This is a genomic window from Streptomyces sp. NPDC012510 (assembly GCF_042955065.1).
Taxonomy (GTDB): domain Bacteria; phylum Actinomycetota; class Actinomycetes; order Streptomycetales; family Streptomycetaceae; genus Streptomyces.
This window is the reverse complement of record NZ_JBIBEN010000014.1, coordinates 1-54739: the sequence shown is the minus strand read 5'-3', so window position 1 is coordinate 54739 and position 54739 is coordinate 1. Positions and strand designations below refer to the sequence as shown.

Here is a 54739-nt window from a genome sequence, read left to right as displayed (position 1 = left end):
GAGATCCGCAAGACGCTCGGCTCGTTCCTGTTCTCCGGCGACGACGTCGACAAACCGGCCGGTGTCCTCTCCGGCGGCGAGAAGACCCGTCTCGCCCTCGCGACCCTCGTGGTGTCGTCCGCGAACGTCCTCCTGCTCGACGAGCCGACGAACAACCTCGACCCGGCCAGCCGTGAGGAGATCCTCGGCGCGCTGCGCACCTACAAGGGCGCGGTCGTCCTCGTCACCCACGACGAGGGCGCCGTCGAGGCGCTGCAGCCGGAGCGGATCATCCTGCTGCCGGACGGCGTGGAGGATCTGTGGGGCGCGGACTACGCGGACCTCGTCGCGCTCGCCTGACGGGCCGCTCCACGCTTGATCAACTGCCTATGGATCATTCGGCCCATCCGTGATCCATCATCTGTGTGAGATCTCCTCGTACCGAGGTGTGTCCTACACGGATTTCACGGCCGAGTCCTTCCACGCGAAGGGCTCGGCCGTCATGCGTCTCTGACCTGGTACTTCACGGGACAACCCGTTCGGCCCTACGGACGCCCCACGGCGGAATCACAGATTCCTCTTGTGGGGACGTGCTCCCGTCGTCACAACCTTGTCGCACGGACCTTGCCGAATGGGTGGCCATCACGCCCCGGAGGGGTGATCATGAGGAGACCAGAGCGCACTTCCCATGAGGAGGACCGGGTGGCCGAGACTCTGAAGAAGGGCAGCCGGGTTACCGGCGCCGCGCGCGACAAGCTCGCGGCAGACCTGAAGAAGAAGTACGACTCCGGTGCGAGCATTCGGGCGCTGGCCGAGGAAACCGGTCGCTCGTATGGCTTCGTACACCGGATGCTCAGCGAGTCGGGCGTCACGCTCCGAGGGCGTGGCGGAGCGACGCGGGGCAAGAAGGCCGCGTCGGCCTGACGCCGGGCGGCCCATCGGCTTCGATGGTGGCCACCCGGTCGATCGGCTGATCGACCGGGTGGTTACTGTGCAGTCACTTAGCATCGCTTCATCGCTCTGTGACCGCACCCATCGGAGGCACCCATGGCTTCGCTCGAACCGCTGCTCGACAAGGACGGCGTACGGCTCACCGTCGACGACGCGATCGCCACGGTGACGCTGGCCAACCCGGCCAAGCGCAACGCGCAGAGCCCCGCTCTGTGGCGGGCGCTCACCGAGGCCGGGCGGTCGGTGCCGGGCTCCGTCCGTGTGGTCGTGCTGCGTGCCGAGGGCAAGTCGTTCTCCGCCGGGCTCAACCGGCAGATGTTCACGCCCGAAGGCATCGAAGGGGAGCCGTCGTTCATCGATCTCGCGCGCCGTGACGACGCCGAGCTCGACTCGACCATCGCCGAGTACCAGGAGGCGTTCACCTGGTGGCGACGCAACGACATCGTGTCTGTCGCCGCCGTGCAGGGGCACGCCGTCGGGGCGGGCTTCCAGCTTGCCCTCGCCTGTGATCTGCGCGTCGTCGCCGACGACGTGCAGTTCGCCATGCTTGAAACCAGCCTCGGACTCGTGCCCGACCTCACGGGTACGCATCCGCTGATGAGCCTCGTCGGATACGGCCGCGCGCTGGAGATCTGCCTCACCGGCCGTTTCGTCCAAGCCGAGGAGGCCCAGCGGATCGGCCTCGCGAACCTCGCGGTGCCCGCCGGTCAACTCGACGACGCGGTGCGGGACCTGGCAGCCGCGTTGGTGTCCGCGCCGCGGGACGCGGTGATCGCGACCAAGGCCCTGCTGCGAGGTGCGCAGGACCACTCTTACGAGGAGCAGCGGGCAGCCGAGCGGGCGGCCCAGGCCCGACGCCTGCGGGACCTGGCGGGAATCGGGGACTAGCTACGTGCCCCCTGGAAAAGGATTTGGGCTGGTGACGGGGCCCGTGCTGCAGGACGGCGAAACGCCGTCGGCTGTCGGTGGTGGGCCCCTCACCGGCTGAGCCATTCTCGCCGCTCGATCGTACGCGTGCTCGAAGCGGGTTCGACCGGCCTCCCGGCAGGTCGTCACTGGCTGGGGTGGGGCACGGCCGCCGTCACCACCGTGATGAGCACCGCCACCGACAAGTGGTCCGGTAGGGACGCACGAGAGTCAGGGGCGCGGCCGCCCGGCGCACGGTCGCTTCCGCCGCGCTCCCGGCGATCCACGCACCGTCGTGCGGGCCACCCGGGGGCAGAAGGCGGCCGAGTCGGAGCTGCCGTCGTACCGCCTGCGCCCAACCGTCCGCCGACGTTCCTCCAGCCTGCCGCATCCCCGACGCGAGGTACCGCAAACCCGCTTACTGTGGGCAAAGGAGGACAACCGGAAGGGCGTACGGCATGACTGACATGACGGAGCGGAACCGGACGGAAGGCCCCGACACGACCAAGGAGTCGTCGCAGGTCGGGCGGAAGGCCACCCTGCGCGGAGGTGGTGATCCCGCCACCCGTGGGCGTACGGCCATCGCCGACGGAGTCGTGGAGAAGATCGCCGGGCTCGCCGCACGCGAAGTGGTGGGTGTGCATGCCATGGGCGGCGGCCTGTCACGGACCCTCGGGGCCGTGCGCGACCGGGTCCCCGGCGGGTCGCGAGCGGTGACCCGCGGCGTGAAGGTCGAGGTCGGCGAGGTGCAGACCGCGCTGGACCTGGAGATCGTCGTCGACTACGGCGTGTCCATCAGCGACGTGGCCGACGATGTGCGCGAGAACGTCATCGCGGCCGTCGAGCGGATGACCGGCCTGGAGGTCGTCGAGGTCAACATCGCCGTCAGCGATGTGAAACTGCCGGACGAGGAGGACGAGGAACCGGAGTCCCGGCTGCAGTGAGCGCAACTCCCGGCCCCGGGGAACATGACGGGAGTGTCCGAGCCCCTAGGAGCACAGCATGAGCTTGGCCGTGGTCGGCATGATCGCCGGAATGGCGCTGGGTTTCGCCGGGTACTTCGGCGGATTCGGAGCCTTTCTGCTGATCGCCGCGCTGGGCGCCGTCGGTTTCGTCGTCGGCCGGTTGCTGACGGGTGACCTGGAGCTGGGCGAGTTCTTCCGCCCGCGTGACGACCGGCGCCGATGAACCCGGTGGACAGCGGCCGTCCCGCGGAAGCGAGGGCCGTCGCGTCCGGTGAACGCGGCGCGATCCGCATCGCCGACCGAGTCGTCGCGAAGATCGCCTCGCAGGCGGCGCGCGAGGCGTTGGAAGCAGGTGTGCCGGATTCCACGCCCCCGCACGCCGGTGTCCTCGTTTCGCACGAGACGACGCGCGTCCGCGTCAGTCTCGAACTCCCTTACCCCTCGGACATCGGTGGCCAATGCGCTGCAGTGCGTCGCCATGTCACCGAGCGGGTAGGGAAGTTGGCGGGAATACGTGTGTCGGAGGTGGCCGTCCACGTGGAGCGGCTGCACCTGGCGCACGCACACGACGCGGCACAGGGCAGGACGCGATGAGCGAACCCCAGCGCGAAGGCGCCACGCAACGACTACCCGTCATCGAGAAGGCCCACGACAGAACCGATGAGCCGACGGACGGCCCGGCCGGCGGGAGGACCACCGACCGTGAACCGGACCAGTCGGCCTCGGCCGCCGCCTACGACCCGCCGCCCGCCCTCGACGGCGAGGACGGAGCGGAACGGCGCTTCTGGTCCGCGCGCAGAGTCCCGGCGGGCATCCTCGCGGTCCTGTTCCTCACGGGCGCGGGTCTCTTCCTCTACGACGTCGCCGCCGTGCGCGCCGACCGGCCCGTCATGGCGTGGCGCCGCTCGCTGGCCCGGCAGCTCGCCGAGCGTCCCCTCGACGACGTCTGGGTGCTCGTGGGCGCCGCGGTCGCCGTGCTCCTCGGGCTCTGGCTGCTCGTGCTCGCCGCCACCCCCGGACTGCGCGGCGTCCTGCCGATGCGGCGCGTCCACCCCCGGGTACGGGCCGGACTGCACCGGGACGCCGCCGCGCTGGCCCTGCGCGACCGGGCCATGGAGATCTCCGGCGTCCAGTCCGTACGGGTCCGGGCGGGACGCCGGAGGGTCGACGTGCGCGCGGTGTCCCACTTCCGGGAACTCGACGCCGTACGGGCGGATCTGGACGCCACGCTCGCCGACGGCATCCGGGGGCTGGGCCTGTCCCGGCCGCCCGCCCTGTCCGTGCAGGTACGCCGACCCGGCCGCAAGGGGTGAGACGCCATGCTGAGGATCGTCAACCGGGTGCTGATCGGCCTCGTGGGGCTCGTCCTGGTCGTGGCCGGCGGCTCCGTCCTCGCCGTCGGACTCGGTGTGGACCCGCCCTCGTGGTGGCCGCACGACGGCACGCACGACGTGCTGCTCAGCGACGCCGAGCGGACCCGCTGGCGCGATGCCGACTGGTGGTGGCCCACCGTCATCGCCGTGCTCGCCGTCCTCGTCCTGCTCGCCCTGTGGTGGCTGACCGCCGTCCTGCGCCGCCACCGGCTCGCCGAGGTGCTGGTCGACACCGGCGACGGCGAGGGTGCCCTGCTCCGGGGGAGTGCCCTGGAGGGCGTCCTGACCACCGAGGCGGCCCGGTCGAACGGCATCGAACGCGCCCACGCCCGGCTGACCGGCCGCCGCAGCGCCCCCGAGGCGCGGATCCGCCTCCTCCTCCAGCCCCATGTGAACCCGGGTGACGCCCTGAACACCCTGACGACGCAGGCACTGGCCCACGCCGAGGACTCGGCGGGGCTGGCCGCGCTTCCGGCGGAGGTCCGGCTGCGAGGGGCCGGACACCGTGCGGAACGGGTGCGTTGACGGTGCCACCCACTCGGGAACCGCGCGAGCGGCCCTCAGGCGCCCGCGCCCACGCAGCGACGTTCAGAACCCGTGCCGCATCCCGCCGTCGACCGGCAGCATGATCCCGGTCAGATAGGACGCGGCCGGAGACAGCAGGAACGCCCCCGTACGCCCGAACTCCTCCGGCCGCCCGTACCGCCGCAACGGAATCCGCGACTCGTGCGCGGCCCGGGTCGCCTCCGGATCCGCCGACATCCCGTCCAGCTCACGCACCCGGTCCGTGTCGATCCGGGCCGGGAGAAGACCGACCACGCGGATGCCCCTGGGCCCCAACTCGTCCGACAGCGACTTGGCGAAGCCGGCCAGCCCCGGCCGAAGCCCGTTCGAGATGGTCAGCCCAGGAATCGGCTCGTGCACGGACCCGGACAGCACGAACCCGATGACACCACCCTCACCCAGCTCTTCCGCCGAGGCCCGCGCCAGGCGGACCGCGCCCAGGAACACCGACTCGAACGCGGCGGTCCACTGCTCGTCCGTGTTGTCGGCGACAAAACCCGGCGCCGGCCCGCCCACACTGATCAGAACGCCGTCGAACCGCCCGAAGCGCTCACGGGCGGCGGCGATCAGCCGACCGGCCGTCCCGGGGTCGGCGTTGTCCGCGGCGACCCCGACCGCGTTCTCCCCGAGCGCGGTGGCCGCCGCGCCCACGCTCTCCTCCTCGCGTCCCGTGACGACCACCTTCGCGCCGTCGGCGACGAGTTCCCGCGCGACCGCGTGGCCCAGCCCACGGGTCGCCCCGGTGACGATGTAGACACGGTCCTTCAGCCCAAGATCCATGGCCCTATCCTGCCGCGTCCCCGTCGTGGAGGGCGAGGGCGGTACCGACCAGACCGACATGGCTGAACGCCTGCGGGAAGTTCCCGAGCTGCCGGCCCGCCACTGGGTCGTACTCCTCCGCGAGCAGTCCCACGTCGTTGACCAGCCCCAACAGCCGTTCGAACAGCTCGCGCGCCTCCGCCGTCCGGCCCGTCAGGTGCAGGGCGTCCGCCAGCCAGAACGAGCAGACGAGGAACGTGCCCTCGCCACCCGGCAGCCCGTCGACGGAGCCGGTGGCGGCCGTGAGGTGGTCGGCGCTGTAGCGGCGGACGAACCCCTTGTGACTCAGCTCCTTCTGGATCGCGTCGACGGTGCCGACGACCCGGGGGTCGTCCGGAGGCAGGAAGCCCATGCGGGGGATGAGCAGCAGCGCGGCGTCGAGTTCGCGGGAGCCGAAGGACTGGGTGAAGGTGTTGCGCTCGGCGTCGTAGCCACGGGCGCAGACCTCGCGATGGATCTCGTCCCGCAGGGCGCGCCAGCCGTCGAGGTCGCCGCCGGTCAGCGTCGGGTCGTCCTCCAGCGTGCGGACGGCCCGGTCGGCGGCCACCCAGGCCATCACCTTGGAGTGGGTGAAGTGCCGGCGCGGTCCGCGCACCTCCCACAGCCCCTCGTCAGGCTTCCGCCAGGCCGACCGCAGATACTCCATCAGCGCACACTGCATCCGCCACATGTCCGGTTTGCCGGGCAGGCCCGAGCGCCGGGCCACGAACACGGAGTCGATGACCTCGCCGTACACGTCGAGCTGCAACTGGTGTACGGCGTCGTTGCCGACCCTGACGGGACGCGAGCCCGCGTAGCCGGACAGCCAGGGCAGCTCGTACTCGGGGATGCGGCGTTCACCGGCCAGCCCGTACATGATCTGCAGGTCCGCCGGGTCGCCCGCCGCGGCGCGCAGCAGCCAGTCACGCCAGGCCTCGGCCTCCTCCTGGTAACCGCAGGACAGCAGCGCGCCGAGGGTGAGGGTGGAGTCGCGCAGCCAGCAGTGGCGGTAGTCCCAGTTGCGGACACCGCCGATCTCCTCGGGCAGGGAGGTGGTGGCGGCGGCGACGATGCCGCCGGTCGGCTCGTAGGTGAGGGCCTTCAGGGTGATCAGCGAGCGGACCACGGCGTCCCGGTAGGGGCCGTCGTACCGGCAGTGCCCGGCCCACGCCCGCCAGTCGTCGAGGCTCGACCGCAGCGCCTCGTGGGGGTCGATGAGGCGGGGCGGGGGTTCGTGCGAGGGATGCCAGGTCAGCACGAACGCGACCCGCTCGCCCGGCCCCACCGTGAACTCCGCGTACGTGGCCCGGTCCTCGCTCCACGACCGCACCGCGGGTTCGCTGCGCAGCCAGACCGCGTCCGGGCCCGCGACCGCCACCCGCTGACCGTCCGACCTGCGCATCCACGGCACGACCGAGCCGTAGTCGAAGCGGAGGCGGATCGTGCTGCGCAGGGTGACGCGACCGCTGAGGCCTTCGACGACGCGTACGACATCGGGAGCACGGTCGCGCTGCGGCATCAGGTCGGTCACCCGCACCGTGCCCTCGTCCGTCTCCCACTCGGTGTCCAGCACGAGCGAGTCCTGCCGGTAGGCCCGCCGCGTGCAGGCTCCCGCCCCTCTCGGCGCGATCCTCCAGTGCCCGTTCTCCTCGTCGCCGAGCAGCGCGGCGAAGCACGCGGCCGAGTCGAACCGGGGCAGGCAGAGCCAGTCGATGGAACCATGGCGGCTCACCAGCGCGGCTGTCTGGTGATCGCCTATCAGCGCGTAGTCCTCTATAGGGGGGTGCACGGAAGACGGGTTCCCGGAGCCCGGGGTGATAAGTCAGGGGATCACGGGCGTACTCAAGGCGGGGCAGGGCGGGGGCGCTGAAGGGGCGCAGCCCTTCACCCCCACTTCTCAGCCGGGTCCCGTCCCGGCCGTGGTCCCTCCCACCCCGGAGAAGATCACCCCGGATCCGGAGGGGGCCTGGTTGAGCACCCACAGACCCATCAGCGTGGCGAGGGCGAACACGAGGAGGACGAGGACGGCCAGCACCAACCGGCGCCGGCGCTCCCGGCGGAGCCAGTCACCCCGGGCCGTGCGGTAGGCGTCGGGCGCGGCGTGGACGCCGCCGGCCAGCGCGGCGAGCGCCTCGGCCAGCTCCCGCTCGGTGCGCTCCCGGCCGGTGTCGTTGCCGGTGGTGTCGTTGCCGGTGGTGTCGTTCATCGCCGGGCCTCCATCGCCTGGGTCAGGGCGGCGAGGCCGCGTGCGGTGTGGGTCTTGACCGAGCCGGGGGAGATGCCCATCGCGGCGGCGATCTCGCTCTCCTTCAGCCCGAGCCAGTGGCGCAGCACCAGCGCCTCCCGCTGCCGGGCGGGCAACTGCTGGAGTGCCCCGATCAGCACCCGCTGGTCGTCGTGGAGCAGGGCCGTGCTCTCGGCGGACGCGACCAGCTCCTCCGGTGGCGTCTCCACGTGCCTGCGGGCGACCTGGAGATGCCGTATCCGCATCCGGGTCAGATTGCAGACCGTCGAGCGCAGATACGCCTCCGCCGCCTCGGCGTCCCTCAGGCGCCGCCACTTGCGGTAGATCTGGTAGTACGCCTCGGCCACCACGTTCTCGGGGTCGTCGGCGCCCAGCAGCACCGCGAGCCGCAGCATCGAGGAGTAGTGCAGCTCGAACAGCCGGGCGACACCGGCCTCGCGCTCCAGGTCCGCCGGGTCGCTGAGCGCACCCGGCGGCAGCGCGGGGTTCGGCACCAGCGGCTCGGCGCCGACCGGGGCGGCCCGGTGATCCATGGGCTCGGCGGCGGCCGGTGCGGCCCGGTGGCCCAGGCTCTCGGCGGCGGCATGCCGGCCCGGTGCCTCGGCGGGGGCCGGAACCGCAGCCGTCTGCTGGACCGGTACGCGCATCGGGTGTCTGCGTCTCACGGGTTGCTCGCTCCCGTCTCGGGGCCCCGCCTGACGGTCAGGCGGGACGGTAGGTCGGTCGCGTCGGCGCCGCGCGGGACGCCGAGCCGTTCGAGGACCGTGGTGCCTAGTACGGCCACGGTCAGGTTCAGCAGGAGGGCGAGCAGACCGGCGTAGATCTCCAGCGAGCCGCCGCCCAGGAGCACGATGGACGAGAACCCCTCGCGCACCACCAGGAAGGTGCCGGTCACCATGCCGACGGCCCACCCGGCGAGCAGCGCCCGCGGATGCAGTCGCCCGGTGAACAGGCCGACCGCCACCGCCGGGAAGATCTGCAGGATCCACACCCCGCCGAGCAGTTGCAGGTTGATGGCGTCCTGGTCGCGCAGCCCGAACACGAACGCCACCGCCCCCACCTTCGCCGTCAGCGAGACCACCTTGGCGATCCGCACCTGACGCTTGGGCGTGGCCGTGGGCTGGAAGTACTCGACGTAGACGTTGCGGACGAAGCCGGTGGCGGCCGCGATCGACATCACCGCCGCCGGGACCAGCGCGCCGACGGTGATCGCGCCGAACACCAGTCCGGCCAGCGGCCCCGGCATCAGCCGGTCCACCAGCATCGGTACGGCCGCCTCCGCACCGCCCTCCGGCGCCCGTACCCCGGACGCGAGCGCGGCGATTCCGAGGAAGCCGAAGAGGGCGAGCAGGCCCGTCCATGCGGGCAGGGCCACCGCGACCTTGCGGACCGTGCGCGGCCCGTCGGCGGCGAACCCGGCGGTGAGCACATGCGGGTACATCAACAGGGCCAGCGCGGAGCCGAGCGCAAGGGTGGCGTAGGCGGGCTGCTGCTCGGGGGCCAGGAGGAGCGCGGATCCCTCGACGCCCGTTCCGCTCAGCCGGGCGGCGGCCCCCTCGAAGACCGCTCCCGGGCCGCCGAACCGCTTCAGGACCAGCCAGCACACGGCGGTCAGCGACACGAAGACGGCCACCGCCTTCAACGCCGAGATCACGGCGGGCGCCCGCAGCCCGTGCCGGTACGTCGCCACCGCGAGCCCCGCGAACAGCGCGACCATCACCAGATCACCGGCCGCGCCCTTCGGGTACACGCCCCCGGCCGTCAGCACCGCCCTTATGCCGAGCAGTTGCAGCGCCAGATACGGCATCGTCGCGAGGATCCCGGTCAGCGCGACCACCAGCGCCAGCGGCGCCGAACCGTACCGTCCGCGCACGAAGTCCCCGGCCGTCACATAGCCGTGCCGCCGGGCCACCTCCCACAGCCGGGTCAGCAGCACGAAGGCCAGCGGGCAGACGATCACCGTGTACGGCACCGCGAAGAAGGCGGGCGCCCCGTTGCCGTACGCCAGACCGGGAACGGCGGTGAAGGTGTACGCGGTGAAGATCGTGCCGCCGAGCAGCAGCCAGGTCCACACCGGGCCAAGGCTCCGGTCGGCCAGCGCCCAGCCCTCCAGGGAGGGCAGCCGGTCGGCGGGGCGCAGCCGGCGCGCGGTGACGGCGAGCAGCGACGCTCCGCCGATCACGGCGAGGAACGTCGCGGTCATGGCAGCGTTTGCCATGGGTCACCGTCCTTGGTGTGCCTGGGCCTCGCCTGTCGACGTCTCGGTGTGCCCGGGCCCTTGCCTGTTGGTTGCGTGGAGGGCCGGACCGGAGGACAGGGAACCGGCGGAAAATCTTCTGGGAATCCGCTGTCAACCGATCCCGGCGAGTGGGCAACTCTTGCACAGACCCACAGGAAGCGGGAGAGGAGCGCAGGTCATGCCACGGACCGGTCGGCGCCGGCTACGGCGCGTCGCGATCGCCGTACTGCTCCTCGCCCCCGCAGCGGGCCTGCTGTGGGTCCCCTGGTACGTCGGTGCCGAGCCACGGCTCGCGGGCACGCCGTTCTTCTACTGGTACCAGCTCGCCTGGGTGCCGGGATGCGGCCTCTGCCTGCTCGCCGCGTACGCGCTGACCGACCGACATCGAAACCGCTGAGCCGCTCGTTCCTTCTGCCTGCCTTTTGTCCCACACCCGTTGAGGTCTGGAGCCGCCATGCCTACATCAGCCATGCCCGAATCCGGTCGCGAGGCGCCGGAGAAGTCCCGTACGTCCAGAAACATGTCGCCGAAATCGATCGCGCTCTGGATCGCGGTCGCCCTCGTGGGCGCCATCGGCTGGGCCGTGCTGGCCCTCTCCCGGGGCGAGGAGATCTCCGCCGTCTGGCTGCTCATGGCGGCCCTCGGCTCGTACGCGATCGGCTACCGCTTCTACTCGCGGTTCATCGCCCGCCGGGTCCTCCAGGTCGACGACAGCCGGGCCACCCCGGCCGAACGGCTGGAGGACGGCGTCGACTACCACCCCACCGACAAGCGGGTGCTGTTCGGCCACCACTTCGCGGCCATCGCCGGCGCCGGCCCGCTGGTCGGCCCCGTTCTCGCCGCCCAGATGGGCTACCTCCCCGGCACGATCTGGATCATCGCGGGCGTGATCTTCGCCGGTGCCGTCCAGGACATGATCGTGCTCTTCCTCTCCATGCGCCGGGACGGCAAGAGCCTCGGCCAGATGGCCCGCGACGAGATCGGCAAGGTGGGCGGTGCCGCCGCCCTGATAGGCGTCTTCGCCATCATGATCATCCTGCTGGCGGTCCTCGCGATGGTCGTCGTCAACGCGCTGGCGGAGTCGGCGTGGGGCACCTTCTCGGTCAGCATGACCATCCCCATCGCCCTCTTCATGGGCTTCTACCTGCGCTACCTGCGCCCCGGCCGGGTCGTGGAGACCAGCTTCATCGGGGTGGCCCTGCTGCTGCTCGCCATCCTCGGCGGCGGCTGGATCCAGGACTCCTCGCTCGCCGAGTACTTCGTCTGGAGCCCCGAGACCCTGGTCTTCTGCCTGGTCGGCTACGGCTTCGTCGCCTCCGTGCTCCCCGTGTGGATGCTGCTGGCCCCCCGCGACTACCTCTCCACCTTCATGAAGGTCGGCACCATCGCCCTGATGGCCGTCGGTGTCGTGGTCGCCGCCCCGAACCTCCGCGCCGAGTCCGTCACCGAGTTCGCGCACACCGGTGCCGGGCCGGTCTTCGCCGGCTCCCTCTTCCCCTTCCTCTTCATCACCATCGCCTGCGGCGCCCTCTCCGGCTTCCACGCCCTGGTCTCGTCCGGTACGACCCCGAAGCTGATCCAGAAGGAGTCCCAGGTCCGGCTGATCGGCTACGGCTCCATGCTCACGGAGTCCTTCGTCGCCGTCATGGCCCTGATCGCCGCCTGCGTCCTCGAACCGGGTCTCTTCTACGCCATGAACTCCCCGGCCGCGCTGCTCGGCCCGACCGTCGACACCGCCGCCGAGGCGGTCAGGAACCTCGGCTTCACCATCACGCCCGAGCAGTTGACCGCGGCGGCCAAGGCCGTCGAGGAGGAGACCCTGGTCGGCCGCTCCGGTGGCGCGCCCACCCTGGCCGTGGGCATGTCGGAGATCTTCGCCGGAGTGTTCGGCGGCGCCGGGATGAAGGCCTTCTGGTACCACTTCGCGATCATGTTCGAGGCGCTGTTCATCCTCACCACGGTCGACGCCGGCACCCGCGTGGGCCGCTTCATGCTCCAGGACATGCTGGGCAACGTCTGGAAGCCGATCGGCCGCGTCACCTGGAAGCCCGGCATCTGGATCACCAGCGCCCTCGTCGTCGGCGCCTGGGGGTACTTCCTCTACGCCGGTGTCACCGACCCCCTCGGCGGAATCAAGCAGCTCTTCCCCCTCTTCGGCATCGCCAACCAACTCCTCGCCGCGGTCGCGCTGGCTGTGACCACGACCGTCCTGATCAAGTCGGGCAAGCTGCGCTGGGCCTGGGTCACCGGCATCCCGCTGGCCTGGGACGTGGCCGTCACCTTCACCGCCGGCTGGCAGAAGATCTTCTCCGACAACCCGGCCATCGGCTTCTTCGCCCTCCGCGACAAGTACGCGGCCGCCATCGACAAGGGTGAACTCCTGCCGGGCGCCACGAACATGGACGACATGCACACGATCGTCACCAACAACACGGTCGACGGCGTGATCATGGCGATCTTCCTCCTCCTGGTCCTCACCGTCCTGGTCAACTGCGCCGTGGTCTGTGTCCGCGCCGTACGGTCCCCGGTTCCCCTGCCGTCGACCGAGGCCCCGTACGTCGAGTCCCGTATCGACGCGGACGAGTCGGAGAAGCAACTGGCGGGGGCTCGCCGGTGACCGCCCGGCACTGGGTGCGGGGGATCCGCTGGTACCTCCGGGAACTCACCGGCGAGGCCGAGTACGACCGCTACTGCGACCGCCACCGCCGACACCACCCGAAGGCCCCGCTCCCGACCCGCAGGGAGTACGACGCCCTGCGGACCCGGCAGAGAGAGGAACACCCGGCAGGCCGCTGCTGCTGAGAGCCGCGGCCACCCTCCGAGCCGGCCCCGGCCACGGCCACCCCCTGAGCCGTACCCGGCCACGGCCACCCCCTGAGCCGTACCCGGCCGCGGGCAGCCCCGCGGCCGGGTACGGCCTCCTCCCCCTGCCCCCGGCTTCGGCTGCGGGTAGTCGTTCCAGCCCGGGGCTCGTTGTCGGGTGCGGGTGTGTGGGGGCTGGTCGCGCAGTTCCCCGCGCCCCTGAAGCCCGGGCCCGCGGGGAACTGCGCGAGAAGCGCCACCGGGCCCGCACCCGAACCACCCCGTCTCCGACCCCGGATCCAGAGATGCTGAGACGCCGACCCTCCCTGCTGATCCGTCCCGAACTCGACGACGACCTCCTGCACAGGACCCTGACCGAACTCCGCCCCACCCCCCAGCTCCACGGGCTCGGCGCCGGCCGCACCCGCCCTCCATGGGAACCCGTGGCCGACCTCATCCGAGCCACCGGCCGCGACTGGGACCGCCGAGCCCACCGCCTCGCCGTACTGGCCCAGCGCCTCCCCGCCGCCGTCCCCCAACGCTGGACGGCCGACCGCCCGCAGGACGGCGACGCCCTCACCCTGCGCGCCTTCGTCGAGTCGCACCGCACTCCCGCCAACGACCAGGCCGCCGTCCGCCGCGCCGAACACTCCTGCCTCCGCGCCGCCGAGGCCTGCCCCGAGGACCCCACCCCCTGGCTGGCGCTGCTGTCCCTGATGGACACCTGCGCCGTACCGGTCAAGGACGCCGTGCCCGTATGGACGGAAGCCGTCAACCGGGCCCCCTGGCTCCGGACGTCCTACCACCGGCTGCTGCGCTATCTGTCCCCGCGCGGACACGGCACGGTCCCCGACATGATGGACTTCGCCTGGCAGGCCGCCGCCCGCGCACCCCACGGCTCACCGCTGGCCCTGCTCCCGGTGGCGGCCCGCGTCGAACTCATGGCCCACCGCCAGGGATCGACACCCGTCGACGCCCTCGGTTCGGGCGGCGGCAACTGGAACGAGCCCCGGTCCGTCCACGAGATCGACCTGGCCCTCACCGGCTGGTTCGACGTCGGCGCCGCACCCCACGCCGAAGCCGTCACCGACCTCAACACCCTCGCCTTCGCCCTGACCCGCGCCCACCGCCCGGCCGAGGCGGCCCCCGTCTTCCAGCGCCTCGGCCGCCACATGACCCGCCACCCGTGGGACCTGCTCCCCGAGCCGAAACGGACGTTCGTGTACTGGCGAGAGAGGTCGACGGACCGATAACCGGACACCACGGCCAGGCGCCGCCATGCCGGGCGCGCCCCCGAGGGGCAAGGCGCCCCACGGAGGAGGCGCCCCACGGGAAGGCGTCGCGCCGGAGGGTGTTATGCCGGAGAGGGTGCCGTTTCCTTCTCCGCCGCCGCGGCCGCCGCGGCCGCCGCGGCCTCCTCGCGGTCGCGGCGCTCGCGGCGGACGAGGGTGACGTAACCGATGGGGACGCCCGCGGCGAAGAGCCACCACTGCAGGGCGTACGCGTAGTTCAGCGCCGCGTTCTCGTCGCCGGGGTTGCCGAGCGGTTCCGGCGAGTCGCCCTTCGGCTCGGGCGCCGTCAGCGCGAGATAACCGCCGAGCACCTGCGCATCGAGGCGCTCGGCCTCCCGCACACTGTTGATCAGCATGATCTGCCGGTCCGGCAGGCCCTTGAGGTCCTTGATCCCGCTCGCCTCGGTCGTCTCGTCCGGCATCAACCGCCCGGTGACGGTGACCTCGCCGCCGGGCGGCGCGGGGATCTCAGGGAACGCGGTCTGGCTCGGCCCGTCCGCGGGGATCCAGCCCCGATTGACGAGCAGCACCTTGCCGTCGTCGAGCACGAACGGCGTGAGCACATGGAAGCCGACCTCGTCGTCGGCGTTGGTACGGCGGCGGACGACGACCTCGTCATCGGTGTCGAAGCGCCCCTTCGCGGTCACCGAGTGGTAGCGCTCCGCGCTGGTGACGGTGTGACCGGGGGAGGTCAGCCGCTCCACGGGCACCGGCTTCGCGGCCAGCGCCTCGGCGACGAGCTGGTTGCGCGCGCTGCGCTCCTCGTAGCGATGCATCTGCCAGAAGCCCAGCCTGACCATCGTCGGGATCAGGACGAGCGCGAGCAGAGTGAGGATCACCCACTGCCGGGACAACAGGAAGCGGTACACCCCACGACCGTACAACTCGGCCGTGGGGTGTGTGCGGGCGGGTGTGCGCTCCGACCTGCTGGGGGCCGTCACGGGGAGGACGTCTCGCGGGAGACAGATCAGACCTTGTCGACGATCCCCGCCTTCCCCTCGGCCCGCGCGCAGTGGGCGCCGCAGTACCAGTGGCCCTCGACCTCGACGCCCTGGCCGATGATCTGCACCCGGCAGTGCTCGCAGATCGGGGCCATGCGGTGGATCGCGCAGGAGAAGCAGTCGAAGACGTGCACCGCGCCCTGGGCGTGGATCTCGAAGGTCATTCCATAGTCATTGCCGCAAACTTCGCATCTCGCCATGCGCCACAGGGTGAGCCGTGACCGTCGCGCGGGCGAGCGGGCGCCGGGCGAGTCGCCCGGCAATCACCCGTCCGCACGGGTCACTCGCCCACCGGTCCGTACGGGGCGTGAGAGGGTCACTCGTCCGCGGGCTCGACATCGCGGAGCAGTTGCCCGAACGCCGCCTCGTCCACGACCGGCGTTCCGTACTGCCGGGCCTTGACGACCTTCGACGTGCCGGAGTCCGGGTCGTTGGTCACGAGCAGGCTGGTCACCCGGGACAGGCTCGTCGCGACATGCAGCCCGGCCTCGATCGCGCGGTCCTCCAGCAGGTCGCGCTCGATCGACGTGTCCCCGGAGAAGGCGACGCGCATGCCCTGCTTGAGCGGTTTGCCGTCCTCGTACCGCCCGGGGTTGGGATAGGGACACGCGGGCCGCTTCCGCGACGGCCGCCAACTGGTCTGCCGATAACCGCCGTAGCCACCGCCGTGCCCCGCTTGCTGCCCGATCCGGGGCGTGGCGCGGTCCGTCCACTCCGTCAACGGAAGGCACTCGTGCAGCGGCAGCCGTACACCGCTCGCCGCCGCCGCCCGCAGACTCGGCCGGAACGCCTCCGCCAACACCCGCGCGTCGTCCAGCGCGTGGTGCGCCCGCTGCTGGACGACCCCGAAGTGCGCCGCCAGCGACTCCAGCTTGTGGTTCGGCAGCGGCAGCCCCAGCTCCTTCGACAGCGCGATGGTGCACAGCCGCTGCCGCACCGGCGCCTCGGTCTCCGCGCGCGCGTACTCCCGGGCGATCATCGACCAGTCGAACACCGCGTTGTGCGCGACGAGTACGCGGTCCGCCAGGCGGGACGAGAACTCCTCGGCGATCTCCCGGAAGAGCGGGGCCCCTTCGAGCACGTCACTCGTCAGCCCGTGGATCCACACCGGCCCCGGATCCCGCTCCGGGTTCACCAGCGTGTACCAGTGGTCCTCGACCTCGCCCCGCGCGTCCAGTCTGTACACGGCCGCCGAGATGATCCGGTCGTCCCGGGCCAGCCCGGTCGTCTCCACGTCGACGACCGCGTACCCCTGGGGGTACGCGGTCGGCCAAGGCGCTTGCGACGCTGCGGTCGTGTGGTCTTCGAGCATGGTCCCTGAGGATACGGGCCGGGACTGACAGCCTGTTACCCGGCGGTGCACCCCCGTGTCAGGGCTTCCAACTCGGCGGCGGATTGGTGAAGAACGCCAAGCGCGAGCGGGCGGGACGGGTCCTCCGCGGGCCGGGATGGCAGCCGGCACGGCCCGCCGCCGTGGAGGAACAGCCGCCCACGGTGGCGGAGCCCGCCGCGTGAGACGGGACGACGGATCCCGCCCTGTGGGACGGGACAGCGGTTCCCTCGCCCTCGTCGCCCTCGTCGCCCTCGTCGCCCTCGTCGCCTTCGGGGCCGCCGTCGCCCTGGATCTCGGGTCCCTGGCCGTCGGCTTCAACCCCGGGCACGTCGTCGCCAAGCCCCTGCTCATGCCCTTGCTGGCCGCGCACGCGTACCTGAGCGGCGGCCCCCGCCTCCTGGTCGCGGCGCTGCTGTGCGGCGGAGGCGGCGACGTGCTGCTCCTCTTCGACGCCGAGCCGGCCTTCCTCGCCGGTATGGGCACGGCGCATTACCTGCTCGTCCGGGGGGCGCTCCAAGCGGTCCGTACACGACGACCCGAACCCGCCCCGGCGTCCGCAGAGGTGCCCACGAACTCCCCGCTCACCAAGGGACAGCCACCGACAGCGCCGTCAGCAGCGACGGAGCCGTAGCCACGCCCGAATGCCCAGCGTCCGCAAGAGGGTCAGTCCCACACCGCACCGCGGGCACCTCGCGGAGCCCGGCCCGTCGCGCGCCGCGCCGGCCGCGGCCGACACGGGCACGCGCCGACACGGGCACGCGCCGACACGGGCACACGCCGACACGGGCACACGCCGACACGGGCACGCGCCGACACGGGCACGCGCCGACCGGACGCCGGGTTCGTCACGGATCTCCGTGGCGAACCCGGCGTCGAGGAGGACGACGATGAAGCGCGTGGGACTACTTCTTGACGGCCTTCAGGGCGTTGACGATGCCGAACCCGTAGAAACCGTTCACGTGCGGGCCGCCCTCGCACACCGCGTCCTGGGTGCCGTCGCCGTTCTGGTCGTACGACGTCGGGCAGGCCTGCTTGTCCGCCTCGGCCTTCAGCAGCCACTGCAGCTGCTTCGGGGACGCCCACGGGTGCGTGGACTTCAGGAGCGCGGCGACGGCGGAGGCGTGCGGCGCGGCCATCGACGTGCCCTGCAGGAAGCCGTACTCGCCGTTCGGCATGGTGGACAGGATCCGGCCGTTCTTCGACGGTGTGTCCGGGATCTGGTAGCGGCCGTCGCCACCCGGGGCCGCGATGTCGACGACACCGTTGCCGTACGTGGAGTAGTACGACTTCTCGTTCTTCACGCCCGTCGCGCTCACCGTGACGATGCCCGGCAGCTGGGTCGGCACGTCGAAGCACTCGCTCGGGTCGATGGTGCGCTCGACCGGAGTGGTGTCGTTGGGGCTGGAGGCGTCCAGGATCGCGTCCGAGGCGAGGTCGTGGTTGGAGTTGCCCGCCGAGGCCAGGTGCAGGGTGCCCTTCTTGGTGGCGTACTTCTGGGCGCGGTTGACGGAGTCGACGATGGCCTTCTGGTCCGGGTCGTCCACGCAGTTGTACAGCCACGGGTCCACGTAGTAGCTGTTGTTCGTGATCTCCACGCCCTTGTCGGCGGCGAACACGAACGCGCAGACGACGCTCTCGGCGTAGAACAGGCCGCTCGTCCGGTCGGTCACGTTGATGCTGGAGACCTTCACCCCGGGCGCGACACCGGCGACGCCGACGCCGTTGCGGGCCGCGGCTATCTCACCGGCGACATGCGTGCCGTGGTAGTCCTGTGGGGTGTACGGCCGCCAGGCGCCCTCGCTGGTGTCCGCGACACCGCCGTTGCAGTTGGCCGACTGCGCCTTGGAGAAGTTCGGCGCGAGGTCCGGGTGGGTGTCGTCGACGCCGGTGTCGATCACGGCGACGGTGACCTTCTTGCTGCCCGGGTTGATCTTCGCGGCCTTGTCGGCGCCGATCGACCGCAGGTCCCACTGGTCGGCCTCGAGGGGCTCGGCGTCGGGGAGGTCGGCCGACGCGGCCTTCACCTTCGCGGCCTCCGCGTCCGTCAGGTAGTCGACGGCACCCAGGTCCGTCGTACCGGCGGGCGTCAGCGGCGAGGTCCGGGTGGCACCGGCGGACTGCACCCCGCGCACGGCGCGGATCGTCGCACCGAACTCCGGGTTGGTCGAGTGCACCACGATCACGCCGATCTTGGCGTACGTGACGACGACCTTGCCGCCGGCCTTGGCTATCGCCTTCCGCACGGAGGCGAGCGTGCGCTTGTCGGTCTTGGTGTTCACGACGTACGAGAGGTTCGGGCCCTCCGCGGTCGCGGCGGTGGACTCCGCGAGCGGGGCCGCCGTGGCGACACCCGGCAGGAAACCGAGCGAGGCGGTCAGCGACAGAACGACCGGCACCGCGAGTGCGAGCCGTCGCCTGGAGCGCAGATGAGCCATGGGATCTCCACATCATTTTCAAAGAAACCGGCCCGAGGCACACGGGTGCCTGGGCAGGTACATGACGTTGGTGGTGCAGCTCGAAGCTATCCCTCGTCCTCGCTGGCCAGCAATGACTTCACGGGCGCGAGGCCGAAGTAGAGGGGTAACCCTCGAAGTCGAGGCTGTTCCGGACCGCTTCCGAATCGGTTTTCGAAAGAAACACACACGGTTGAACCGGTCCCCATGCGCCGCCGTGACGTTGAGCAGGGAGCCCGAGCACGATCGTGCGCCCGCTCACCGAAAGAACAGAGCCGACCCCATGTCCGTACGCAACCCGTCCCCCGATCCGACGGCGAAAAAGACACCGTCCACCGTCGTGACCGCGGCCGAGACGCCAGGAGACTCCGTGGCAACCGACGCACCGCCCCCCTCGAAGGCAGAACATCGTCTCCCCTCCACCGAGGAGTTCGCCGCGGTCCAGGAGAGTGCTGAGTTCGGTGAACTGCGCCGCTCCTACCGCTCGTTCGCCTTTCCGCTGACCGTGGGCTTCATCGCCTGGTACCTGCTGTACGTCCTGCTCTCCAACTACGCGGGCGACTTCATGGGCACCAAGCTCTTCGGCAACATCAACGTCGCCTTCGTCCTGGGCGTCGCACAGTTCGTCACCACGTTCCTCATCGCCTGGTGGTACTCGAAGCACGCCGCCGTGAAGCTCGACCCCAAGGCCGAGGCGATCAAGTCCCGGATGGAGGGCGGCGCATGAGCCCCGTACAGCAGACATTCATCGCGGCGAACGAGGCCAGCCAGCACCGGCCGCTGATCATCACCCTGTTCGCGCTGTTCGTCCTGGCGACCCTCGCCATCACCGTCTGGGCAGGCCGCCAGACCAAGGACGCCGCCGACTTCTACGCGGGCGGACGCCAGTTCAGCGCCTTCCAGAACGGCCTCGCGGTCTCCGGCGACTACATGTCCGCCGCCTCGTTCCTCGGCATCGCCGGCGCGATCGCCCTCTTCGGCTACGACGGCTTCCTCTACTCCATCGGCTTCCTGGTCGCCTGGCTGGTCGCCCTGCTCCTGGTCGCCGAGCCGCTGCGGAACTCCGGCCGCTACACCATGGGTGACGTTCTCGCGTACCGCATGCGCCAGCGCCCGGTCCGCACGGCCGCCGGTACGTCCACGATCGTCGTCTCGATCTTCTACCTGCTGGCCCAGATGGCGGGCGCGGGTGTCCTGGTCTCCCTGCTCCTCGGCATCACCTCCGACGCCGGCAAGATCCTCATCGTCGCCCTCGTCGGTCTCCTGATGATCGTCTACGTCTCCATCGGCGGAATGAAGGGCACCACCTGGGTCCAGATGGTGAAGGCCGTGCTGCTGATCGGCGGCACGATCCTCATTACGTTCCTGGTGCTGCTGAAGTTCAACTTCAACATCTCCGATCTGCTCGGCACCGCCGCCGAGAACAGCGGCAAGGGCGCCGCCTTCCTGGAGCCCGGCCTGCAGTACGGCGCCACCGGCACCTCCAAGCTGGACTTCATCTCCCTCGGCATCGCCCTGGTGCTCGGCACCGCCGGTCTGCCGCACATCCTGATCCGCTTCTACACGGTGCCCAACGCCAAGGCCGCCCGTAAGTCCGTGAACTGGGCCATCGGCATCATCGGCGGCTTCTACCTGATGACCATCGCCCTCGGCTTCGGCGCCGCCGCGCTGATCTCCCAGGACGAGATCATCGCCTCCAACCCGTCCGGCAACACCGCGGCCCCGCTGCTCGCCCTGCACCTGGGCGGCGTCGACTCGGCCTGGGGCGCGATCCTGCTGGCCACGATCTCGGCGGTGGCCTTCGCGACCATCCTCGCCGTGGTCGCCGGCCTCACCCTCGCCTCGTCGTCCTCCTTCGCGCACGACATCTACGCCAACGTCATCCGCAAGGGACAGGCCTCCGGCGCCGAGGAGGTCCGCGCGGCCCGCTGGGCGACCGTCTTCATCGGCATCGTCTCCATCGGCCTCGGCGCCCTCGCCCGCGACCTGAACGTGGCCGGCCTGGTCGCCCTCGCCTTCGCGGTCGCGGCCTCCGCCAACCTGCCGACGATCCTCTACAGCCTCTTCTGGAAGAAGTTCACCACCCAGGGCGCGCTGTGGTCGATCTACGGCGGACTGATCGTCGCCGTCGGCCTGGTGCTGTTCTCGCCCGTCGTCTCCGGCGACCCGAAGGCGATGTTCCCGGACGTCGACTTCGCCTGGTTCCCGCTGAAGAACCCGGGCATCATCTCCATCCCGTTCGGCTTCCTCATGGGCTTCCTCGGCACGGTCCTGTCCAAGGAGAAGGCCGACGAGGGCAAGTACGCCGAACTGGAGGTCCGCTCCCTCACGGGCACCGGCGCGCACTAGCCCCGCCGGGAGACGCCGTCACGAGGCTGCGGGCCGTCGTGGCCGGCCGCGCGGTTCCCCGCGCCCTGCAGGGCTCGTCCCGCGCCCGCGTCGCCGGGGGCCGTCGTAGATCTCTACGGCGGCCCCCGGCGCGTCTCGTGCGTTCGGGCCGGTGATGTTGTCGGCGCGGTCACGTAGGCTCGCAGATGTCGAACGATTGTGATCCGCCGCGAGGGAGGGGGCCCACGTGCTCATCGACACCTACGGCCGAGTGGCCACCGACCTGAGAGTCTCGCTGACCGACCGGTGCAATCTGCGCTGCACCTACTGCATGCCCGAGGAAGGCCTGCAGTGGCTCGCCAAGCCCGACCTGCTCACGGACGACGAGATCGTCCGCCTCATCGACATAGCCGTCCGCACCCTCGGCATCACCGAGGTCCGCTTCACCGGCGGCGAGCCCCTGCTCCGCCCCGGCCTGGTCGGCATAGTGGAGCGTGTGGCGGCTCTCGCCCCCCGCCCCCAGATGTCCCTCACCACCAACGGCATCGGCCTCAAGCGCACGGCGACGGCCCTGAAGGCGGCCGGTCTGGACCGGGTGAACGTCTCCCTGGACACCCTCCGCCCGGACGTCTTCAAGACCCTGACCCGCCGCGACCGCCACAAGGACGTCCTCGAAGGCCTGACGGCCGCCCGCGACGCGGGACTGACCCCCGTCAAGGTCAACTCCGTCCTGATGCCGGGCCTGAACGACAACGAGGCCCCGGAGCTCCTCGCCTGGGCCGTGGAGCACGACTACGAGCTGCGCTTCATCGAGCAGATGCCCCTCGACGCCCAGCACGGCTGGAAGCGCGACGGCATGGTGACGGCGGGCGACATCCTGACCTCGCTCCGCACCCGTTTCGACCTGACCCCCGAGGGCCAGGACGAACGAGGCTCGGCTCCGGCGGAGCGCTGGCTGGTCGACGGCGGCCCGCACCGCGTCGGTGTCATCGCCTCGGTCACCCGCCCCTTCTGCTCCGCCTGCGACCGCACCCGCCTCACCGCGGACGGCCAGGTCCGCACCTGCCTCTTCGCCCGCGAGGAGACGGACCTCCGCGCCGCGCTCCGCTCGGGCGCCCCCGACGAGGAGATCGCCCGCATCTGGCGCCTGGCGATGTGGGGCAAGAAGGCGGGAGCGGGCCTGGACGACCCGTCGTTCGTCCAGCCGGACCGCCCGATGTCCGCGATCGGGGGCTGAGCGGTCCGCGATCGCGAGGGCTGAGCGCTCTACGGAGCGCGTCTACGGAGCGCGCTCCTCCCACTCGTCCAGCTTCACGACGTCCTTCAGGAACCCCCGCACGCCGAGGAACCGCGACAGATGCTCCCGGTGCTCCTCGCAGGCGAGCCACGTCTTCCGCCGCTCCGGCGTGTGCAGCTTCGGGTTGTTCCAGGCGAGCACCCAGACCGCGTCCACGGAGCAGCCCTTGGCCGAGCAGACGGGGGAGGAGGGATCGGAGCCGGGGACGTTGAGGATGTTCACACGTCGACCCTAGCCGGAGAAAAGGCGACGCCGAGCAGCCACGGGGGGAGCTGCCCGGCGTCGGTCTGTCGCTCCGACGGGGGATGCGGAGCGCGTACGAAGTATGTCACGGGTGACCCTCTGCCCGGCACAGGAACTACATGATTGATCTGAGCTTTTCTTGAGCTTGATGGGTGCCGGGATTCCGCTTCGTCCGCATTCCCGACTCTCAGGCCCGCTCGCGGGGCTCACTGCGCCGGTCGTCCGCCGGATCGGGCGCGGCGTCTTCCGCCACGGATTCCGCGGGCGGAGTGATCATGGGGCGCATGGGGGCGCTGACGAACGTGGACGGCAGCGAGGGCGCGTTCTCCCGGCCCGCGTTGGCGATCACCACGGCGATGTACGGCAGGACCACTCCGAGTACCAGTGCGACGACCGCGACGTGCCGCTCGACGTTCCAGAGAACCGCGGCGGCGATCACGGAGAGGGTGCGGACGGACATCGAGATGACATAGCGCCGCTGCCGGCCCCGGACGTCGTCGGCGAGACCTTGCCGGGCGCCGGTGATCCGGAAGACCTCGACGTTGTGCTGCTTCCGCATCACGTTCCACCACCCGCCTGTATCGGACGCTCCCCGGCCCGTCCCCCGCCCGTACCCGCTCGGGGAACGAGGTCGGAACACGCTCCACGTTACGCCGCGTCTGCGTCGCCTACGAGACCGGGTCGTCTTCCACCCGCAGTGGGGGAAATGCGCCGTGGGGCGTACGGCCGTGCCCGACATGCGGCGTACCGCGGGCGGGCGGACACTGGCGCTAATGCTCACGTCGAGCCGTACGAGGAGGCAGCCATGGGCTGGTTGTGGGCGATCATTGTGGGATTCGTGCTGGGCCTGCTGGCCAAGGCGATCATTCCGGGCAAGCAACACAGCCCGCTCTGGCTGACGACGATCTTCGGCATCATCGGCGCCATCATCGGCAACGCCCTCGCCCGAAGCTTCGGCATCGAGGAGACCTCAGGCATCGACTGGGGCCGCCACGCCCTCCAGCTGGCCGCCGCGGTGGTGATCGTCTTCCTGGGAGACATGGCCTACACGGCGACCCTCGGCAAGAGAAAACACCGGACCTGAAAACGAGCCCCGAAAGGGGCGCGGTGAACGGCGCGACCTGCCGCAACACGACGGCACCGCCCGTTCACCCACGCCCCTGCCCCTGTCACCGGGCTACGAGGGGCTCCGGCGCTCAGGCCCCCGTCACCGGGCTACGGCGGGCTACGGCGCTCAGGCCCCCGTCACTTCGACCGCGGCCAGATTCTTCTTCCCGCGCCGCAGCACCAGCCACCGCCCGTGAATGAGGTCCTCCGACGCCGGAACGGCGTCCTCCGCGGTGACCTTCACGTTGTTCACGTAGGCCCCGCCCTCCTTCACGGTCCGCCGCCCCGCGGACTTGCTGGGCACCAGCCCGACCGCGGCGAAGAGGTCGACCACCGGGGCCAGCTCCGCCACCCTGGCGTGCGGCACCTCGGCGAGGGCGGCGGCCAGCGTCCGGTCGTCCAGCTCCGCCAGCTCACCCTGGCCGAAGAGCGCCCGGGACGCGGCGATCACGGCGGCGGTCTGGTCGGCCCCGTGCACCAGCGTCGTCAGCTCCTCCGCCAGCGCCCGCTGCGCGGCCCGCGCCTGCGGCCGTTCCTCCGTCTGCTTCTCCAACTCCTCAAGCTCCGTACGGGACTTGAAGGACAGGATCCGCATGTACCGGCTGATGTCCCGGTCGTCCACGTTCAGCCAGAACTGGTAGAACGCGTACGGCGTTGTCATCTCCGGGTCGAGCCAGACGGCGCCGCCCTCGGTCTTGCCGAACTTGGTGCCGTCCGCCTTGGTCATCAGCGGGGTGGCCAGCGCGTGCGCCTCGACCCCGGGCTCCAGCCGGTGGATCAGGTCCAGACCGGCCGTGAGGTTGCCCCACTGGTCGCTGCCGCCCTGCTGGAGCGTGCAGCCGTACCTCCGGTAGAGCTGGAGGAAGTCCATGCCCTGGAGGATCTGGTAGCTGAACTCGGTGTAGCTGATGCCCTGGTCGGACTCCAGACGACGGGCGACGGAGTCCTTGGTCAGCATCTTGTTGACGCGGAAGTGCTTGCCGATGTCGCGCAGGAACTCGATGGCGGACAGGCCCTCGGTCCAGTCGAGGTTGTTGACCATGACGGCCGCGTTCTCGCCCTCGAAGGACAGGAACGGCTCGATCTGACCACGCAGCTTCCCGACCCAGCCGGCGACGGTCTCCGGGTCGTTCAGCGTGCGCTCCGCCGTCGGGCGGGGGTCGCCGATCAGGCCCGTCGCACCCCCGACCAGCGCCAGCGGCCGGTGGCCGGCCTGCTGGAGCCGGCGCACGGTGAGCACCTGCACCAGATGTCCGACGTGCAGGGACGGCGCGGTCGGGTCGAAACCGCAATAGAACGTGACGGGACCGTCCGCGAGCGCCTTGCGCAAAGCGTCCTCGTCGGTGGACAGGGCGAACAGGCCCCGCCACTTCAGCTCGTCGACGATGTCCGTCACGGTTCTCGTGTCTCCTCGAGTGGGTCGCACCAGGTGAATCAGGTACGAGGTTATACGCCCTGGCTGACAGAACTCATATTGAAATCCGGCACCCGCAGCGCGGGCATCGCGGCCCTGGTGAACCAGTCGCTCCACTCGCGCGGCAGCGTCTTCTCCGTGCGCCCGGCCTCCGTGGCCCTGCCGAGCAGGTTGACCGGCGACTCGTTGAACCGGAAGTTGTTGACCTCTCCCGTGACCTCGCCGTTCTCCACGAGGTAGACGCCGTCCCGGGTCAGACCGGTCAGCAGCAGCGTCGCCGGATCGACCTCGCGGATGTACCAGAGGCAGGTCAGCAGCAGCCCGCGCTCGGTGTTCGCGACCATCTCCTCCAGGGAGCGGTCCTCGCCGCCGTCCAGGATCAGATTGCCGATCGTGGGCACCACCGGCAGCCCGGTCAGGTCCGCGCTGTGCCGGGTGGTCGGCAGATGAGCGATCTCACCCCCGCTGATCCACTCGGTCGCCTTCAGCGGCAGCCCGTTGTCGAACACCGAGCTGTCACCGCCGGAGGCGTGGGCCAGCACGAAGGGCGCGGACTCCAGGCCGGGCTCGTCGGGGTCGCTGCGCAGGGTCAGCGGCAGTTCGGTCAGCCGCTCGCCGATCCGGGTGCCGCCGCCGGGCTTGCTGAACACGGTCCGGCCCTCGGCCGCGTCCCGCGCCGACGCGGACCACATCTGGTAGATCAGCAGGTCGGCCACGGCCGTCGGCGGCAGCAGCGTCTCGTACCGTCCGGCGGGCAGCGCCACCCGGCGCTCGGCCCAGCCGAGCCGTACGGCCAGCTCCGCGTCCAGGGCGCCCGGGTCGACGTCCTTGAAGTCCCGCGTGGAGCGGCCCGCCCAGGCCGATCGCGTACGGTCCGGGGACTTGGCGTTCAGCTCCAGCGTCCCGTTCGGCTGATCATGGCGGAGCCGTAGCCCCGTGGACGTACCGAGATAGCTGGAGACCAGTTCGTGGTTGGCGAAGCCGTACAGCTCGCGACCGCCCGCACGCGCGCGTGCGAACGATTCGCCGAGGGCCGGCGCGAAGTCGGCGAACACGGCTGAGGAGGTCTCGGCGGGCGCGTCCGTGAACTCGGGGGAGTGCTCCACGCCCGTGACCAGCGGCTGGGCGTCCTCGGCCGGACCGGCGCCGCGCGCGGCGGCCTCGGCGGCCCGTACCAGCGGCTCCAGCTCCTCGGCGGTGACGGCGGCCCGCGACACGACCCCGGAGGCGGTGCCCTCCTTGCCGTCGACGGTGGCGACGACGGTCACCGACCGGCCACGGGTGACCCCGTTCGTCGTCAGGGCGTTACCCGCCCAGCGCAGGTTCGCCGTCGAGTACTCGTCCGCGATCACCACACAGCCGTCCGCCCGGGACAGTTCGAGGGCCCGCTCGACGATCTCGTGCGGCTTGTGCGCCTTGCCGTTCCGGCCGCTCATCGACCCGCCTCCTGCGTGGTGTTGAGGCTGTACTCGCCCGGGGGACGACCCCCGGACCCCCAGCAGATCCCGTGGTGCGCGCTCATCGACCGGCCTCCTGCGTGGTGTTCAGAATGTTGACGCCCTTGAAGAGGGCCGACGGGCAGCCGTGCGAAACGGAAGCGACCTGGCCGGGCTGGGCCTTGCCGCAGTTGAAGGCACCGCCCAGCACGTATGTCTGCGGCCCGCCCACGGCCGCCATGGACCCCCAGAAGTCGGTCGTCGTCGCCTGGTACGCGACGTCCCGCAGCTGCCCGGTGATCCGCCCGTTCTCGATCTTGAAGAACCGCTGCCCGGTGAACTGGAAGTTGTACCGCTGCATGTCGATGGACCAGGACCGGTCCCCGACGACGTAGATGCCCCGGTCGACCCCGCCGATCAGATCCTCCGTCGACATCCCGGCCGGATCCGGCTTCAGCGACACATTGGCCATGCGCTGCACCGGCACATGGCCGGGGGAGTCGGCGTACGCGCAGCCGTTCGACCGCCCGAGGCCGGTCAGCTTGGCGATACGGCGGTCGAGTTGATAGCCGACCAGCGTCCCGTCCCTGACGATGTCCCAGCTCTGGCCCACCACACCCTCGTCGTCGTACCCGATGGTCGCCAGGCCGTGCTCGGCGGTGCGGTCACCGGTGACGTTCATCAGCTCGGAGCCATAGCGCAGCTTGTGGAGCTTGTCGAAGGTGGCGAAGGACGTGCCGGCGTAGGCGGCCTCGTAGCCGAGCGCGCGGTCCAGCTCGGTGGCGTGGCCGATGGACTCGTGGATCGTCAGCCACAGGTTGGACGGGTCCACGACCAGGTCGTAGACGCCCGCCTCGACGCTCGGCGCCCGCATCTTCTCGGCGAGCAGCTCCGGCATCCGCGCCAGCTCGTCGTCCCAGTCCCAGCCGGTGCCCGTGACGTACTCCCAGCCACGCCCGACCGGCGGCGCCAGCGTCCGCATCGAGTCGAACTCCCCGCTGGACTCGTCGACCGACACGGCGGTCAGCGACGGGTGCAGCCGCACTCGCTGCTGCGTGGTGACGGTCCCCGCGGTGTCGGCGTAGAACTTGTTCTCGTGCACGGTGAGCAGCGAGGCGTCGACGTGGTTGACCCCGTCGGCCGCCAGCAGCCGTGTGCTCCAGTCGGCCAGCAGCGCCGACTTCTCCTCGTCGGGGACGCCGAACGGATCGATCTCGTACGAGGAGACCCAGGTCTTCTCCGCGTGCACCGGCTCGTCCGCCAGCTCCACGCGCTCGTCCGACCCGGCGGCCTTGATCACCTGCGCCGACAGCTTGGCCATCGCCACCGCCTGCGAGGCGACCTTCGCGGCGGCGTCCATCGTCAGATCCACCCCCGACGCGAACCCCCAGGTCCCGCCGTGCACCACCCGCACCGCGTAGCCGAGGTCGGTCGTGTCCGACGACCCGGCCGGCTTCGCGTCCCTGAGCCGCCAGGAGGCGCTGCGCACCCGCTCGAACCGAAAGTCGGCGTGATCGGCGCCGAGGGCACGGGCGCGGGCGAGCGCGGCGTCGGCCAATGCCCTCAGCGGTAGTGCCGTGAAGGCTTCGTCGATGGAATGAGGCACCGAGGTCTCCCTGTTGCCGAGCGGTTGTCGTGGCCTGTCGGGTCCGATCATGTCGCGCCGGAGCGCGGCCGGACCACATCTTTCCGGCTACGGTCGGTGAGGTTTCTGTAGGGACCCCACAGTGAGTCCCGCAAGCCACTGTCGCTGCCCGAATGCCCGGACGACGGACCGGACCGATAGGTTTTCGAGGAAGGCGCCCGCCGTCCAGGCATTCCGGCAGGTGTTCAGACCGCTAAGGAAAGGGTGATCCGTTGAGCCGCTCGGTTCTCGTCACCGGAGGCAACCGGGGCATCGGCCTCGCCATCGCCCGCGCGTTCGCCGACGCCGGCGACAAGGTCGCCATCACATACCGCTCGGGGGAGCCGCCGGCCGCCCTCACGGAGTTGGGCTGCCTCGCCGTCAAGTGCGACATCACCGACCCCGAGCAGGTGGAGCAGGCCTACAAGGAGATCGAGGCGGAGCACGGCCCGGTCGAGGTTCTGATCGCCAACGCCGGCGTCACCAAGGACCAGCTCCTCATGCGCATGTCCGAGGAGGACTTCACCTCGGTCATCGACACCAACCTCACCGGCACCTTCCGGGTCGTCAAGCGGGCCAACCGCGGCATGCTGCGCGCCAAGAAGGGCCGTGTCGTCCTGATCTCCTCGGTCGTGGGCCTCTACGGCTCCCCGGGGCAGGCCAACTACGCCGCGTCCAAGGCCGCACTGGTCGGCTTCGCGCGCTCCCTCGCCCGTGAGCTGGGCTCGCGCAACATCACCTTCAACGTCGTCGCCCCCGGTTTCGTCGACACCGACATGACCAAGGTGCTCACCGACGAGCAGCGTGCGGGCATCGTGAAGCAGGTGCCGCTCGGCCGGTACGCGCAGCCCGAGGAGATCGCCGCGACGGTGCGGTTCCTCACCTCGGACGACGCCTCGTACATCACTGGAGCCGTCATCCCCGTAGACGGCGGACTGGGAATGGGTCACTGATCACATGAGCGGAATCCTCGAGGGCAAGCGCGTCCTGATCACCGGTGTGCTGATGGAGTCCTCCATCGCCTTCCACACCGCCAAGCTGGCCCAGGAGCAGGGCGCCGAGATCATCCTCACGGCCTTCCCCCGGCCCACGCTGACCGAGCGCATCGCCAAGAAGCTGCCCAAGCCCACCAAGGTCATCGAGCTCGACGTCACCAACGACGAGCACCTCGGACGCCTGGCCGACATCGTCGGCGAGGAGCTCGGCGGTCTCGACGGCGTCGTCCACTCCATCGGCTTCGCCCCGCAGGACGCCCTCGGCGGCAACTTCCTGAACACGCCGTTCGAGTCCGTCGCCACCGCGATGCACGTCTCGGCGTACTCCCTGAAGTCGCTGACCATGGCCTGCCTGCCGCTGATGCAGAACGGCGGCTCGGTCGTCGGCCTCACCTTCGACGCGAAGTTCGCCTGGCCGCAGTACGACTGGATGGGCCCGGCCAAGGCCGCCCTGGAGGCCACCAGCCGCTACGTCGCCCGCGACCTGGGCAAGCAGAACATCCGCTGCAACCTCGTCTCCGCCGGCCCCCTCGCGTCCATGGCCGCCAAGTCCATCCCGGGCTTCGGCGAGCTGGCCGCCGTGTGGGACGACCGTTCGCCGCTGGAGTGGGACCTCAAGGACCCCGAGCCGGCCGGCCGCGGTGTCGTCGCGCTGCTCAGCGACTGGTTCCCCAAGACCACCGGCGAGATCATCCACGTCGACGGCGGGCTGCACGCGATCGGCGCGTGAGCACCGCCGCCAGGGTCCGACTCGACGGCCGGGGCCCGCGTCCTTCTCGGACGCGGGCCCCGGCCGTTCGCCGTCGTCACTCGTTCGGCTCATCCGGCGGGCCACCGGGGCCGGGTGCCGCGCAGGCTGGACGTACACCGCCCAGCCACTCGGCCGAGGAGGTCTCCCTTGTGCGCCCGTCCCGCAGCTTCGCCCCAGCGGTCGTCGCCCTGGCACTCGTACTCCTCCTCCCGTCCGAAGGAACACCGCACGCGCGTGGGGAGAGCGGAGAACGCCTCGCGCACGAGGGGACCGCGGAACACCACGCGCGCGTGGCAGCCGGAAAGCCCGAGCCCTTCGGAGCGGCCTGCCACAGCACCGTCACCGCTTCCCAGGTGATCGCGCACTGTTTCAACCCCTACCCGGCCGTCGACCGCGTCCGGCTGCACATCGAGTGCGAGCGCTGGTGGGACATCGACAGTGACGGCGCCCCGGTCGAGGCGGGGCCCGCGCAGACCGTACGGCTCACCGGGCGCTGCTGGAAGGAAGTGCTCTCGGTGTGGTTCAGCCACCAGCGGGCGGAGGACTGAGCCGCCCGGGACGGCAGTGGAACGGATAGCCGGCCGCCTCCGCCGCGGCGGTCTCCGCGTCGCCCGCGCGGATCGCGTCCACGAGCCGGGCGTGGTCCAGGTACGTCTCCGGGGTCAGCTCGTCGCCCACGTCACCGCGCAGCCAGTCCCGCAGTACCTCGCCCAGGTCCGCGTAGAGCGTCGTCACCACGTCGTTGTGGGACGCGGCCACGACCGCCATGTGGAAGGTCGCGTCGGCGGACACGAACGCCTCCTTGTCACCGGACGCCCACGCCTTCTCGCGCCGCGACAGCAGCGCGTCGAGCTGTTTGAGGTCCTTCTCGGTGCGCCGCTCGGCAGCGAGCGTCGCGGCACTCGACTCCAGGGCTGAGCGCAGCTCGGCGATGTGGGTCGGGTCGGCGTCGGCGAAGCGGCGGTGCATCACGCCGGCGAGCTCGCTGGTCGCGACGACGTAGGTGCCGGAGCCCTGACGGATGTCCAGCAGACCGTTGTGCGCGAGCGCGCGGACGGCCTCGCGGACCGTGTTCCGGGCGACCCCCAACTGCTCGACCAGCTCGGGCTCGGTGGGGATGCGGGAGCCCACCGGCCACTCGCCCGAGGTGATCTGGTTCCGCAGTGCGGCGATGACCTGCTCGGACAGTGCCGATCGGCGGGGATGGCTCAGCGGCATGGCACACCTTCGCACGGACGGGCCGACCGACAGCGGTCGGGCCATGGACACCCAATCATCCTATGATTCTATGATGGGAGTCATGGCGAGCGAGGAAACCCTGACGCGAGAGAACACCCCTGAACGAGGCACCCCCGAACGTGGCACCTCCGAACGTGGCACCCTCGCACGAGCCACGCGCGAACGGGACCGGGCCGAACCCTCGGCGTCGTCCACGCGCGCGTGGACGACGCGGCTGGTGGTCGTGGGCATCGTCCTGACCGCCCTCAACCTCCGTCCCGCCATCACCAGCCTCGGCGCCCTCCTCGAAGAGGTCCGCGCGGGACTCGGTATGAGCGGCACCGTCACCGGGCTCCTCACCTCCGTACCGCCGCTCTGCTTCGCCGTCTTCGGCGTCATGGCACCCCGGCTCGCCCGCCGCTTCGGGCCCGCCGCCGTCGTCTGCGCCGGCATGGCCGCCATAGCCACCGGCCTGCTGATCCGCCCGTACGTCGGCGGCACGGCCGGATTCCTGGCCGCGAGCGCCCTCGCCCTGATGGGCATCGCCGTCAGCAACGTGCTCATGCCGGTCATCGTCAAGCGCTGGTTCCCCGACCGGGTCGGCTCCATGACCGGCCTCTACTCCATGGCCGTCGCCATCGGCACCTCGTCCGCCGCGGCCGTCACCGTGCCCATGACCGGGGCTCTGGGCGGCGGCGACTGGCGGACGGGCCTCGCCGTCTGGGCCGTCCTCGCGGCGGCGGCCGTGGCGCCGTGGCTGCCGTTCGTACGGGACCGCGGCGGGCGCTCCAACGAGCGGAACGGGGAATCGTCGACCCCCGTACCCGAGGAAGGGCCCGCGCCACGGATCACGCGCAGCCGCACCGCCTGGGCGCTCGCCGTGTTCTTCGGGCTCCAGGCGACCGCCGCGTACATCACGATGGGGTGGATGGCGCAGATCTTCCGGGACGCGGGGGTACCGGCCGACACGTCGGGGCTGCTGCTGGCCGTCACGATGGTGATGGGCGTGCCCCTGGCCTTCGTGATCCCGCGGCTCGCCACCCGGCTGCCCCACCAGGGGCCGATCGTGGTCGCGCTGGGGGTCTGCGGCCTTCTGGGATACGGCGGCCTCTATCTCGCCCCGGCGGCCGGCGCCTGGGCCTGGGCACTCCTGATCGGCATCGCCAACTGCTCCTTCCCGCTCGCGCTCACCATGGTCGGCATGCGGGCCAGGACCGGTGCGGGGGTGGTCAAGCTGTCCGCCTTCGCGCAGAGCACGGGCTATCTGATCTCGATCCCGGGCCCGCTCCTCGTCGGCGTCCTCTACCAGCACAGTGACGGCTGGGGCCTGCCGCTCGCCCTCATGGCCGCGCTGATGCTCCCGCAGATCGCCGCGGGCATCCTCGCGGGCCGCGACCGTGTGGTGGAGGACGAGGCGGCCCGCTGAGCCGTGTGGACCCCCGGCCGCGCCGCTGGACCCCGGCGGCTGCACCGGGCGGCAGGGGTGCGAGACTGTGGCCATGCCAGTGCTCGACCCGAACCCCCAGAACGGCCAGAAGAAGATGCTCCTGGTCTTCGGCTCGTTCCTTGCGATCTTCCTCGTCATCGGCATCATCGCGGCCATCGCCGCGCCGTGACCCGGCCCGTCGCCAGACGCCGTCGGAACGATGGTGGGGTTGGCCCCCCATCCCCTAGGGGGAGGGTCTCAGGGTGAAGTGGGTGGATCACCGGATGGGCCGGGCCGCCGGGATTCCGTAGTTTCGAGGTGTGGCCGCAGGGGACCCGCGAGGGCCCACGGAGGACGGGCCACACAGGACTCGCAGACCACGGAGGCGGCATGTCGGCCCGTACGCACACCCGGCCCCACCCGGCGACCACGACGGGCGTCGAGATGCGCCTGCCCTGGTGGGCGCTCACCCTCCCCGCCCTCGGCTTCGCCGCTCTTCTGATGGTGATCCTCAACCCCGCCCAGGCCCAGGCGGCCGGCGGCGATCCCGCGATCGCCCACCTCCTGGAGCGCATACAGCAGGCACTGCTGAGCCACACACGGTGACGAGCCCCCCGACGCCCGACAGTACATGTACCGATGTCGGGTATCCGCACTTCAACTACCTGCGCCCCATGGCCTGTTTCGTGCGAAGCTGGGACGCATGAGCGTCGCAGAACCCCGCAGGATTGTCCTCTTCCGGCATGCGAAGGCCGACTGGCCACAGGTTTCCGACCACGAGCGGCCGCTCGCCGACCGGGGCCGCATGGACGCCGCCGTCGCCGGACGCAAGCTGGCCGATGCCGGCATCCCCTTCGACCTTGCCCTCTGCTCCACCGCTGTCAGGACCCGCGAGACCTGGAAGCTGGCCGTGCACGAACTGGCCGAGCGACCGAAAACGGTGTACGAGGAGCGGATCTACGAGGCCTCGCCCGGCGAGCTGATCGCCCTGCTCAACGAAACCCCGGACGACGCGCAGAACGTCCTCCTGATCGGCCACAACCCCGGAATCCAGGGCCTCGCCGACATCCTCGCCGGCAGTGCCGACGGAGACGCCCGCGAGCGCATGACCCGCCACGGCTTCCCGGCCGCCGCCTTCGCCGTGCTCACCTTCGAGGGACCCTGGAAGGGCGTGGAGCCCGGCACGGGCACTCTGGCCGAATACTGGGCACCGACCGAGTAACCCCGACGGCACGGCCCCCGGCACCCCGACCGACGGCGAAGGCCCGGCACCCCCGCGGATCCCCCGCGGTGCCGGGCCTTCGCCGTGCGTACGAGCGGCGGCACTCACCCGCCGCAGGCGTGGCGCTGTCCGTCCGCCGGCCGCCGCCGGGGGCTGCCCGTCATCGATGCGGCTGCCCGTCACCCTCACGGAACGCGGACACGGAGAGCGAACACGGAGCGGACACGGAGCGCGAACGCGGAGAGCGGGTGGGAGACAGGGCGCATGCCGATCGCCGCCCGCCCGCCACTACATCCGCACACTCGTCACTCGTCGTGCATGTCCGCCGCCTCGACCTCTTCCCGGGTCACCCCGAGGAGATAGAGGACGGTGTCGAGGAAGGGGAAGTTCACCGCCGTGTGCGCGGCCTCGCGGACGACCGGCTTGGCGTTGAAGGCGACCCCCAGACCGGCCGCGTTGAGCATGTCGAGGTCGTTGGCGCCGTCGCCGATCGCCACCGCCTGGGCCAGCGGCACCCCTGCCTCGGCGGCGAACCGGCGCAGCAGCCGCGCCTTGCCCGCCCGGTCCACGATCTCGCCGACGACCTTGCCGGTGAGCTTCCCGTCGACGATCTCCAGCGTGTTGGCCTGCGCGAAGTCGAGCCCCAGCCGTTCCTTGAGGTCGTCCGTGACCTGGGTGAACCCACCCGAGACGACACCTACCTGGAAGCCGAGCCGCTTCAGCGTACGGATCAGCGTGCGCGCCCCGGGCGTGAGCCGCACCTCGCTGCGCACCTTCTCCACGACCGAGGCGTCGAGCCCCTCCAGCAGCGCCACGCGCGCGTGCAGCGACTGCTCGAAGTCCAGTTCGCCGCGCATCGCGGCCTCCGTGACCTCGGCGACCTCCTTCTCGCATCCGGCGTGCGCCGCGAAGAGCTCGATCACCTCGTCCTGGATGAGCGTGGAGTCCACGTCCATGACCACCAGCCGCTGAGCCCGCCGGTGCAGCCCCGCCGCGACCACGGCCACGTCCACGCCCAGCGCCACCGACTCGGTCACCAGTGCGGTCCGCAGCTTCTCCGGCTCCGTACCGGACACCGCGAACTCGACGGCCGTCACCGGGTACTTGGCCAGCCGGAAGATTCGGTCGATGTTGCCGCCGGTCGCGGTGATCCGGGCGGCGATACGGGCGGTGGACTCGGCGGTCAGCGGGTGGCCCAGCACGGTGACGTGCGAGCGGCCGAGACCACGGGGCCGGTTGTCGCCCTTGCCGGAGATGATCTCCGCCTGCATCTTCATGGACTCCGCCCAACTGTGGACGGTCGCCCGCAGGTCACCCTCCTGCCCGGCGGGCGGCTCGGTCACGAGCGCGCACAGCACGATCCGGCCACGGGTGACGACCTGCTCGATGTCGACCACGTCCACGGAGTACGCGGCGAGGGTTTCGAACAGCCCGGCGGTGATCCCCGGCCGGTCCTTGCCGAAGATCTTGACGAGGAGAGTGGGGATGTTAGCGGAGGTCTGCGAAGCGCTCATGATGTGCCAACCGTATCCGGCGCCCCGTGCCTTTTGCCCCTGAGGTCCGCCCAGCGGACGGAGAACACTCGGTTACCGGCCGCTGAAGCGCAACCGGATCGTGTACGACAGCCCGGAGCGCCCCCTCCTCCATAGCCCTCCGTCATGGGGGCCTCAGCCCCCGTCATGGGGGCCTCAGCCCCCGTCATGGGTGCCTCGGCCCCTGTCACGGGTACATCAGCGCGTTCGGGGTCCCCGAGGGGGTGGAGGCGGCGGCGGTGGCCCCTCGTCCGGTGGCGGCGGTGGAGGAGGTGGCGGCGGTGGCGGTGGCCAGGCACCCGACCCCGACCTCGTGCGAGACCCCGACCCCGCTCCCGACCCCGTCCCTGCCCCCGGTCGCCGGGGCGGCGGAGTGAACCTCCGCACCACCGTCGGCGCCCCGTACACATCCGGCGGTTGCCGCGCCCCTGAGCCTCCCGGGTCCCCTCGGCCGCCGGAACCTCCGGAGGCGCCGGAATCTCCGGAGGCGCCGGAATCTCCGGAGGCGCCGGAACCCCCCGACTCTCCCGTGCCCCTTCCGCCCCCGCCCCGCCCAGACGCCCCCGGCGGCCCCCGCAACCCGTCCGGCAGCCGCAGATACGGATTGGTGTCCGGGTTCGGCGGGCGGTACGGCGTACCCGGTGTGTACGGTCCCGAGGGGGAGGCCGTCGCACGGGTCACGTGGACCTCATGACTCCCGGCAGCGGTGGCCCCCGCCCCGCCACCTCCCACCTGTCCCCGAGCCAACGGCGAGGCCCGCCGTCCGGCGGCCCCCGTCGCGCACGCCAGCAGCGCCCCGGCGGCCCCCGCACCCGCACCCCACAGCGCACCGACCACCAGGGCCGTCGACGCCTGTCCGCGCAACTCGATCCCCGCGTCGAACGCGTCGATACCGAACACGGCCAGCGAGGCGTCCACCGACACCTCGGTCAGCAGGACGAGCAGCGGCAGTGCCACCGCCGTCGCGACGCCGAGCCGAAGAGCGCAGTGCGCGGCGAAGCCGCACGCACCTCCACCCCGTGCGTCCGCACCCGCCGAGCCCCCGGCGGCGACGGCAGTCGAGTGCCGTACAAACGGCGTACGGGCGGCGGTCAGGACCCCGGCGTACACCATCGTCAGCGCGGCCGCGACGCCCAACAGCCAGACACGGCCGTCCAGTTCGGCCAGACGGCCGAGGGTGACGGGCTCGTTCGCGTCGATGCGGAGCAGTTCGTCGAGCGGGTCGGGCAGGAGGTCGGCCAGTGCGCCGGTGGCCTTGCCGTCCCAGGGGACGAACAGGCCGACGGGGACGCCCAACCAGACGCCGTTGGGGGCGCCCAGGAGGGCCGCGCCGGCGATCCGCCCGGGGTGGGGATCGCCGATCGCGGCGTACGCCGCCGCCGCGAGCCCGGCCAGGACCGCCGTCAGGCCCACGGTGACCAGCGCGGAGACGGCGGGCCGTACGACCCGGTGCACGGCGCCGAGGCCGGCCGGCAGGGGAGTGCGGCGCGAGGCCAGCAGCGCGACGAGCAGCACTCCGGCGCACCAGAGAAGGCCGCCGAGCAGGGTCGGCACGGTGTCGACCGTGAAGCCCACCCGGGCGTTCGCGTCCGCCAGGTCCCCGAGCCGGTCCGGCAGCAGACCGCCGCCGATGTCCCTGAGGTCGCCGAGCCCGGGGATCTCGACGCCGTCGAAGTCGCCGCCGCCCGGCAGTTGTCCGTCGATCCCCGGCTCACCACCGTCGAGGGTGACGACGGCGTCTCCGGCCCGGGCCAGGCCGCCCATCATCGCCACGAACAGAACCAGCACCGCGCCCGTACGCACGAGGAGTTCGGCGGGCGTCACCACGACTCCCGCGCCCCGCAGGGACCGTAGGAAGAACCAGGACAGCAGCAGCGCTCCCACCAGGCCGACGCCCAGTGGCGTGATCTCGATGGCGGTGGTCGCCTGAGCCCCTTCCAGGCCAAAGACGGACACATCGCCGGACGGTGTCACCGACCCGCCCGCCCCGAGCGCCACAACCGCCGCCGTCATGGGCCCCAGTTCGCCCGCCGAGTCGGCCTCCAGCAGACGCAGTCCGAGCGCCGCCGTGCCCGCCATCCCGATCAACGCCCAGCTCACAGCGGCGATCGCGGAGAACAGCACCTCCCCCCACGGCACGCTCCCGCCCTGGCCCACAGTCCGGTCGCTCATGGTCGGACCCCCCGATCCGCATCGCGGCGTTGCACCGCTGATGTCCCCCTCGCGGGGGATTACCACTCTCCGGCCCGGTTTCGGCCCCGTCAACGGGGCCCGGCGAAACCCCCGTACGCACTCTTCACAAGGCCCGACTTTCGGTCAGGGGGCCGAGCCTGAAATAGTTCCCTCCGATGTTCGACATCCCTAGACTCCCTGTGATGGGGGTAACTCGGGGGACAACTCAGTGGGGCTGGAGTGCCGGAACTCGTACTGGAATTGAACGGACAAACCTGGACGCTTGATCCGTCCAGGACATATATCCTCGGACGTGATCCGCAGGGGGACATCGTGTTCGACGACGCCAGGGTGTCCTGGCGTCACGCCACGATCAGCTTCAGCGGCCGTAGTTGGGTGATCGAGGACCACGGCAGCACCAACGGCACCTTCGTACAGGGCCAGCGCATCCACCAGTTGGAGATCGGCCCCGGCTCGGCCGTGCACCTGGGCAACGCGACCGACGGCCCGAGACTCGACCTCTCCGGCGCCGCCGTGGCCCAGCCGCAGCAGCAGCCGTACGCCGCCCAGGGCGCGAGCGCCGGATACGCCGCCCAGCAGGCCCCGCAGCAGCAGGCCCCGCAGGCGGGATGGCAGCAGCCGCAAGCGGCCCAGGTCCCGCATCAGCAGGGCCCGGCCGAGGCCTACGCGCAGAAGGATCCCGGTGGTGGCGCGGGGGCGCCGCCGGTCTACGGCGACCGCAGCCCGACCACGTTCCACCACCTGGCCCTCGGCCGCGTCATGCGCATCGGTCGTGCGCTGGAGAACGACCTGGTCGTCTCCGACCTCCAGGTCTCGCGCAACCACGCCGAGTTCCACGCGACGCCCGACGGCCGCTTCGAGATCCGCGACCTCGGCTCGCACAACGGCACGTTCGTCAACGGTATGCCGATCGCCAAGGGCGGCACGGCGCTCCTCGGCCCGAACGACATCGTCGGCGTCGGTCACTCGACGTTCCGCATCGTCGGCGACCGCCTCGAGGAGTTCGTCGACACCGGTGAGGTCTCCTTCTCCGCGCGCCACCTGACGGTCACCGTCGACGGCGGCAAGCAGATCCTGAAGGACGTCTCCTTCGGCGTCCCGGAGAAGTCGCTCATCGCGGTCATCGGCCCCTCGGGCTCCGGCAAGTCCACCCTGCTGAAGGCGCTCACGGGCTACCGCCCCGCCAACCAGGGTGACGTCCTCTACGACAACCGGAACCTGTACAAGCAGTTCGCCGAGCTGCGCCAGCGCATCGGTCTGGTCCCGCAGGACGACATCCTGCACAAGGAGCTGACCGTCAAGAAGGCCCTCAAGTACGCGGCCAAGCTCCGCTTCCCCGCCGACACCACGGCAGGTGAGCGCGAGGCCCGCATCGACGAGGTGCTGCGCGAACTCAAGCTCGACATCCACAAGGACAAGAAGGTCACCTCCCTCTCCGGCGGCCAGCGCAAGCGGGTCTCGGTCGCCCTGGAGCTGCTGACCAAGCCGTCGCTGATCTTCCTGGACGAGCCGACCTCCGGCCTCGACCCGGGCATGGACCGCGACGTCATGCAGTTGCTGCGCGGCCTCGCCGACGACGGCCGTACGGTCCTGGTGGTCACCCACTCGGTGGCCGAGCTGGCGATCTGCGACAAGCTGCTCGTGATGGCGCCGGGCGGTTCGGTGGCGTACTTCGGTCCGCCCGAGGAGGCCCTGAACTTCTTCGGCTACGAGACATGGGCCGATGTCTTCTCCGCCTTCGAGAACTACCGCGACTACGACTGGGCGGGCCGCTGGAAGGGCTCGCAGCACTACCAGATGTACGCCGCGGACATCGACGCCGTCGCGCCGCAGTCGGTGCACATGCCGCCGCCGCAGTCGATGCGCCCGCCGAAGCCGCAGAGCTGGCTCTCGCAACTGGGCACCCTGGTCCGGCGCTATGTCTCCGTCATCGCCTCCGACAAGGGCTTCCTGGCGCTGACGGTGATCCTGCCCGCCGTGCTCGGCGCGGTCAGCCTGCTCATCGACCCGGACAAGGACCTGCTGGTCAGGCAGCTGAACCCGGCGACGGGCATGCCCATCCCGAACGGCACGGCCACCACGGTGCTGCTGATCCTCGCGGTCGGAGCGTGCTTCGCGGGTGCCGCCAACTCCGTCCGTGAGCTGATCAAGGAACGGGTGATCTACGAGCGGGAGCGTGCGACCGGCCTGTCGCGCTCGGCGTACCTGATGTCCAAGGTGATCGTCCTCGGCGCGGTCACCGTGTTCCAGGGCGCCATGGTCGGCGCGATCGGCTTCTCCAGCCGGACCATCCCGGACGACGCCCTGATCTTCGGCGACGGCAAGGTCGCCGTCATGCTGGAACTGTCCGTCCCGATCATGGGGCTCGGCTTCACGTCCATGATGTTCGGCCTGGTCATCTCCTCGCTGGTGAAGACCGCCGAGAAGACGATGCCGCTGCTGGTCATGTTCGCGATCGTCCAGGTCGTCTTCACCGGCTGCCTCTTCGCCCTGCACGGCAGCCTTGGCGTCAACGAGTTCTCGTACCTGATGCCGTCGCGCTGGGCGGTCGCCGCCGCCGGCGCAACGCTCGACTTCAACAACATCAGCCCGCCCAAGGAAAAGGGCGACACCGACCCGCTGTGGGACCACACGGCCGGCGTCTACGCCTTCGACATGATCGCCCTGATCCTGCTCGGCGTCGTCTGCGGAATCCTCGTGGCACGCTTCCTGCGCCGCCACGAGCCGGAGGTCATGCGGAAGTAGCCCGGGGGCACGGACGTACGAAGGGCGGCACCCGCACCGGGTGCCGCCCTTCCGCGTTCTCAGAGCCCCGCGGGCATCAGTACGCGCTGTTGACGTTGTCGATCGAGCCGTAGCGGTCGGCCGCGTAGTTCGCGGCGGCCGTCAGGTTGGCGACCGGGTCGTACTGGCTCCAGGCCGTGCCCGCGACGTGGTAGGCGTCGAAGGTCGGCTTGATGACCTGGAGCAGACCGATCGAGGGCACGCCGTTCTGGGCGTTGATGTCCCAGTTGTTGATGGCACGCGGGTTGCCGGACGACTCCCGCATGATGTTCTTGTGCAGGCCGTGGTAGGTGCCCGGGATCTTGTGCTTCTTCATGATGTCGAGCGCCTCACGGATCCAGCCGTCGAGGTTGTTCGGGTACGACTTCGCGGCAGCGGCCTTGACCTGGGCGGCGCGCTTGGCGGACCGGCTGGCGGCCTCCTTCTTCGCGCGCTCCTGCTCGGCCTTCTTCTTAGCCGCTTCCAGAGCCGCCTTCTTGTCCGCGTCGGCCGCCTGGTCGACGACGCTCGCCTTGACCGCCGTGGCCTGGTTCTGGCTGAACGCCACCGGAGCCGCGGACACCGTCTTCGCGGAGGTCTGAGCCTCGGCCGGCACCAGCGAGAACGCGAGCGAGGCGGCGCCTACGGCGGCCACTCCGGCGAACGACAGCTTGTGGGTCTTGGTCAGGGCGATACGGCGGACGAGGGTGTTGGCGTTCATGGGCATGCGTGATTGACCTCTTCGAATAGCGCGGAGGTCGCTCTCGGGCCGGTTCAGGACACTGCTCTTCCAGCGCAAACGCCGCGGGGGAATCCGCGGCGTCGAGCGACGACAACCATTCTTAGCGGCCGCAAAATTGCGTGGCAAAGGTGTGACGTACGAAGCTTCATAGTTGGCGCGGAACGGGCAAAACGGGACAGAGTGGCGCGTCTGCCCCGCTCAAACCCCTACATTCAACTCCTAAAGAAGGTCGTACGTGATGCGCACCCTATGCGCGGGCTCACATCGAGGTCACCCGGCTTTCACTGGCAGTTGCTGGAGCAATGCACTATGTGAGCCTCTTCCGGCAGTATCAGATGCACATCCCCGAACTCGTGCCACAAGTAGTGCCCGCCGACCGCCGCCTCGTACGCCCGGTCGACCGCCGCCCGCCCCGCGATCGCCTCCAGCATCAGCAGATGCGAGGCCTCCGGCTCGTGCAGCCCGGTCAGCAGCCCGTCGACCACCCGCACCCCGTGCTCCGGTGTCACCACCAGATCCGTCCAGCCCTCCCGCCCCCGGACGACACCGTCGGGCCCGGTGGCCGACTCCACCGCCCGCACCGCCGTCGTCCCCACCGCGACGACCCGCCCGGCATCCGCCCGGGCCGCGTTGATCATCCGCGCCGAGGTCTCCGGCACCGCGTACCGCTCCGGATACGGGGGCTCGTGCGCCTCGGCCGAAGCGACCCCGGTGTGCAACACGATCGGCGCGAACCGCACCCCCCGGCTCACCAACTCCGTCACCAGTCGAGTCGTGAACGGGCGCCCCGCACTCGGCATCTCCGCGCTCCCCGCCCCGCTCTGCGACGGCAACGCGAACACCGTCTGGTACACGGACAGCGGCTGGTCCCGCTCCGTGTACGCGTAACGGATGGGCCGCCCGTGCTCCCGGAGCACCCCGACGACATCCGCACCCGACACCCGGGCCCACCACAACCGCTCGCCCCGCTCGCTCAGCGGTTCCTCCAGGACCAGCCGCCCGCCCCCGGGAAGCCACACCAACGTTCCCGCCGGACCGCCCGCACGCGCGCGCGTGGTGCCGCGCCCGTCCGGATCCCGCAGCTCCACGGCCCACCGCCCGTCATCGCCCCGCGTGGAGAAATGCACCACCACGCGCGCGTGCCCGATCACCCCGTCCACGGCCGCCGCCAGCGTCGGCGAGGTGTTGACGACCAACAGATCGCCCGCCCTCAGCAGCCCCGGCAGCTCCGTGAACTCGTGGTGCGCGACCTCGGTACCGCGCGAGACCAGCAGCCGTACGCCGTCCCGGTCGAGCCCCGGCCCGCGCTGTTCGGCCGGCACACGCGCGTGCAGCCCCTCCGGAACACGCACCGCCGTCGTGGTCATCGCCCCTCCAGCAGGGCCGTCGCCCTGTAGCGACCACTGGCAGGCCGCTCGTCGAGCAGCCGCAGGAACGCGGGCACCACCTCGGCCGGCACCGGCCGCGGACCGTCGTCGTCCGGTGCGGCCGCCGCGTACAGGTCCGTCGCCATGTCACCGGGATCGACGGCCCACACCCGAAGCCCCGGCTCCTCCGCACCCAGCACCGCCGACAGATGGTCCAGCGCCGCTTTCGAGGCCCCGTACCCGCCCCAGGTCTCGTACGCCTCGGCCGCCGCGTCCGAGCTGACGTCGATCACCGCGCCCGCACGGGAGGCCCGCAACAGCGGCAGCGCCTCCTGGACCAACCCCAGCGCCGCGACCACATTGACCTCCAGGGCCCGCCGCAGCCCCTCCAGCGCCAGCCCCTCCAGCCGTACGAGCGGCTCGGAGCCCAGCGCGCTCGCGTTGTTCACCAGCAGGTCGACCCCGCCCAGCCCACGCGCCGCCGCCACCAAATCCGCCCTGTGCCCGGCGTCGGTGACATCCCCCGCCGGCGCCTCCACCCGCGTCCCGTACGCCGACAGCTCCTTCGCCGCCTCCGCCAGGACATCAGCGGTTCTGGCGTCGAGTACGAGATCCCACCCGCGCCGGGCAAGCGCCCCACCGAGCGCCCGGCCCAGCCCCTTCGAAGCCCCCGTGATGATCGCTACCGGCATGACGTCCGTCCTCTCGTCCTCGGCCGCCTCCCGACCGGGTCGGCGGTGACCTCAACGTAGGAACGGAGCCGCCCCCGCCGCCTCGTACGCGGGCCGCATAGCGCCGGGGCCCTTCGCCCTAGGCCGCCGGACGGGGGCACGAGTCCTAGTCCCAGGGCCTACGTCCGAGGGACCGTGCAGTGCCTCCGCCCGCCCGATCCGCGGTGTCGGACCCCGCCGGTACGGTGAGGTCATGAGTCAAGGTCCACGGTCCGGTCTCGCCGCGGTCAGCTCCGCGCTGCTGGCCATGAGCAGGCACCTGGAGGTCCGTGACGTCCTCAAGACGATCGTCGCCTCCGCGCGTGAACTGCTCGACGCCGAGTACGCCGCGCTGGGCGTCCCCGACGACCACGGCGGTTTCGCCCAGTTCGTCGTCGACGGCGTCAGCGACGCCCGGTGGAAGGCCATCGGCCCCCTCCCGCGCCAGCACGGCATCCTCGCCGCGATGCTCCACGAGGCCACCCCGGAGCGCCTGGCCGACGTCCGCGAGGACCCCCGCTTCGAGGGCTGGCCCAGCGCCCACCCCGACCTCGTCGACTTCCTCGGCCTGCCCATCCGCGACGGCGACGAGGTCATCGGCGCCCTCTTCCTCGCCAACAAGCGGTGCCCCAGGACCGAGGGCGGCTGCGGCTTCACCGAGGAGGACGAGGAGCTCCTGTCGATCCTCGCCCAGCACGCCGCGATCGCCCTGACCAACGCCCGCCTCTACGAACGCAGCCGCGAGCTGACCATCGCCGAGGAGCGCTCCCGGCTCGCCCACGAACTGCACGACGCCGTCAGCCAGAAGCTCTTCTCACTACGCCTGACCGCCCAGGCGGCCGCTGCCCTGGTCGACCGCGACCCCTCGCGCGCCAAGGGCGAACTACAGCAGGTCGCCGCCCTGGCCGCCGAGGCCGCCGACGAGCTGCGTGCCGCCGTCGTCGAGCTGCGCCCCGCGGGCCTCGACGAGGACGGCCTGGTCGCCACCCTGCGCACCCACGTCCAGGTCCTGGACCGCGCCCACGGCGCTCACGTCACCTTCTCCGGCCGTGGCGCCCGCGCACTGCCCGCCGCCCAGGAGGAGGCCATGCTGCGCGTCGCCCAGGAGGCGCTGCACAACGCCCTGCGGCACTCGGGAGCCGAGCACGTCGACGTCACCCTCGACCGGCGCGGCGGCGGAGCCGTCCTGCGTGTCACGGACGACGGCGACGGCTTCGACCCCCGGGCCGTACGCCGCGCGGGACGCCACCTCGGCCTGGTCTCCATGCGCGACCGCGCGAGCGGGGTCGGTGGCCGGCTGACGGTGGAATCGGCGCCCGGAAAGGGCACCACGATCGAGATGGAGGTCCCCGGTGGCTGACGCAATCAAGGTGCTGCTCGTAGACGACCACCAGGTGGTCCGGCGCGGTCTGCGTACCTTCCTGGAGATCCAGGACGACATCGAGGTCGTGGGAGAGGCCGCCGACGGTGCCGAAGGAGTCGCCCGCGCCGAGGAGCTTCGGCCCGAGGTCGTCCTCATGGACGTCAGGATGCCGGGCATGGACGGCGTCGACGCACTGCGCAAGCTCCGCGAACTCGACAACCCCGCGCGCGTGCTCGTCGTCACCAGCTTCACCGAGCAGCGCACGGTCGTCCCGGCCCTGCGCGCCGGCGCCGCAGGATACGTCTACAAGGACGTGGACCCCGACGCGCTCGCCGCCGCCATCCGCTCCGTGCACGCCGGACACATCCTGCTCCAGCCGGAGGTCGCCGGTGTGCTCCTCTCCCAGGAGGAGGCCACCTCCAGTCAGGGGAGAGGCGGTTCACTGACCGAGCGGGAGCGTGAGGTGCTCGGCCTGATCGCCGACGGCCGCTCCAACCGCGAGATAGCGCGCGCCCTCGTCCTGTCCGAGAAGACGGTCAAGACGCATGTCTCCAACATCCTCATGAAGCTCGACCTGGCGGACCGGACCCAGGCGGCGCTCTGGGCGGTACGGCATGGTGTGACCGGATGATGAATCGATCGTCCGGGAATAGGGAAGGTTCCGCTCCGGTCTGAGATTCATACCGTCGGGTGTATGTCCCCCGGACGGCGCATCCTCGCGGGGCCCCTCGCCGTTCTTCAGTGCGTGCTGCGTGCGACCGCCGCAGTGATCGCGAGGAAGGGCTCAAAGTGAAGAACCTGAAGAAGGCCGCCGCTGTCACGATGGTGGCCGGTGGCCTCGTCGCCGCCGGTGCCGGTATGGCTTCCGCCACCGACGGCGGGGCGCACGCCGACGGCAAGGCCATCGGCTCGCCGGGCGTCGTCTCGGGCAATGTCATCCAGGCCCCGGTCGACATCCCCGTGAACGTGGTCGGCAACAGCGTGAACGTGGTCGGCATCCTGAACCCGGCCTTCGGCAACCTGGGCGTCAACCACTGACGCTCCCACCCCGGAGCACCAGCGACCACCGGCTCTCCAGGCGCCCCTGGAGGGCCGGTCCGGCGTAGCTGCGGGCAGTCGTGCCGCTGGGGCGGCACGGGTGGGCACATCGGCACACGGCAAGCCCCGGTGAGCGCCCCCCACCCCCGCCCAGCCCGAACCGCCGGGCCCAGCGCACACCCAGGGCTCACCGCACCCAGCGCTCACCGCATTCGCGAGGCTCACGCATTCAGCGCTGTCCGGCCCGACCCGCCGGGCCCAGCGCACACCCAGGGCTCACCGCGCACCCAGCGCTCACCGCACCCAGCGCTGATAGCCCGACCGCTAACGCTCCCGCTCCTCCACGAACGCGTTGTACGCCGCCACCTGCGCCCGCCGGGCCACCCGCTCGACCGGCCGCAGCGCAGCCGTCCGTGAGGCCATCTCCGACGCGCTCACGGCACCGCCCTGACCGTTCTCGAAGGCCACCGAGATCAGCAACCCCACCCGCTGCGCCAGTTCCAGCACCCGTACCGCACGCGGCGGATACCCGGGCGCCAACACCTCCCGCCCTCGCTCGGCCCGCGCCCGGTACGCGTCGATCGCCGCCTCCGCCACCGGCCCGGACGCCGCCACGTCCAGCCGTGACAACACCGCGGTCGCCTCCCGCAACGCCTCCGCCAACTCCCGCTCCGCCTCCCCGAGGGACGGCACATCGGCGGGCGGCGCCTCCCGCACCTCCAGGCAGTGCCAGACGACCTCCACGTGCTCATCACCCGAGGGCCCCACCGAGTACACCTCCGGCACCAGCCCCAGCGCACCCCCGTGGCAGACGACCGCCTCCTCCGCCTCCAGCGCCCGCTTGTTGAACTCCGGCGGCCCGCTCAGCCCCAGCGGATGCCCCGGCGCCGGCAGGGCCACCCGCAGCCCGCTCATCCCGAGCGCCCGCAACCGTCCCAGCGCGAGCGTCAGACCGACGGGCCCCGACTCACCGGGCAATCCCTCCACCCGGTGCACCGCGTCCTCCCCGACGATCGCGAGCACCGCGCCATCCGGTGAGACAAGTCCGGCAAGAAGGGCATTACCCCATGAGGTGAGGCGCCCTGATCGTGGTTCGGAGAGCATGCCCCCACCCTAAGGACCGACCGATGGAATGGACCGACCGACCGGTGGCGTAGATTTCCCTGAGGGCTGCGCCCACCCGGCGGTGGCTCCAACCACAGGCGTACCCGACAGCCGAGACAGGCCGACACTGCAAGGGGAGACAGCGCGCTCATGAGCGATGTTCTGGAGCTGGAGGACGTATCCGTGGTCCGCGAGGGCCGGGCTCTGGTGGACCAGGTCTCCTGGTCGGTCAAGGAGGGCGAGCGCTGGGCCATCCTCGGCCCGAACGGCGCCGGCAAGACCACCCTCCTCAACATCGCGTCCAGCTACCTCTACCCCAGCAAGGGCACCGCGACCATCCTCGGCGACACCCTCGGCAAGGTCGACGTCTTCGAGCTCCGCCCCCGCATCGGCATGGCAGGCATCGCCATGGCGGAGAAGCTCCCCAGGCGCCAGACCGTCCTGCAGACCGTGCTGACCGCCGCGTACGGCATGACGGCCACCTGGAACGAGGACTACGAGGAGATCGACGAGCTGCGCGCCCGCGCCTTCCTCGACCGCCTCGGCATGACCGAGTACGTCGACCGCAAGTTCGGCACCCTCTCCGAGGGCGAGCGCAAGCGCACCCTCATCGCCCGTGCCCTGATGGCCGACCCCGAGCTGCTGCTTCTCGACGAGCCCGCCGCCGGCCTCGACCTCGGCGGGCGTGAGGACCTCGTACGCCGTCTCGGCCGCCTCGCCCGCGACCCGATCGCCCCCTCCATGATCATGGTCACGCACCACGTCGAAGAGATCCCCCCGGGCTTCACCCACGTCCTGATGATCCGTCAGGGCAAGGTCCTCGCCGCGGGCCCGCTGGAGCTGGAGCTCACCTCCCGCAACCTCTCGCACTGCTTCGGCCTCCCGCTCGTCGTGGAGCAGGTCGACGACCGCTGGACCGCCCGCGGCCTGCCGCTCACCTGACCTTCGACTTCTTCGACTTCTCCCGATCTTCCGCCTGTCGGGTGCTCACGGTCCACAACCGGGCTCAGGAGCACCCGACTTGGCATCCCTCCGCACGCGATCTTTGACCGTGCGCTCTGTTCGGCGGCACGATCGCGGTTCTACCATGGCCGTTGTGGACAGCATCGACGCATGGGTGTGGTGGCTGATCGGCGCGGCCGGGCTCGGGATCGCCCTCGTCGTGACCGCGATGCCCGAACTGGGAATGCTCGCTCTGGGCGCCGTCGCCGGTGCTGTGACCGCGGGGCTGGGCGGTGGTGTCGTACTCCAGGTCGTCGTCTTCGCGGTCGTCTCCGTCGCGCTCCTCGCCGTCGTACGGCCCATCGCGGCCCGGCACAGATCCTCGCGGCCCCAACTCGCCACCGGTGTCGACGCCTTGAAGGGCAAACACGCCGTCGTCCTGGAACGGGTCGACGGCACGGGCGGCCGCATCAAGCTGGGCGGCGAAGTCTGGTCCGCCCGCGCGCTCGACACCGGCCAGGCCTTCGAGGTGGGTCAGGAAGTGGACGTCGTGGAGATCGAGGGAGCCACGGCGATCGTCATGTGACCTCGCACGATGTGGTCACGAGGCGATGACGCAATGACCTGAACGACCCACCAGGCAGACGCGGTTCTGCCAGACTCGACCAGCAAGATCTTCAACAGTCCGAACAGGCATAAGATCTTCAGGAAGCGCCACGGCGGAGAAGGGCACGGGGAGCAACGATGGAACCGATCATCATCGTCCTGATCATTCTGGTGGTGTTGGTCTTCATCGCCCTGATCAAGACCATCCAGGTGATCCCACAGGCCAGCGCGGCCATCGTCGAGCGGTTCGGCCGCTACACGCGCACACTCAACGCGGGCCTCAACATCGTGGTCCCGTTCATCGACTCCATCCGCAACCGCATCGACCTCCGTGAACAGGTCGTGCCGTTCCCGCCCCAGCCGGTGATCACCCAGGACAACCTGGTCGTGAACATCGACACCGTCATCTACTACCAGGTGACCGACGCCCGGGCCGCCACCTACGAGGTCGCCAGCTACATCCAGGCGATCGAGCAGCTCACTGTCACCACGCTGCGCAACATCATCGGTGGCATGGACCTGGAGCGGACCCTGACCTCCCGCGAGGAGATCAACGCAGCCCTGCGCGGCGTCCTCGACGAGGCCACCGGCAAGTGGGGCATCCGCGTCAACCGCGTCGAGCTGAAGGCGATCGAGCCGCCGACCTCCATCCAGGACTCGATGGAGAAGCAGATGCGCGCCGACCGTGACAAGCGCGCCGCGATCCTCACCGCCGAAGGTACGCGCCAGGCGGCCATCCTCACCGCCGAAGGTGAGAAGCAGTCCCAGATCCTGCGCGCCGAGGGTGAGGCCAAGGCCGCCGCCCTGCGCGCCGAGGGCGAGGCCCAGGCCGTCCGCACGGTCTTCGAGGCGATCCACGCGGGCGACCCGGACCAGAAGCTCCTCTCCTACCAGTACCTCCAGATGCTCCCGAAGATCGCCGAAGGCGACGCCAACAAGCTCTGGATCGTCCCCAGCGAGATCGGTGACGCACTCAAGGGCCTCTCCGGCGCCATGGGCAACTTCGGCGGCCTGGGCGGCGGCCCCACCATCCCCAAGCCGGCCGACGGCAACAGCGAGCGCCGCGAGAAGCCGGCCATCGACTGAGAGCACGACTTTGGGCCCGCCTTCGAAAGAAGGGCGGGCCCAGACATCTTCAGGGCGTGGTGACTGCGCGATCAGCCACAAGGGACCCGCAGTCCGCGCACCACAGCAACCCGAACGGCGTTACGCGGCACTCTGCGACAGCCAGGCCGGCAGCGCGTCGAAGTCGTCGTGCCCCAGAGACAGCAGCATCGCATCCGCCGGCGTCGGCTCGAACGGCTGCCGCAGCAGCGGCATACCCGCCTGCTCCGGAGTCCGGTCCGCCTTGCGGTGGTTGTCCTCGGCACAGGAAGCCACCGTGTTCAGCCAGGTGTCGCCACCACCCCGCGAGCGCGGCACCACATGGTCGACGGTCGTCGCCCGCCTGCCGCAGTACGCGCACCTGTGCCGGTCCCGTACCAGGACCCCCCGCCTCGACCACGGCGCTTGTCTTCGGAACGGCACCCTCACGTACCTGCAGAGCCTGATCACCCGGGGCGCCGGTATGTCGACCGCGGCTCCGCGCATGCGCAGTTCGGGGTGGGTCTGCTCGACGACGGCCTTGTCCTGCAACACCAGAACGACGGCTCGGTTGAGCGTCACCGTCGACAGCGGCTCGAAGCTCGCGTTCAGTACCAGCGTGTCCCGCATTCCAGCCCACCTCCTGTGCACCAGCCCGCTCCCCGGCAGGCTTGGATCAACTGTGGCCGGGCATGCCGAGATGGACAACGCAATAAAAAATGCCCGCCTCTGATCACTTCCAAGACCAGAGGCGGGCAAACGTTCAATGAACGTCCGGCTTCGTTACTCTTCCGCCACAGCGGCGTACTCGCCGATGAGTTGAGCACGTGCCAGGGTGTGGAACCGCAGGTTGAATCCGACCACGGCGGGAGAAGCGTCCGAATCCGGGCCGAGCTTCTCCTGGTCCACGGCGTAGACCGTGAACACATACCGGTGCGCCGGATCCCCGGGCGGCGGCGCCGCCCCGCCGAAATCCTTCGTCCCGTAGTCGTTGCGCGCCTGGACGGCGCCCTCGGGCAGCCCCTCGAACTTCCCCGAGCCCGCGCCCGTCGGCAGCTCCGTCACCGACGCCGGGATGTCGAACACGACCCAGTGCCAGAACCCGCTGCCTGTGGGGGCGTCGGGGTCGTAGCACGTGACGGCGAAACTCTTCGTCTCCGGCGGGAAGCCCTCCCAGCGCAGCTGCGGCGAGGTGTTCCCCTCCGCGTGCACCTGAGCGTCCTTGAGCGTCGCACCGGCCTCGACGTCCTCGCTCGCGACCGTGAAGGACGGCACGACCGGGTGGAAATCGTGGGGGAGCGGCGGCCTCTTCGACTCGGTCACCTCGGTACCTCCTGGTGGATCCGGGGTAGGTGTGGTTCCAGTTGCATCGAGCCTAGAACCAGCTCCGCTTGCTGCCGACCTCCGACAGCCACTGGTTCAGGTACGCGGCCCAGTCCGTGCCCTGGTAGTCGTGCAGCCCCACCTTGAACGCGCGGAACGAGTCGCTGCCCTCGGTGAACAGACCCGGCTTCTTGTCCATCTCCAGGACGACGTCCATCTCCCGCTCGTCGGCGACGAAGCTCAGCTCCACCTGGTTCAGGCCGTGGTACTGCTGCGGCGGGTAGAACTCGATCTCCTGGTAGAACGGCAGCTTCTGCCGCGTCCCCCGGATGTGACCGCGCTCCAGGTCGGCGTTCTTGAAGCGGAAGCCCAGTTGGATGAAGGCGTCCAGGATGGCCTGCTGCGCCGGCAGCGGGTGCACGTTGATCGGGTCCAGGTCACCGGAGTCGACCGCACGGGCGATCTCCAGCTCGGTGGTCACACCGATGTTCATGCCCGGCAGCGTCTGCCCCTGGATCGTGGTGACCGGCGTCTCCCACGGGATCTCCAGCCCGAACGGCACCACATGCACGGCCTCGGCCTTCAGCTCGAAGGCACCCCCGAGCCGCTGCTTGGTGAACTCGATGTCCTGCTTGTACTCCTGGTCGTTGCCCTCGACCTCCACCTTGGCCTGCAGTCCGACGGACAGCGCCTCGATCTGCTGGTCCACGGAGCCGCCCTGGATCCGCACCTCACCCTGGACGACACCACCCGGCACGACATTGACCTCGGTCAGCACCGTCTCCACCGAAGCGCCACCGGCTCCCAAGCTCGCGAGCAGCCGCTTGAACCCCATGTCTGTTCCTCCCGTCAGGCAATGCCTGTGTATCTGAGTGGTTCCGTGTTCTGTGTGGTGTGGATCGCTCTGTGTGGCGTGGATCCTTGATCCCTACAAACGCAAACCGACGGCGACCGGTTCCGCCCCCTCCCTCCTCCAAACCCTTGCAAGGAGGGCGCTCCCTCGCCACCCGCCGACACGCACCCGTCTGGACTACGCTCGTACGCCATGATCGCGAGCCCTGACCGTACGCCCCTCGCCCGCGAGTTCTTCGACCGCCCCGTGCTGGAGGTGGCACCGGACCTCCTGGGACGCGTCCTCGTACGCACGACTCCGGACGGTCCGATCGAACTCCGCCTCACGGAGGTCGAGGCCTACGACGGTGCGAACGACCCCGGCTCCCATGCCTATCGCGGTCGCACCGCCCGCAACGGCGTGATGTTCGGTCCCCCCGGCCATGTGTACGTCTACTTCACCTACGGAATGTCAAGGCGATCAGCATGAACGTTGCTTTCCTTGCCCGCCTTGCTGAAGAAGTCGCCCCCGAGCTGCTCGGTGCCATCCTCACCCACGAGACCCCCGAGGGAACCGTGAGCATCACCATCACGGAGACCGAGGCGTACTCCGGTACGGCCGACCCAGCCTCCCACGCCTACCGGGGCAGGACACCCCGCAACGCGGTCATGTTCGGGCCCGCAGGACATTTGTACGTCTACCGGTCTCACGGTCTCCATTGGTGCGCCAACATCGTCACTGGAACAGACGGCATCGCCTCGGCCGTCCTCATCCGCGCAGGCAGGGTCATCGAAGGGGAAGACCTGGCACGCAAGCGGCGAGGGGCGAAGGTCGAGAGCCCACGCCTTGCGCGGGGTCCGGGGAACTTCTGCCAGGCGCTGGGCGTCACGGCAGAGCACAACGGCACAGACCTGCTGACGGGCGCCTCGGTCGCCCTGTCCGAGGGCGAGCCAGTACCCGCTGCGCTCATCCGGGTTGGCCCTCGGGTGGGCGTGAGTAGAGCCCACGACTGGCAGCACCGCTTCTACCTCGCCGGTGATCCAACAGTCTCGGCGTACCGACTGAGCCCGAGAGCCAAGCCGTCCGCCGGAGCCTGAGCCGCTGTGCGCCTTGCTCACGGCTCGCCGGTGAGTCGGCGCGGAAAGTTGGGCCAGAAGATGGGTGATCGCTCGCGAGCGTGGCGCGTGGCGCGTTCCATCGCCATGCTGGCGGCTCTGGGGCTCCTCTCTCTGGTGACGGTCGCCGTTCTGCTGCCGACCTCGAGTCCGGAAGAAGAGCCCGCCGCCTACGGAACCCGTCCCGACATCCGCCGGTTCGGGATCGTGCCGGCGGCCGGGACCCTGTCCGCCACCGGGGCATTCGCGGGATACACCTACATCGTCAAGTTCCTCGGAGACGTGAGCGGGTTCTCCCCGAGTATGGTCAACGCCCTGTTCGTGGCCTTCGGTGCCGCGTGTCTGGCCGGGGTGAGTATCACCGGGGCCCTGCTGGACCGCTCATGCACTCGACGTCGATCGCCGTGCTGTCCGTCGACGGCTCCGCTTCCACTCGCAGTGCAGGCACTTCGCCTCAAAGGTCACGTCCGTGTCCGGATGCTGCGTGATCCGGTGCGTCACGAACCGCAGGACCGTACGCACCATCACTCGGCCCCGTGGTCTTCCCGGAGGTGCGTGCGGAGCACGACGTTCGCGGCCGTCGCCTTCGAGTAGTCGCCGACCGATCGGGCGTTGGCTCGGGTCACGGCCACGCCGAGGCACTGCCGACAGCCCGCGACGGGGTTCGGGTCTCCCTCCGGAAGGGGCAGGTTCACCGGCCCTGCCATCGTCGTCTTGGGTGTGCTCATCCGTACGACCTCCCGACTGTTCGCCTGCCGAAGGATGATCCCCCGGGGTGCGCACGGGATGGCGCTTCAGTCGCGTAGTCGACTGAAGTCATGCACGGCAAGCGGCGGACCACTCGGCGAGCCGTGCTCGAAGGTCTTCGCCGAAGAGGGCGTGTTCCTCGTACCCGGCGAACTCCTTCAGGCACGCCTGAACATCTCGGCCGTCGCGGAGTACGAGACTTCCCGCCGTCGTCTCGATGGTGACCAACGCGGCGTCGTAGATGGTGAACGTACTCAGAGGGATTCGGGGCGTCGGTGTCCCTACGGGGATCACCCCGATCTGAACGTTCGGGAGGTAGGACAGGGACGCCAGCCGGTCCATCTGCTCGGCCAGTGCCAGTGGGGAGACGACCGGCCAGCGAACCGCCTGCTCGGTCAGAACGAACGTGAACCGCTTCGAGGCGTCGTAGAGGACGGCTTGCCGTCCCAGCTTCCCGGCGACGGCCTTGCTCGTGTCGGCCGTCGAGTGGGCCAGGCTCGCCCGTACGTACTCAGACTGGGCTCCTTCGGCTCCTTCGGCTCCTCGGTTGTGGCCGGGCTGACGCCCGGCACCTGACCGAGACGACTCGCTGACTGCCCCGCCCTTCCCGGTCTCAGGTTCCATCGGAACCCGGAACCTGCCCGTAGCGGTTGCGTGCCGGCGAGAGCACCGTGGGCGCCGACCTCGCCCGCAAACGTCGAATCTCAGCCCGAAACGACAAGGAACTGGCCAAAGGGCCCGCGCGCTTGGCTACGGCCCTGGACGTGGACCGAGCACTCGACGGCACGGACGCCTGCGCCTCCGACTCCTCGCCCCTGACGGTCCTCACCGGCACTCCCGTCAGCCCTGACCAGGTACTCAACGGTCCACGCACCGGCGTCTCCGGGGACGGCGGAGTTCACCCGTGGCGCTTCTGGATCGCCAACGACCCGACGGTCAGCCCCTATCGGGCCCGCGTCCCCCGCAGGCGCTCAACTTGACTCGCCCCTGGGCGATCCGTAACGTAGCCCGAGCCGCTTGAACCGGTTACGGCGATCAGCCAGCAGCCGAGAGCGGCCAACCCACTACCTACAACATCCCCTCGGCGGGGGCGCATTAGGCATGCCCTAATTCCAGCCCGCACCACTCAATTATGAGTTGCCGAGGGAATCGGCTAACGTAGTGAATGTCGAAAGGCCGCAAGGGAAACCGCGAGGCCCCAAGGCAAATCCCGCCGACAGGGAATCGGATCGGAAAACGATCTGATAGAGTCGGAAACGCAAGACCGAAGGGAAGCGCCCGGAGGAAAGCCCGAGGAAGTAGCTCGGGTGAGTACAA

Annotated in this window: 57 protein-coding genes and 3 pseudogenes (1 of these 60 cut by a window edge); 34 read left to right on the top strand and 26 right to left on the bottom strand. The window is 70.5% G+C overall.

Going from position 1 to position 54739, the window contains the following annotated elements:
* The 8 genes from ACFY9I_RS25320 to amaP all read left to right on the top strand — a co-directional run.
* On the top strand, positions 1–339 hold the 3' portion of the coding sequence (locus ACFY9I_RS25320) for an ATP-binding cassette domain-containing protein (protein WP_391005303.1). 1260 nt of this gene lie to the left of the window's left edge; 339 of the gene's 1599 nt are visible here — the last part of the coding sequence; its start codon lies off the left edge, out of view; it ends in the stop codon at positions 337–339.
* Between the two features lie 342 nt (positions 340–681).
* Entirely contained in the window at positions 682–903 is a 222-nt protein-coding gene (locus ACFY9I_RS25315; protein WP_006123601.1) for a helix-turn-helix domain-containing protein, read from the top strand.
* Between the two features lie 123 nt (positions 904–1026).
* Positions 1027–1818 carry an enoyl-CoA hydratase-related protein gene (locus ACFY9I_RS25310; protein ID WP_391005301.1) on the top strand — a complete coding sequence of 264 codons (792 nt, stop codon included), beginning with the start codon at positions 1027–1029 and terminating at the stop codon, positions 1816–1818.
* A 476-nt stretch (positions 1819–2294) separates the two neighbouring features.
* Complete coding sequence (locus ACFY9I_RS25305; RefSeq protein WP_391005299.1) at positions 2295–2780, top strand: Asp23/Gls24 family envelope stress response protein; 486 nt, start codon at positions 2295–2297, stop codon at positions 2778–2780.
* 58 nt (positions 2781–2838) lie between these two features.
* Positions 2839–3024, top strand: coding sequence for a hypothetical protein (locus ACFY9I_RS25300; protein ID WP_391005297.1), 186 nt, complete (start codon positions 2839–2841; stop codon positions 3022–3024).
* The gene (locus tag ACFY9I_RS25295) at positions 3021–3395 is read left to right on the top strand and encodes an Asp23/Gls24 family envelope stress response protein (protein ID WP_391005295.1); all 375 of its coding nucleotides are present in this window, start codon (positions 3021–3023) and stop codon (positions 3393–3395) included. The genes ACFY9I_RS25300 and ACFY9I_RS25295 overlap by 4 nt, the downstream gene beginning before the upstream one ends.
* Positions 3392–4114, top strand: coding sequence for a DUF6286 domain-containing protein (locus ACFY9I_RS25290; RefSeq protein WP_391005293.1), 723 nt, complete (start codon positions 3392–3394; stop codon positions 4112–4114). The genes ACFY9I_RS25295 and ACFY9I_RS25290 overlap by 4 nt, the downstream gene beginning before the upstream one ends.
* A 6-nt stretch (positions 4115–4120) precedes the next feature.
* Positions 4121–4699 carry an alkaline shock response membrane anchor protein AmaP gene (gene amaP / locus ACFY9I_RS25285; protein ID WP_391005291.1) on the top strand — a complete coding sequence of 193 codons (579 nt, stop codon included), beginning with the start codon at positions 4121–4123 and terminating at the stop codon, positions 4697–4699.
* A 63-nt stretch (positions 4700–4762) separates the two neighbouring features.
* Here amaP and ACFY9I_RS25280 read toward each other — a convergent pair whose 3' ends face one another.
* From ACFY9I_RS25280 to ACFY9I_RS25260, 5 genes are all read right to left on the bottom strand, one after another.
* The gene (locus ACFY9I_RS25280) at positions 4763–5518 is read right to left on the bottom strand and encodes an SDR family oxidoreductase (RefSeq protein ID WP_391005289.1); all 756 of its coding nucleotides are present in this window, start codon (positions 5516–5518) and stop codon (positions 4763–4765) included.
* Positions 5519–5522: 4 nt separating this feature from the next.
* Positions 5523–7325, bottom strand: a complete 1803-nt coding sequence (locus ACFY9I_RS25275) for a glycoside hydrolase family 15 protein (RefSeq protein WP_391005287.1) — start codon at positions 7323–7325, stop codon at positions 5523–5525.
* Between the two features lie 108 nt (positions 7326–7433).
* Positions 7434–7742 (bottom strand): hypothetical protein, encoded by a 309-nt coding sequence (locus ACFY9I_RS25270; RefSeq protein ID WP_391005285.1) that lies wholly within the window; start codon positions 7740–7742, stop codon positions 7434–7436.
* A complete protein-coding gene (locus ACFY9I_RS25265; RefSeq protein ID WP_391005606.1) occupies positions 7739–8314 on the bottom strand; it encodes a sigma-70 family RNA polymerase sigma factor in 576 nt (191 codons plus the stop codon). Before ACFY9I_RS25265 ends, ACFY9I_RS25270 begins: the two co-directional genes overlap by 4 nt.
* Positions 8315–8442: 128 nt before the next feature.
* Positions 8443–9999, bottom strand: a complete 1557-nt coding sequence (locus ACFY9I_RS25260) for a sodium:solute symporter (protein WP_391005283.1) — start codon at positions 9997–9999, stop codon at positions 8443–8445.
* A gap of 199 nt (positions 10000–10198) precedes the next feature.
* On the opposite strand from ACFY9I_RS25260, the gene ACFY9I_RS25255 reads away from it, so the two are divergent.
* From ACFY9I_RS25255 to ACFY9I_RS25240, 4 genes are all read left to right on the top strand, one after another.
* Complete coding sequence (locus ACFY9I_RS25255; protein ID WP_391005282.1) at positions 10199–10417, top strand: DUF3311 domain-containing protein; 219 nt, start codon at positions 10199–10201, stop codon at positions 10415–10417.
* A 57-nt stretch (positions 10418–10474) separates the two neighbouring features.
* Positions 10475–12637 carry a carbon starvation CstA family protein gene (locus ACFY9I_RS25250; protein ID WP_391005280.1) on the top strand — a complete coding sequence of 721 codons (2163 nt, stop codon included), beginning with the start codon at positions 10475–10477 and terminating at the stop codon, positions 12635–12637.
* Complete coding sequence (locus ACFY9I_RS25245; RefSeq protein WP_391005278.1) at positions 12634–12822, top strand: CstA-like transporter-associated (seleno)protein; 189 nt, start codon at positions 12634–12636, stop codon at positions 12820–12822. Before ACFY9I_RS25250 ends, ACFY9I_RS25245 begins: the two co-directional genes overlap by 4 nt.
* A gap of 305 nt (positions 12823–13127) precedes the next feature.
* Complete coding sequence (locus ACFY9I_RS25240; RefSeq protein ID WP_391005276.1) at positions 13128–14075, top strand: hypothetical protein; 948 nt, start codon at positions 13128–13130, stop codon at positions 14073–14075.
* 101 nt (positions 14076–14176) lie between these two features.
* Here ACFY9I_RS25240 and ACFY9I_RS25235 read toward each other — a convergent pair whose 3' ends face one another.
* The 3 genes from ACFY9I_RS25235 to ACFY9I_RS25225 all read right to left on the bottom strand — a co-directional run bounded on the left by ACFY9I_RS25235 (position 14177) and on the right by ACFY9I_RS25225 (position 16427).
* Positions 14177–14983, bottom strand: a complete 807-nt coding sequence (locus tag ACFY9I_RS25235; RefSeq protein WP_391005274.1) for an SURF1 family cytochrome oxidase biogenesis protein — start codon at positions 14981–14983, stop codon at positions 14177–14179.
* Positions 14984–15081: 98 nt separating this feature from the next.
* On the bottom strand, positions 15082–15315 hold the full coding sequence (locus tag ACFY9I_RS25230; protein WP_078531414.1) for a hypothetical protein: 234 nt from the start codon (positions 15313–15315) through the stop codon (positions 15082–15084).
* 116 nt (positions 15316–15431) lie between these two features.
* Complete coding sequence (locus tag ACFY9I_RS25225) at positions 15432–16427, bottom strand: DEDDh family exonuclease (protein ID WP_391005272.1); 996 nt, start codon at positions 16425–16427, stop codon at positions 15432–15434.
* Between the two features lie 136 nt (positions 16428–16563).
* Between ACFY9I_RS25225 and ACFY9I_RS25220 the strand changes: the two are divergent.
* Positions 16564–16932, top strand: a pseudogene (locus ACFY9I_RS25220) (lysoplasmalogenase family protein); the annotation flags it as partial.
* Positions 16933–17350: 418 nt separating this feature from the next.
* Here the strand turns inward: ACFY9I_RS25220 and ACFY9I_RS25215 are convergent.
* Positions 17351–18883 (bottom strand): S8 family serine peptidase, encoded by a 1533-nt coding sequence (locus tag ACFY9I_RS25215; protein WP_391005270.1) that lies wholly within the window; start codon positions 18881–18883, stop codon positions 17351–17353.
* A 388-nt stretch (positions 18884–19271) separates the two neighbouring features.
* Here ACFY9I_RS25215 and ACFY9I_RS25210 point away from each other — a divergent pair, with 388 nt between their 5' ends.
* The 3 genes from ACFY9I_RS25210 (at position 19272) to moaA (ending at position 22466) form a co-directional block, all read left to right on the top strand.
* Entirely contained in the window at positions 19272–19628 is a 357-nt protein-coding gene (locus ACFY9I_RS25210) for a DUF485 domain-containing protein (RefSeq protein WP_391005268.1), read from the top strand.
* Positions 19625–21250: a cation acetate symporter gene (locus ACFY9I_RS25205; RefSeq protein WP_391005266.1), complete on the top strand. Its 1626-nt coding sequence runs from the start codon at positions 19625–19627 to the stop codon at positions 21248–21250. Before ACFY9I_RS25210 ends, ACFY9I_RS25205 begins: the two co-directional genes overlap by 4 nt.
* Positions 21251–21476: 226 nt before the next feature.
* Positions 21477–22466: a GTP 3',8-cyclase MoaA gene (moaA, locus tag ACFY9I_RS25200; RefSeq protein ID WP_391005264.1), complete on the top strand. Its 990-nt coding sequence runs from the start codon at positions 21477–21479 to the stop codon at positions 22464–22466.
* A 42-nt stretch (positions 22467–22508) separates the two neighbouring features.
* Here moaA and ACFY9I_RS25195 read toward each other — a convergent pair whose 3' ends face one another.
* Together ACFY9I_RS25195 and ACFY9I_RS25190 are read right to left on the bottom strand one after the other, a co-directional pair.
* The gene (locus ACFY9I_RS25195) at positions 22509–22748 is read right to left on the bottom strand and encodes a hypothetical protein (protein ID WP_391005262.1); all 240 of its coding nucleotides are present in this window, start codon (positions 22746–22748) and stop codon (positions 22509–22511) included.
* 208 nt (positions 22749–22956) lie between these two features.
* Positions 22957–23328 (bottom strand): DUF3099 domain-containing protein, encoded by a 372-nt coding sequence (locus ACFY9I_RS25190; RefSeq protein WP_391005260.1) that lies wholly within the window; start codon positions 23326–23328, stop codon positions 22957–22959.
* A 246-nt stretch (positions 23329–23574) separates the two neighbouring features.
* On the opposite strand from ACFY9I_RS25190, the gene ACFY9I_RS25185 reads away from it, so the two are divergent.
* Complete coding sequence (locus ACFY9I_RS25185; protein WP_391005258.1) at positions 23575–23853, top strand: GlsB/YeaQ/YmgE family stress response membrane protein; 279 nt, start codon at positions 23575–23577, stop codon at positions 23851–23853.
* Between the two features lie 150 nt (positions 23854–24003).
* Here ACFY9I_RS25185 and tyrS read toward each other — a convergent pair whose 3' ends face one another.
* The 3 genes from tyrS to ACFY9I_RS25170 all read right to left on the bottom strand — a co-directional run bounded on the left by tyrS (position 24004) and on the right by ACFY9I_RS25170 (position 28332).
* Complete coding sequence (gene tyrS / locus ACFY9I_RS25180; protein WP_391005256.1) at positions 24004–25272, bottom strand: tyrosine--tRNA ligase; 1269 nt, start codon at positions 25270–25272, stop codon at positions 24004–24006.
* 50 nt (positions 25273–25322) lie between these two features.
* Entirely contained in the window at positions 25323–26726 is a 1404-nt protein-coding gene (locus ACFY9I_RS25175; protein ID WP_391005254.1) for a metallopeptidase TldD-related protein, read from the bottom strand.
* Positions 26727–26808: 82 nt separating this feature from the next.
* Positions 26809–28332 (bottom strand): metallopeptidase TldD-related protein, encoded by a 1524-nt coding sequence (locus tag ACFY9I_RS25170; RefSeq protein WP_391005252.1) that lies wholly within the window; start codon positions 28330–28332, stop codon positions 26809–26811.
* A gap of 251 nt (positions 28333–28583) precedes the next feature.
* Here ACFY9I_RS25170 and fabG point away from each other — a divergent pair, with 251 nt between their 5' ends.
* The 3 genes from fabG (at position 28584) to ACFY9I_RS25155 (ending at position 30644) form a co-directional block, all read left to right on the top strand.
* Complete coding sequence (gene fabG, locus ACFY9I_RS25165) at positions 28584–29303, top strand: 3-oxoacyl-[acyl-carrier-protein] reductase (protein ID WP_045560797.1); 720 nt, start codon at positions 28584–28586, stop codon at positions 29301–29303.
* 4 nt (positions 29304–29307) lie between these two features.
* Positions 29308–30075: an enoyl-ACP reductase FabI gene (fabI, locus tag ACFY9I_RS25160; RefSeq protein ID WP_045560796.1), complete on the top strand. Its 768-nt coding sequence runs from the start codon at positions 29308–29310 to the stop codon at positions 30073–30075.
* Positions 30076–30245: 170 nt separating this feature from the next.
* Positions 30246–30644 (top strand): hypothetical protein, encoded by a 399-nt coding sequence (locus ACFY9I_RS25155; protein WP_391005250.1) that lies wholly within the window; start codon positions 30246–30248, stop codon positions 30642–30644.
* On the opposite strand, the gene ACFY9I_RS25150 is transcribed toward ACFY9I_RS25155, so the two are convergent.
* Positions 30619–31314, bottom strand: coding sequence for an FCD domain-containing protein (locus ACFY9I_RS25150; protein WP_391005248.1), 696 nt, complete (start codon positions 31312–31314; stop codon positions 30619–30621). The genes ACFY9I_RS25155 and ACFY9I_RS25150 overlap by 26 nt on opposite strands.
* A gap of 82 nt (positions 31315–31396) precedes the next feature.
* Between ACFY9I_RS25150 and ACFY9I_RS25145 the strand changes: the two genes are divergently transcribed.
* The 4 genes from ACFY9I_RS25145 to ACFY9I_RS25130 all read left to right on the top strand — a co-directional run bounded on the left by ACFY9I_RS25145 (position 31397) and on the right by ACFY9I_RS25130 (position 33962).
* On the top strand, positions 31397–32740 hold the full coding sequence (locus ACFY9I_RS25145) for a CynX/NimT family MFS transporter (protein WP_391005246.1): 1344 nt from the start codon (positions 31397–31399) through the stop codon (positions 32738–32740).
* Positions 32741–32813: 73 nt separating this feature from the next.
* Positions 32814–32930, top strand: a complete 117-nt coding sequence (locus tag ACFY9I_RS25140; protein ID WP_391005244.1) for an SGM_5486 family transporter-associated protein — start codon at positions 32814–32816, stop codon at positions 32928–32930.
* A 200-nt stretch (positions 32931–33130) separates the two neighbouring features.
* Positions 33131–33346: a hypothetical protein gene (locus tag ACFY9I_RS25135; protein ID WP_391005242.1), complete on the top strand. Its 216-nt coding sequence runs from the start codon at positions 33131–33133 to the stop codon at positions 33344–33346.
* Positions 33347–33443: 97 nt separating this feature from the next.
* Positions 33444–33962, top strand: coding sequence for a histidine phosphatase family protein (locus ACFY9I_RS25130; RefSeq protein WP_391005240.1), 519 nt, complete (start codon positions 33444–33446; stop codon positions 33960–33962).
* A 305-nt stretch (positions 33963–34267) separates the two neighbouring features.
* On the opposite strand, the gene serB is transcribed toward ACFY9I_RS25130, so the two are convergent.
* Positions 34268–35476, bottom strand: a complete 1209-nt coding sequence (serB, locus tag ACFY9I_RS25125; protein WP_391005238.1) for a phosphoserine phosphatase SerB — start codon at positions 35474–35476, stop codon at positions 34268–34270.
* Between the two features lie 216 nt (positions 35477–35692).
* Entirely contained in the window at positions 35693–37666 is a 1974-nt protein-coding gene (locus tag ACFY9I_RS25120; protein ID WP_391005236.1) for a streptophobe family protein, read from the bottom strand.
* A 240-nt stretch (positions 37667–37906) separates the two neighbouring features.
* Between ACFY9I_RS25120 and ACFY9I_RS25115 the strand changes: the two genes are divergently transcribed.
* A complete protein-coding gene (locus ACFY9I_RS25115) occupies positions 37907–40432 on the top strand; it encodes an FHA domain-containing protein (RefSeq protein WP_391005234.1) in 2526 nt (841 codons plus the stop codon).
* A gap of 76 nt (positions 40433–40508) precedes the next feature.
* Here ACFY9I_RS25115 and ACFY9I_RS25110 read toward each other — a convergent pair whose 3' ends face one another.
* From ACFY9I_RS25110 to ACFY9I_RS25100, 3 genes are all read right to left on the bottom strand, one after another.
* A complete protein-coding gene (locus tag ACFY9I_RS25110) occupies positions 40509–41177 on the bottom strand; it encodes a transglycosylase SLT domain-containing protein (protein WP_391005232.1) in 669 nt (222 codons plus the stop codon).
* Between the two features lie 296 nt (positions 41178–41473).
* Complete coding sequence (locus tag ACFY9I_RS25105; RefSeq protein WP_391005230.1) at positions 41474–42559, bottom strand: S-adenosylmethionine:tRNA ribosyltransferase-isomerase; 1086 nt, start codon at positions 42557–42559, stop codon at positions 41474–41476.
* Positions 42556–43251, bottom strand: a complete 696-nt coding sequence (locus tag ACFY9I_RS25100; RefSeq protein WP_391005228.1) for an SDR family NAD(P)-dependent oxidoreductase — start codon at positions 43249–43251, stop codon at positions 42556–42558. The genes ACFY9I_RS25105 and ACFY9I_RS25100 overlap by 4 nt, the downstream gene beginning before the upstream one ends.
* A gap of 232 nt (positions 43252–43483) precedes the next feature.
* Here ACFY9I_RS25100 and ACFY9I_RS25095 point away from each other — a divergent pair, with 232 nt between their 5' ends.
* The 3 genes from ACFY9I_RS25095 (at position 43484) to chpE (ending at position 45670) form a co-directional block, all read left to right on the top strand.
* Positions 43484–44629: a GAF domain-containing protein gene (locus tag ACFY9I_RS25095; RefSeq protein WP_391005226.1), complete on the top strand. Its 1146-nt coding sequence runs from the start codon at positions 43484–43486 to the stop codon at positions 44627–44629.
* Complete coding sequence (locus tag ACFY9I_RS25090) at positions 44622–45263, top strand: response regulator (RefSeq protein WP_391005224.1); 642 nt, start codon at positions 44622–44624, stop codon at positions 45261–45263. Before ACFY9I_RS25095 ends, ACFY9I_RS25090 begins: the two co-directional genes overlap by 8 nt.
* A gap of 158 nt (positions 45264–45421) precedes the next feature.
* A complete protein-coding gene (gene chpE, locus ACFY9I_RS25085; protein ID WP_391005222.1) occupies positions 45422–45670 on the top strand; it encodes a chaplin ChpE in 249 nt (82 codons plus the stop codon).
* A gap of 324 nt (positions 45671–45994) precedes the next feature.
* Here chpE and ACFY9I_RS25080 read toward each other — a convergent pair whose 3' ends face one another.
* On the bottom strand, positions 45995–46774 hold the full coding sequence (locus ACFY9I_RS25080; RefSeq protein WP_391005220.1) for a hypothetical protein: 780 nt from the start codon (positions 46772–46774) through the stop codon (positions 45995–45997).
* A 150-nt stretch (positions 46775–46924) separates the two neighbouring features.
* Between ACFY9I_RS25080 and ACFY9I_RS25075 the strand changes: the two genes are divergently transcribed.
* From ACFY9I_RS25075 to ACFY9I_RS25065, 3 genes are all read left to right on the top strand, one after another.
* Positions 46925–47716, top strand: a complete 792-nt coding sequence (locus ACFY9I_RS25075) for an ATP-binding cassette domain-containing protein (RefSeq protein WP_391005218.1) — start codon at positions 46925–46927, stop codon at positions 47714–47716.
* Positions 47717–47870: 154 nt separating this feature from the next.
* Positions 47871–48302 carry an NfeD family protein gene (locus tag ACFY9I_RS25070; protein WP_391005216.1) on the top strand — a complete coding sequence of 144 codons (432 nt, stop codon included), beginning with the start codon at positions 47871–47873 and terminating at the stop codon, positions 48300–48302.
* A 158-nt stretch (positions 48303–48460) separates the two neighbouring features.
* Positions 48461–49408: an SPFH domain-containing protein gene (locus tag ACFY9I_RS25065; protein WP_391005214.1), complete on the top strand. Its 948-nt coding sequence runs from the start codon at positions 48461–48463 to the stop codon at positions 49406–49408.
* Positions 49409–49528: 120 nt separating this feature from the next.
* Here the strand turns inward: ACFY9I_RS25065 and ACFY9I_RS25060 are convergent, their stop codons facing one another.
* The 3 genes from ACFY9I_RS25060 to ACFY9I_RS25050 all read right to left on the bottom strand — a co-directional run bounded on the left by ACFY9I_RS25060 (position 49529) and on the right by ACFY9I_RS25050 (position 51563).
* On the bottom strand, positions 49529–50035 hold the full coding sequence (locus tag ACFY9I_RS25060; protein WP_391005212.1) for an HNH endonuclease: 507 nt from the start codon (positions 50033–50035) through the stop codon (positions 49529–49531).
* Between the two features lie 153 nt (positions 50036–50188).
* On the bottom strand, positions 50189–50728 hold the full coding sequence (locus ACFY9I_RS25055; RefSeq protein WP_391005210.1) for a YbhB/YbcL family Raf kinase inhibitor-like protein: 540 nt from the start codon (positions 50726–50728) through the stop codon (positions 50189–50191).
* 52 nt (positions 50729–50780) lie between these two features.
* Positions 50781–51563 carry a sporulation protein gene (locus tag ACFY9I_RS25050; RefSeq protein WP_391005208.1) on the bottom strand — a complete coding sequence of 261 codons (783 nt, stop codon included), beginning with the start codon at positions 51561–51563 and terminating at the stop codon, positions 50781–50783.
* A gap of 210 nt (positions 51564–51773) precedes the next feature.
* Between ACFY9I_RS25050 and ACFY9I_RS25045 the strand changes: the two are divergent.
* Positions 51774–52033, top strand: a pseudogene (locus tag ACFY9I_RS25045) (DNA-3-methyladenine glycosylase); the annotation flags it as partial.
* 12 nt (positions 52034–52045) lie between these two features.
* Complete coding sequence (locus ACFY9I_RS25040; RefSeq protein ID WP_391005604.1) at positions 52046–52657, top strand: DNA-3-methyladenine glycosylase; 612 nt, start codon at positions 52046–52048, stop codon at positions 52655–52657.
* 542 nt (positions 52658–53199) lie between these two features.
* On the opposite strand, the gene ACFY9I_RS25035 is transcribed toward ACFY9I_RS25040, so the two are convergent.
* A complete protein-coding gene (locus ACFY9I_RS25035) occupies positions 53200–53403 on the bottom strand; it encodes a hypothetical protein (protein ID WP_391005206.1) in 204 nt (67 codons plus the stop codon).
* 88 nt (positions 53404–53491) lie between these two features.
* On the bottom strand, positions 53492–54046 hold the full coding sequence (locus ACFY9I_RS25030) for a Scr1 family TA system antitoxin-like transcriptional regulator (RefSeq protein ID WP_391005204.1): 555 nt from the start codon (positions 54044–54046) through the stop codon (positions 53492–53494).
* A 26-nt stretch (positions 54047–54072) separates the two neighbouring features.
* Here ACFY9I_RS25030 and ACFY9I_RS25025 point away from each other — a divergent pair.
* Positions 54073–54402 (top strand): annotated as a pseudogene (locus ACFY9I_RS25025) (DNA-3-methyladenine glycosylase); the annotation flags it as partial.
* Between the last annotated feature and the right edge of the window lie 337 nt (positions 54403–54739).

What these genes read in the sequence shown, in the direction of transcription:
- ACFY9I_RS25310 (WP_391005301.1), top strand. Translation starts at nt 1,027, where the DNA reads ATGGCTTCGCTCGAACCGCTGCTCGACAAGGACGGCGTACGGCTCACC.
- ACFY9I_RS25305 (WP_391005299.1), top strand. Translation starts at nt 2,295, where the DNA reads ATGACTGACATGACGGAGCGGAACCGGACGGAAGGCCCCGACACGACC.
- ACFY9I_RS25300 (WP_391005297.1), top strand. Translation starts at nt 2,839, where the DNA reads ATGAGCTTGGCCGTGGTCGGCATGATCGCCGGAATGGCGCTGGGTTTC.
- ACFY9I_RS25295 (WP_391005295.1), top strand. Translation starts at nt 3,021, where the DNA reads ATGAACCCGGTGGACAGCGGCCGTCCCGCGGAAGCGAGGGCCGTCGCG.
- ACFY9I_RS25290 (WP_391005293.1), top strand. Translation starts at nt 3,392, where the DNA reads ATGAGCGAACCCCAGCGCGAAGGCGCCACGCAACGACTACCCGTCATC.
- amaP (WP_391005291.1), top strand. Translation starts at nt 4,121, where the DNA reads ATGCTGAGGATCGTCAACCGGGTGCTGATCGGCCTCGTGGGGCTCGTC.
- ACFY9I_RS25280 (WP_391005289.1), bottom strand. Translation starts at nt 5,518, where the DNA reads ATGGATCTTGGGCTGAAGGACCGTGTCTACATCGTCACCGGGGCGACC.
- ACFY9I_RS25270 (WP_391005285.1), bottom strand. Translation starts at nt 7,742, where the DNA reads ATGAACGACACCACCGGCAACGACACCACCGGCAACGACACCGGCCGG.
- ACFY9I_RS25265 (WP_391005606.1), bottom strand. Translation starts at nt 8,314, where the DNA reads ATGGATCACCGGGCCGCCCCGGTCGGCGCCGAGCCGCTGGTGCCGAAC.
- ACFY9I_RS25260 (WP_391005283.1), bottom strand. Translation starts at nt 9,999, where the DNA reads ATGGCAAACGCTGCCATGACCGCGACGTTCCTCGCCGTGATCGGCGGA.
- ACFY9I_RS25255 (WP_391005282.1), top strand. Translation starts at nt 10,199, where the DNA reads ATGCCACGGACCGGTCGGCGCCGGCTACGGCGCGTCGCGATCGCCGTA.
- ACFY9I_RS25250 (WP_391005280.1), top strand. Translation starts at nt 10,475, where the DNA reads ATGCCTACATCAGCCATGCCCGAATCCGGTCGCGAGGCGCCGGAGAAG.
- ACFY9I_RS25240 (WP_391005276.1), top strand. Translation starts at nt 13,128, where the DNA reads ATGCTGAGACGCCGACCCTCCCTGCTGATCCGTCCCGAACTCGACGAC.
- ACFY9I_RS25230 (WP_078531414.1), bottom strand. Translation starts at nt 15,315, where the DNA reads ATGGCGAGATGCGAAGTTTGCGGCAATGACTATGGAATGACCTTCGAG.
- ACFY9I_RS25225 (WP_391005272.1), bottom strand. Translation starts at nt 16,427, where the DNA reads ATGCTCGAAGACCACACGACCGCAGCGTCGCAAGCGCCTTGGCCGACC.
- ACFY9I_RS25215 (WP_391005270.1), bottom strand. Translation starts at nt 18,883, where the DNA reads ATGGCTCATCTGCGCTCCAGGCGACGGCTCGCACTCGCGGTGCCGGTC.
- ACFY9I_RS25205 (WP_391005266.1), top strand. Translation starts at nt 19,625, where the DNA reads ATGAGCCCCGTACAGCAGACATTCATCGCGGCGAACGAGGCCAGCCAG.
- ACFY9I_RS25190 (WP_391005260.1), bottom strand. Translation starts at nt 23,328, where the DNA reads ATGCGGAAGCAGCACAACGTCGAGGTCTTCCGGATCACCGGCGCCCGG.
- ACFY9I_RS25185 (WP_391005258.1), top strand. Translation starts at nt 23,575, where the DNA reads ATGGGCTGGTTGTGGGCGATCATTGTGGGATTCGTGCTGGGCCTGCTG.
- ACFY9I_RS25175 (WP_391005254.1), bottom strand. Translation starts at nt 26,726, where the DNA reads ATGAGCGGCCGGAACGGCAAGGCGCACAAGCCGCACGAGATCGTCGAG.
- fabI (WP_045560796.1), top strand. Translation starts at nt 29,308, where the DNA reads ATGAGCGGAATCCTCGAGGGCAAGCGCGTCCTGATCACCGGTGTGCTG.
- ACFY9I_RS25150 (WP_391005248.1), bottom strand. Translation starts at nt 31,314, where the DNA reads ATGCCGCTGAGCCATCCCCGCCGATCGGCACTGTCCGAGCAGGTCATC.
- ACFY9I_RS25145 (WP_391005246.1), top strand. Translation starts at nt 31,397, where the DNA reads ATGGCGAGCGAGGAAACCCTGACGCGAGAGAACACCCCTGAACGAGGC.
- ACFY9I_RS25140 (WP_391005244.1), top strand. Translation starts at nt 32,814, where the DNA reads ATGCCAGTGCTCGACCCGAACCCCCAGAACGGCCAGAAGAAGATGCTC.
- ACFY9I_RS25135 (WP_391005242.1), top strand. Translation starts at nt 33,131, where the DNA reads ATGTCGGCCCGTACGCACACCCGGCCCCACCCGGCGACCACGACGGGC.
- ACFY9I_RS25130 (WP_391005240.1), top strand. Translation starts at nt 33,444, where the DNA reads ATGAGCGTCGCAGAACCCCGCAGGATTGTCCTCTTCCGGCATGCGAAG.
- serB (WP_391005238.1), bottom strand. Translation starts at nt 35,476, where the DNA reads ATGAGCGCTTCGCAGACCTCCGCTAACATCCCCACTCTCCTCGTCAAG.
- ACFY9I_RS25120 (WP_391005236.1), bottom strand. Translation starts at nt 37,666, where the DNA reads ATGAGCGACCGGACTGTGGGCCAGGGCGGGAGCGTGCCGTGGGGGGAG.
- ACFY9I_RS25110 (WP_391005232.1), bottom strand. Translation starts at nt 41,177, where the DNA reads ATGCCCATGAACGCCAACACCCTCGTCCGCCGTATCGCCCTGACCAAG.
- ACFY9I_RS25105 (WP_391005230.1), bottom strand. Translation starts at nt 42,559, where the DNA reads ATGACCACGACGGCGGTGCGTGTTCCGGAGGGGCTGCACGCGCGTGTG.
- ACFY9I_RS25100 (WP_391005228.1), bottom strand. Translation starts at nt 43,251, where the DNA reads ATGCCGGTAGCGATCATCACGGGGGCTTCGAAGGGGCTGGGCCGGGCG.
- ACFY9I_RS25095 (WP_391005226.1), top strand. Translation starts at nt 43,484, where the DNA reads ATGAGTCAAGGTCCACGGTCCGGTCTCGCCGCGGTCAGCTCCGCGCTG.
- ACFY9I_RS25080 (WP_391005220.1), bottom strand. Translation starts at nt 46,774, where the DNA reads ATGCTCTCCGAACCACGATCAGGGCGCCTCACCTCATGGGGTAATGCC.
- ACFY9I_RS25075 (WP_391005218.1), top strand. Translation starts at nt 46,925, where the DNA reads ATGAGCGATGTTCTGGAGCTGGAGGACGTATCCGTGGTCCGCGAGGGC.
- ACFY9I_RS25065 (WP_391005214.1), top strand. Translation starts at nt 48,461, where the DNA reads ATGGAACCGATCATCATCGTCCTGATCATTCTGGTGGTGTTGGTCTTC.
- ACFY9I_RS25060 (WP_391005212.1), bottom strand. Translation starts at nt 50,035, where the DNA reads ATGCGGGACACGCTGGTACTGAACGCGAGCTTCGAGCCGCTGTCGACG.
- ACFY9I_RS25050 (WP_391005208.1), bottom strand. Translation starts at nt 51,563, where the DNA reads ATGGGGTTCAAGCGGCTGCTCGCGAGCTTGGGAGCCGGTGGCGCTTCG.
- ACFY9I_RS25040 (WP_391005604.1), top strand. Translation starts at nt 52,046, where the DNA reads ATGAACGTTGCTTTCCTTGCCCGCCTTGCTGAAGAAGTCGCCCCCGAG.
- ACFY9I_RS25035 (WP_391005206.1), bottom strand. Translation starts at nt 53,403, where the DNA reads ATGAGCACACCCAAGACGACGATGGCAGGGCCGGTGAACCTGCCCCTT.
- ACFY9I_RS25030 (WP_391005204.1), bottom strand. Translation starts at nt 54,046, where the DNA reads ATGGAACCTGAGACCGGGAAGGGCGGGGCAGTCAGCGAGTCGTCTCGG.